The sequence below is a fragment of the Tissierella praeacuta DSM 18095 genome, assembly GCF_900128955.1.
In the GTDB taxonomy this organism is placed as follows: Bacteria; Bacillota; Clostridia; order Tissierellales; family Tissierellaceae; genus Tissierella; species Tissierella praeacuta.
The window spans coordinates 1-57,671 of sequence record NZ_FQTY01000015.1; the positions used below are offsets into that span (position 1 = coordinate 1).

A 57,671-nucleotide genomic window follows, 5' to 3' on the forward strand; every position below is an offset into this window, starting at 1 on the left:
TCTGCTGACTTCTCATGATAAATCTTGTTTCAACCATGGTTCATACTCTGTTTTCCCATGTCCATGAGACCTCCCCAGGTAAGAACAACAACCTTCCTCCCATGTAACCGTCACATTTACTGTAAAGAGTTCGGGTAGTATTGGACTTTGTTTTGTTAAGCAAACTCATCCTCCCTAAATCAGCCTTATGTGATTTCTGTTCGTCGGTTCAGGATTTTGCCTTCGGCTTCCTTCAGATTCCACGTCGCCATGGACACCCTTGCCTTCAGCTAACGGTTCCTACTACCAAGCCCGTAGTGGACTTTCACCACCAAGTTGTTGCCCATGCTGGGCACACTTAAAAAGCTTTAAACAATTTAAATTGTTTAAAGCTTTTTTAAAAACCTAATCTTCTGGCGGAGAGAGTGGGATTTGAACCCACGGTGCAAGTAAACTTGCACAACGGTTTTCGAGACCGCCACCTTCAACCTCTCGGACACCTCTCCTTAACTATTCACTTTAATATTATAACATATAATCCTTATTAAACATCATAAACTTTTCTTTTAATTGGTTTTTTATTCTTTTTTAACCTCTGGGAAAAGTAATGGTCTAAAATATTTATTTCTTTATTGACAAATCTAATAAACAGTAGTATAATTAAAAAGGTTGTTTTTGATTTAAGTATGGCCCCATGGTCAAGCGGTTAAGACATCGCCCTTTCACGGCGGTAACCCGGGTTCGAATCCCGGTGGGGTCACCAAAAAAACATCAAGATTTAAATCTTGATGTTTTTTATTTTTCTACTATTTACTTTCCCTAAGTTCCCTAAAAAAATCAGATAATATACTACTACATTCATCTTCCAATACCCCAAATTCCACTTCCAATCTATGATTAAACTTAGGATGATTTGTCAAATCTTCTATGGTACCACAACAACCTCTTTTAGGATCTCTAGTTCCAATAACTAGCCTACCTATCCTTGCATTGACTATAGCTCCTGCACACATGGCACATGGTTCTAAAGTTACATACATAGTACAATTAAGTAATCTCCAAGCCTCAATATATTTACTTGCCTCCTTTATAGCAAGGATTTCAGCATGGGCTGTTGGATCCTTCAAGATTTCCCGTTGATTGTATCCTCTTCCTATTATTTCACCATTGTAAACAACAATAGCACCTACCGGAACTTCGTAGGTGCTATACGCTTTTTTGGCTTCTCTTAAAGCTTCTCTCATATATAAAATATCCATTAGTATCACCTTGGTGCACTCGAGAGGAATCGAACCCCCGGCCTACGCCTTAGGAGGGCGCCGCTCTATCCTACTGAGCTACGAGTGCATAGTTTACCAATATAGTTTACACTATTTTAATAGGAATGTCAAATTGGAATTTTTTAAACTTAACCTATAAATATATCCTCTAATTTGTTTAATAAATCTTTATTCCTTTCCAAATATTATTAAAATAATTTACTTACTCCCTATATTAATAATAATTACTATGAATTTCTTTATAATAGGTTTTTTCATATTTATATAGAAGTATAATGAAATAATAAAGCTATATCCTGTGAAAGACATAGCCTGATTATTTCTATATTATATATTCTATTTTTTATATTTTTATTCATATTTCCTTTGCTGGTTTATTATTTACAAAATCCCAAGGGTTTCTTGATAGATATCCATTTCCAAAGGGAGTTAATACAGATAATATGGCGAATATGACCAATATGAAACAATACCATATATATGGTACTATTTGAATAGGGCTTACTAACCCCTTAGTAAAACTTCCTGCTATTAACAATTGAGCACCATATGGTATTAACCCTTGCATTACACATGAAAAAGCATCTAAAAGGGAAGCTGTTTTCCTTGGATCCACATTATGTTCTTTGGAAATTTCCTTTGCTAATTGACCACTTACTATTATGGAAACCGTATTATTGGCAGTAGCTGCATCTATAAGAGATACTAATGCACTTATACCTAATTCTGCAGATTTTTTCCCTTTTATCCTTTTATTTATTTTATACAATAACCAATCAAGTCCTTTACCACTTGATACCATATTAGCCAAACCACCAGTTAATAAAGATAGTAAAAAAATATCAATCATTCCTGTAAATCCTGAATATATTTGCTGAACAAATTCTAATCCTGTAAAATTCCCATAAATAAGTCCTATGGCTCCTGATATAACAATCCCACCAGTTAATACTACAAATACATTCACTCCTGCTATTGCAGCTATCAATACAAATAGATATGGAATTATTTTAATTATACTAAAAACATATTTTTGACCTTCAGGAATAGATACTGGTTTTCCAAATATGAATAAAAGAACTATTGTAATCAAAGCTGCTGGTAAAGAAAAGCCAATATTAGCTCTAAATTTATCTTTCATAGATACTCCTTGAGTCCTAGTAGCAGCTATAGTTGTATCAGATATAATAGACAGATTATCTCCAAACATAGAGCCTCCAACTAATGCACCTAATACTAAGGGTAAGTTTAGTCCTGCTTTTTCTGCCAATTGAACAGCTATGGGACCTATGGCAACAATAGTACCTACTGATGTACCTGTTGAAATAGAAATAAATGCAGCTATTATAAATATTCCTACTGTAATAAATTTAGCTGGTATTAAAGTAAGTCCTAAGTTTACTGCAGATTCAACACCACCCATAGCACTAGAAACTGCAGAAAAACCTCCTGCTAACAAATATATAATACACATAATAATTATATTTTCATCACCACAACCTTTAATAAACACATCAAACTTTTCATCTAATGAGCCTTTGGTTAATATAAAAGCAAAAATAATTCCTATACTAGCGGCAATTGGAGCTGGAAATTGATAAAATGCCATTTCAACTTCTTTTAGTTGTAATATAATACCTGAAATTAAATATACAAGTACGAAAATAAGAAAAGGCAATAAAGCTACCCAGTTCCCCTTTTTTTCATTTAACTTTTCCATTTGAATAACCCCCTTTATTTAAATTAATCTCTCATTAATAACTCTAAATCAATTGGATATTTCCCATATTTACTGCCTGCTTCCATAAACATCTCAATGTTTTCCATAGACGTATGCATTGGAATTTGACATCCTGTACTTAAAATATAGCCCATTTTTGAATCATGTCCTTTTCTAATACATTCTTTAACTGATTTAAAAATGGATTCCCTATTCCCTGCATAAATCACATCAACAGGTGGAACATTTCCTGTAATTATAACTCTATCCCCCATTATTTTTTTAGCTTCCTCTAAGTCCTCTACATTATCTATACTAAAATTAGAAATACCAGTATTAACAACATCTTCCCAAATCTCTTTGCTTGTCCCACATATATGGATACCTGGAGAGCTTCCAGTCTTTTCCCTTATCTTATCTACATTTTTTTGGAGAGCTGGTAAGGAAAACTCTCTAAATTGTTTTGGACTTATAAGGCTTGTAGATGAAACTGGATCAGCAAAACCAATGGATACACCTAACTTTGCCACCTCCTCTATATATCTATTGTTAGATTCTGCTACTATTTCCATTAATGTATGAACCTTTTTAGGAAACTTTATCATCCATTTTAGTAAATTCTCTGTTCCTACAACAGACGCAGCCACACTAAAGGGTCCGGACATAGCAGCACTTACATCTACCTTATCTACAAGAGCATCTCTTGTAAGTTTTATGGCCTTAATCAAAATTGGTAAAATGCCATCCTTCAATGGATTGGCAACCTTAAGAGATTCTATTTCATCTACTGATTTAATAGCTGGCTCTAATAAATAAGATATATTGTAATCAGGATAAGCCACCTTAGCCCCCATGGCCTCGGCAACACCTCTAAGACTTGTGGATATGCCCACACTGTCATGTTGAAGCCTTTCAAATAAAGCTATTTCTAGCTCTGCCATAAGTTCTGCTGAGTGATAATAATCACTCACCTTTACACCAATAAAAGGAACCATAGTGGCTCCCATATCTGGAACACAAATTACACGATCAATTTCCTCCCCCTTAGCAAAAGCATTCATTCTTTCCCTTGGAGTCATTTCTTCTTTTCTCACTTGAATCTCCTTCCTAAATATAAAATAATTATTGATATTTAATTCACAATTTTAGCCCATAATCATTATATAACGTATTATAAAAATATTAAAATCGAACTATTTTATAATAAATATATCTTTATTGATATTTTAAATGTACTATATGTAATTTCCATGAAAATACAATAAAACTTCATAAATTATACCACCATTATTGTAAAATAATGGTGGTATATATACGGATACTCTTTTTCCAGTAAAAAATCCTCCTATTGTATTAAATATTCCGCTAAAAAATCTACCAATTAATACATACCACTTAGCTTTATTCACATCTTCCTTTACTAAAATATCCGACTGAAAAATTATCTTTCCTTCTTTTTCTACTGTAGCCTTACCTATTTTAGTATTCTTCTTTATTGGCAGCCCTATAGATTTATCTATATATATATTAACCCCAATATTTTCATCATTTTTTATTAATTTGGAAAATCCTTTTTCAGCAAAAACTTCTACCTCTTTTATATCTGCCTTTGGAAACTCTATAGTATGTAAGGGTATGGCTTCATTTAAGAATATTTTATTAGAATAATTATTTATTCCATGTTCAACTAAAATCTTACTTAATATATTTCTTTTTTCTAAGGACTTTGCACCCATTACTACAGCTATAAGACGCAAATCCTTTTTTTCTATATTTTCACCTTCTACATTGAAGGTAGATACATAGCAATATCCTGCCTTATTTGTAAAACCTGTTTTCAAACCATCTATCTCTTTTATTTCATTAAGTAATGGATTTGTATTTCTTTGAAAATAATTCCTATTAATTACTTCTATTGATTTAATTTTAGCTATTTCCAAAACTTCTGGATAATTTCTTATGATATACTGAGTTAGCTTAAATATTTCCCTAGTACTCATCTTATTCTGTACATTCCTTCCCTTTATTGGAAGTCCTGTAGAATTATAAAATATTGCACTTTCAAATCCCAATTCTTTTGCTTTTTGATTCATCTTTCTTACAAATTTTTCTTCACTTCCTCCAACATATTTTGCTAATGCATATGTAGCATCATTACCAGATACAACTATAGATGCTTCTAAAAGTTTCTTTACTGTAAATTTTTCTCCCCTTTTTAAGTTAAAGCTAGAACCTTTTATTTTTGTAGTATCCTCATCTATAATTATAATGTCATTTAAAGAAAGATTTTTCTTGGTTATTTCATCCATAATTACTAGATAAGACATTAATTTTGAAATACTTGCAATTTCAACTGCTTCATCTATATTATATTCCTCCAATATCTGACCAGTTTCAAAATCTGCTAATATATAAGATTTTAAGTTCCTTTCTATATTAAGGTTTTTAATCCCAACATCTTCTCCATATGATATTGAGTTAATTGTAATAATTATTATTAATATAAATAATGTCCTTTTCAAATAAATCCCTCCTATTATATTGTAACAAATCTATTGCCTTATTTATATAATGTATTAGATATTCCAAAATCTTATGGGAATACCTAATACATTTTTATAAGGGGGATTAAAATGGGTGAACGTAGAGGTTGTTGTGGAGACGATTCTAGTCTATTATTCTTCTTTTTACTTTTAGTAATTCTATTTTGTGGGGGTTTTGATTTCGGTTGTAGAAGATAAATAAAAGCAGGGAATCTTTATAAATTCCCTGCTTTTATTTTCTTTAGTTACCATTTAAATATTCATTAATCAACTCATTAAAAGATGTATTAGTTATTTCCTCACATAATGTAATAAAGTCTTCTGTTGTAGCTATGCGAAATTTATACTTATTATAGTAATTATTCAATATATCATATAATACTTCTTCACCAAAATCCTCTTTTATCTTATCTATAAACATTGCAGCCCTAGAATATACTAAGGGACCATAATCCTCCCATCCTGCAAATTCAGATAATGGTTTATTTACTACATCATTCTCACTTAGATAGTGTACAGCATATTCATATCCTAATTTTATATTTTCATCATAATATTTTCTTGCTTCTTTCTTTCCTTGGATTTCATTTATATATATTACCTCTGAATATGTGGCTAAACCTTCATCAAGCCAAGCTTCATCTACTTGATTGTTTCCTACAATTCCATACCACCATTGATGGGCTGTTTCATGTACTATTACCTTCTCTAATATATCTATTAAATATTTATGAAAATAATCATTAGATATGAATACTATACCAGGATACTCCATACCTGAGGGAAACTCTGTATTAACTATGGAATACCATCCATAAGGATATTTACCAAAAATCTTATTAAATATTTTAATGGAATTTTCTCCTATTTTTAGACTTTCATTTATAAGTTTAGAATCATTATTTATTGAATAAACTTTAATTATAGTATCTTCTACCTTTTTTTCTTTGACTACGAAATCCTTACTAGCAGCCCAAGCAAAATCTCTTATTAGCTGTCCTTCAATCTTATAAGTCTTTTTATCTCCATCTTCCCTTTCTGATATAATCTTCCCACTGGCAGCTACTATAATTTCTTTAGGAGTTGTTATAGAAACTTTGTAATTTGCAACTTCACTATAAAAAGGATCACCGACCTTATAGTAGGGATCTAAATTCCAACCATTGTTATCATATACACAAGCTATAGGATACCAGTTACCTAAATTTATGCCTTTATCATGATATCCAAATCTATCCTTAGTCGTTGGTAACTTTACCATGTATTCCAAATACAAATCTATACTCTTACCTCTTTCCAGTGGCTTTTCAAGTTTTATATTAAGTATCGTATCTTTATCTTCATCTATAATCCATTGTAAATCCTTATCTCCTATCTTTACCTTTTCAATTTCTATATATCCAGGTTTATAGCTTGAAGGATTCATTTCATCACCTATATTAAATAATATTGGTGCTTTTTCTAAAGATTTAAAAGCATTTGGATATAGATGAAAATATATATCTTCTAAATCTATATCTGTATTATTTACATAGGATACTGTCTGCTTTCCCTTATATGTCATATTTTCAGTATCTAAATTTACATCAATCCTATATTCATTTATTTTAGACTCATCAAGTCCATTGAGATTTTTAACTATAAGTGCATCTGCATTTATAGTTTTCCCATGTTTACAACCTGTTAAAGATAATACAATAATTAACAATACAATTATAAATAGCTTAATTCTTTTCATCATATTCCTCCTCTCCATATATTAATATTAACTATATCCAAATAAATTATCAAATAAAAATCAGGATATTTTAAAAAACATCCTGATTTTTACAAATATATCTTTAACTTTAAATTCATAACTAATGGTTTTAACTTAGGGATAATTTCTCCAATCCACCCATATATGGTCTTAAAACTTCTGGAACTATTACTGTTCCATCTTCTTGCTGATAGTTTTCAAGTATAGCAGCAAAGGTTCTGCCTACTGCTAAGCCTGAACCATTTAGAGTATGGACAAATTCAACCTTTCCTGTATCTTCCTTTCTATATCTAATATTTGCACGTCTAGCTTGGAAATCTTCAAAATTACTACAGCTTGAAATTTCTACATATCTACCATAGGATGGCATCCATACTTCTATATCATAGGTTTTTGCAGAAGAAAAGCCTAAATCTCCACTACAAAGAGCTACTACTCTATATGGCAATCCTAATTGTTTAAGCACTTCTTCCGCATTATTAGTTAACTTCTCCAACTCATCATAGGAGCTTTCAGGAGCTACAAATTTAACTAATTCTACCTTATCAAACTGATGATTTCTTATAAGCCCTCTAGTATCTCTACCTGCTGCTCCTGCTTCTTGTCTAAAACAAGGTGTATAAGCTGTATAATATATAGGCAGACTCTTTTCACTTAATATATTATCTCTTTCTAAGTTAGTAAGTGGAACTTCAGCCGTTGGTACAAGGAAATAGTCTTTACTAGGTAAGTGAAACATATCTTCTTCAAACTTTGGTAGTTGACCTGTACCTATCATACTATTCCTATTTACCATAAAAGGAGTTGACATCTCAGTATATCCGTGATTTTCAGTATGCAAATTGAGCATAAATTGAGTAATAGCTCTTTCTAATCTTGCACCTAATCCTCTAAATACTGTAAATCTAGCTCCTGTAATCTTTGTAGCATTTTCAAAATCTAGCATATTTAAGTCTGTACCTAAATCCCAATGAGCTTTTGCTTCAAATTCAAATTTCCTTGGTTCTCCAAATTTTCTTATTTCTACATTATTAGTATCATCTTTTCCTTCTACTACAGATTCATGGGGAGTATTTGGTATTTGAAGCAAGGTATGTCTTAAATCTTCGTCTATTTCCTTTACTTTCACATCCAATTCCCTTATTTTTTCTGATAATTCCTTCATTTCAGCAAAAATAGATGCTGGGTCTTTACCTTCCTTTTTAAGCTTAGGTATTTCCTTTGATTGGGCATTTTGTTTTGCCTTCATTTCTTCTACTTCTACAAGGATATTTCTTCTATCTTCATCTAATTTTAAAACCTTATCAATAGGAAATTCACCTTTTCTCTTCCCCAAAGCTTTTATTACTTCATCTGGATTTGATCTAATTCTTCTAATATCTAACATAATTATAACCTCCTTAAATTTTCCGCAGTTTCCCAACTCAAATATATTTATCCCCTATGCTCATATAGATTTGACCCTAATAGGCACTCCCAATGATAAACTCTACATTAAGGTTGGTGTTTACCCCGTAGAGCATAATTCAGTGGTGTCTGCTAAAACCTATCGTCCCCTAAGTTAGGTAATAAAAAACTCTCGATCCCCACATAATAGTAGGGACGAGAGTATTCCCGCGTTGCCACCCTAGTTAGCCAAAAGGCTCACTCGAAATTTATTAGCTCAGGGCTGGATTCAATATTTCACTTTATCAATTTCCACCATCCATTGACTCTCTAAAAAAGTTAGATATTTACTATTTCCCTTCTCTGCTAGGTATTTAATTATAGATATTATAGCATAATATCTATAATTGTCAAGGATAAAAATAAAATATCCATTAAACAGTCTAAAAATTTAATGGATATTTTTATCTTTTGTTCTTTATAAAATTTTATCTTTTGTATGGAAGGTTTCCCTCCTGTTTTTATTATACCCCCTAATCGTATGCCAAAACATTAATTTTTATTTAATTTCATATCACCAAACTTTATAAATCCCTTTTCTCGCATCCATTCTGAAATACCAAAAGATATTATTCCTGGTAAAATAAAATGCATCATAATAATTAAAATTAATGTTTTAGATGTAGAACCCATTGCATCTATAGTAGCAAATTGACCTACTAACCCGCTAGTTCCCATTCCTGCACCTATTTTAGTACCTTCCATTTTAAATATATAAGTAGATATAGGTCCTAATATGGCAGATGAAATTATAGCCGGAAGCCAAATCAATGGGTTTTTTACTATATTTGATATTTGTAACATTGATGTACCTATGCCTTGGGCTATAAACCCTCCAAACCCATTTTCTCTATAGGATGATACTGCAAATCCTATCATATTAGCTGCACACCCCACTGTACTTGCTCCTGCTGCAAGACCTGACAATCCTAAGGATATGGCAAGAGCTGCTGAACTTATGGGAAGTGTGAGAATTACTCCCATAAGTACTGATACTATTATTCCCATTGGTATAGGATGCATTTCTGTTGCCCTATTGATAATATCACCCAAAAAATTCATTATCATAGCCATATACGGAGCTATATATTGTCCAACAAATCCGCCTATTATAATAGTAGCTAATGGAACTAATACTATATCAACTTTAGTTTTTCCACTGATTAGCTTGGAAAATTCTGCTCCTACTAAGGCGGCAATAAAAGCTCCCACAGGCTCTCCTGTATTTATAATTGCTGTACTACCTTCAAATGTAATACTTCCTGCACCTATTGCTCCTACTACAACTGAAGCAAAAATACCTAAAGGTGAAGCTCCTACACTATATGCTACTCCTGCACCTATTGCTGGTCCCATTAGTTTTTGTGCTATAGAGCCAAAGTTAATAAGCTCTTGAATGCTAAATAATGTTCCTATTTGTTTAATTATTAATCCAATAAGTAAAGATGAAAAAAGTCCCCAAGCCATGCCATTTAATACCTTAACAAAGTAATTTTGTATGCCATCTTTTGATTGTTTTATTTCAATCATCTCCTCACTTGCTTATAGTTACAGTTGTCTTGTCACCTGTAACTATAAATATAGCACCCTAATCTTCTTTTATCAAGTATTTTTTTTCTAAAAGAGCTTCTTTTATTGTCCTCAAGGTGTTTTCATCATCTGCTTCTATGGTATGTAAGTGAATGCCATCTGTTAAAGAAGACAAAGGCTCTGCTTTAGTTGCTTTTAAATTCTCCATAAATAAACTTAAATCATGTCTAGAGCTTATTTGTAATTGAGATTTTATTTCTCCATATAAAGGATGTTCTACTATTACATCTACAATCTTTCCACCTAAATCCACAATTGTTCTCAATTCTTCTTCCAACTCTTTATTATTTTTGTGAGTACAAACTATGGTCTTTCTTGTCTTTCTTCTTTCATGAGTTTTGAACATTAAATATCCCTGAGGAGTAGCAAGTATATTTTCTCCTCTAGCCCGTAATATTGCAATATCTTGAACTATTACCTGCCTACTCACTCCCAATTGTTCTGATATATCTATTCCTTTAACCGGTTCCTCTAATTTACCTAAAATATTTAATATCTCCTGTCTTCTTTCATTTGCATCCATAGGTTTCACCCCTTCATTCAATTGTAAATTAACAATTTGCTCCCAGTTTCTCAACTGAAATTTGTTCCCTCATTACATTTGTGTAAATTTTGTGCTCACTGAGTCTGACCTACCTACGATTTTCAAAAGTAGAAATCAGGTTAGGTTATAATCATTCCCATCTAAGATCATGTCCATAAAATTTAAGAGGAATAAATTTATCCAATATCCTAGAAAACACCCTATCTGTATATGTATCGGATATTTCCTTTGGTGTTAAATTAGTTGATATTATAGTTTTTTTGCCTGCTATTATTCTAGTATTTACAATATTAAATATTTCCGCATTAGTAAATGTATTAGCTACTTCTGTACCTAAGTCATCTATAATAAGTAAATCTGCTTCAAATAACAAATTATATTGATAGTCATTGTAATTTCTAGTATCTTTTCCAAATCTATGTTTTTCTATTATTTCAAGTATTGTAAATGCAGTTTGATATATTACTATCTTATTTTTATCTAAGAGAGATTTAGCTATACAATTACATAGAAAGGTTTTCCCTAAACCCGTAGTACCATAAAATAATAAATTTTCTCCATTATTTTCACTAAAGTTACTAATAAAACCTTCAGCTATACCTACTATATCTATCATATTTTCCCTAGGTGTCATTATTTCATTTTCAAAGGGCTCGTCTTTAAATATATTAATATTAAAAGTTTTAAAGTTTTCTTTTTGAAGAACATTTTCTATATTAGACATTTTATAGGCACGAGATACTAAGGCTTGTTTCAAACAATTGCATTGATTACCATTATCTAAATATCCTGTATCCTTACAGTTTTCACAATCATATTTAATATCCATGTAGTCCACTGGAATGTTGGATTCAGTCATTAAATAAGCTTTCTCCATTTTTAATTTTTCAATCATTTTTTTTGCATTCTCTATGCTTTCCTTATATTTATGGGGATTACCTATTATATATTTTGACATAGAAAGACCTGTCTTGAGTATATCCTCATCTATCCTTTTAATTGCAGGTATCTTTCTATACACCTTTTCTTTTCTCATTCTCTGTTCATGCAATTGTTTATCCCTTTTTCTCTCATACTCAATTGAAAGTTCTTTTAATATATCTTTATACATATTTATACTTCTCCTTTTACCTTCTGGTTATAAGCTTCTCTCTTCCTTCTTGCAATAGTTTCTAATTCTTCAGATGTATATTTATCTGTTCTTTGCTCAAAATTATGAAATCTTGTCTTAAACGGGGCAATTTTACCCTGAGTTGGTTTCACTACTCTACTATATTCTTTCTTCTCTTTAGGCTTATCCTTTAATTCAATATCTTCTAGGGTCTTAATATCTTTTTCATACCATGATTTAAGAACTCCATCAATATAATTGACACTAGGATTTGAAACCTTAGATGAAGCTTCACATCCTTTAAGTACTATTTCCAATGAGAATTTATATTCTTCAAACCATTTATCAATTACCTTCATCTCACCCTGTGTAATGCTTCTATTATCAAATCCTAAGGCTCTCATAACTTTCTGATATCTATAAAACTTTTCATCTTGGTTCTTAAAATATTCTATTACTGCATCCATATTTGTTAGTCCACTATCATACCAATTTCTTATAATACCTTCTATATAATTTACATTCCTTTGACCCTTTCTCTCTACTCCATAGAAAAAAGCTTTCTCTATTACATCTGGGTTCATATTATAATTTTCTATCCAAGATAATACTTTTTGTTTTTCAGTAGTTACTGTCTGTCTTCTCATTATATAATCTATCTGATTAAACATTTTATTTATAGCAGGTATTTGATTGGCGTCAATCAATTCTTGAGGAGTAATGGACTTTGGTTTTTTAACGATTTCCTCTCTACTATTAAATAGGCTAAGGTTATTTTTTATGTATAATTGCTTTAAATTTAAAAATTTTACTTTATAATTATATTTATTATCTTCCTCTCTAGGAATCTTTTTTATTATTCCTTTACTTTCCCAAAAATCCCAAGCCCTTAATACATCTTCCAAAGGTATTTCTAAATGTTTTGCTATAGTTTTATTATTTACCTCTATTTTTTCATCTCTATCATGAGCATATTTATACCCTAGTAAATATACTTTGACATAAGTCCCATTTGCCATGGGCATAAAATCATTTATAAAAATATTCTCTATAGGGGTATCACCTAAATCCATATCTGTAGTTTCAAGGGTGAAACTCATATTATCAACTCCAATATTTATATCAATTATTTTCTAATTTCAAAAAATCTTTTCTTAGTTAAAACCATTTTGTAAATATAATTATATATCTTTTTATCTCCTATTACAAAAGAAGATTTTTGTTCCAAATAATACATATTAGATAAATCCAAACCTGAATCAAAAAATTCATCAAGATAATATGCCACTGGCTTAAAACCTATCTTTTCATAAACCCTGTATGCCCTCTTGTTAAACTCTGCAACTTCTAAAAACATTTTCCTCATATTCATTTTAGTAAAATAATATCTTAAAAATGTATCTAAAATTTCCGTACCATATCCCTTGTCTACATGGTTAGGATCTAAGACTATACCCAATGTAGACTCTCTTCTAATTACTCTTATATTCTTTATTCCCATATAGCCTATTAAGTATCCTTCTTCGTTCCGTATACCATAATATTTATTAAATAATTTCCTTGCTTTCATTTCATACCAAATCTTTATTTCTTTATTATTCATTGGGGGAAAATTATAATCCTCTATCAAAGGGTTTTCATGATTCCCCCAATTTCTCATTTCATATACGTCTTCAAGCTGTAGTTCTTTTATGATAATTCTTTTACCTTTAATCTCCAAGATTACCACCCCTCTAATTCAATTGACAATTATTAAGGAATAATAAGATAAAGGATTACAATATATGTACTTTATTGTAATCCCGTTATTATCTACTAGAAATCATTTCCTGTATTCTAATTTATAACAATTCTTCTATCTTAAACAAATTTAAGATTATAAAATCTTTTCCATCGTCAATTCTCAATTATTACTCCCTTGCCATATTAACAAATTTAGTAAATTCTTTCTTAAACACCAATTCCAAACTACCCGTTGGTCCATTTCTGTGCTTTGCTATAATTACTTCTCCAATATTTTTCTTTTCTGAGTCTTCATGATAATATTCATCCCTATACAAGAATAGTACAACGTCAGCATCTTGTTCTATTGCACCAGACTCCCTTAAGTCAGATAGTATTGGTCTATGATCTGTCCTAAGTTCAGGTGCACGGCTAAGCTGAGATAAAGCTATTACAGGACACTCCATTTCCTTTGCTAGAGCCTTTAATCCTCTAGAAATAGCTGAGATTTCTTGTTGTCTACTTTCTTGACGTCCATCTAATTGCATTAACTGCAAATAGTCTATCATTACAAGGTCTAGACCTTTTTCTATCTTCAATCTCCTGCATTTTGCTTTCATTTCCATTAAAGAAATCCCTGCTGTATCATCTATGAATATCTCTGCTTGAGATAATGGACCCATAGCATTTATAACTTGTATCCATTCTTCTTCAGATAATCTACCAGAAATTATCTTTTGAAGGTCTACATGGGCAGTGGCTGATATCATTCTTTGTACCAACTGTTCCTTAGACATCTCTAAAGAAAATACGGCTACCTTTGCATTAGCCTTTAAAGCAGCATTTGTTACAATATTTACAGAAATAGCAGTCTTTCCCATAGATGGTCTAGCTGCTAACAATATTAAATCTGATTTTTGTAATCCAGATAATTTATTATCCAAATCTATAAACCCAGTAGTTAAACCTGTTAAGGTTCCTTGATTTGCCGCTCTTTCTTCTATCTGAGAAAAACTAGATAACAACACTTCATTAAGAGGAGAGAAACCTTCTCTATGTCTTCCTTGTGTTATATCAAATATTGCCTTTTCTGCATTTTCTATTATTGCATTTACTTCATCTGAGTTTTCATAGGATTTAGCTATTACATCATCACATGAACGGATCAATCTCCTAAGTATTGACTTTTCCTCTACTATCTTACAATAGTATTTAACATTGGCAGTAGTCGCTACTCCACTGGATAAATTTGCAAGGTAAGTAACTCCTCCTATGTTTTCCAATGTTCCCCGTCTTTTAAGTTCTTCTGATAAGGTAATTAAATCTACTGGCTCATTTTTATTAAATAATATCAATATTGCTTCAAATATCTCTTTATTGGCTTCTTTATAGAAATCATCTGGTCTGATTATTTCAATTGCAGTATTTATAGCTTCTTTATCTAAAATCATAGCCCCGAGAACTGATTGCTCTGCCTCTAGACTATGGGGAGGAATGCGTCCAATTAATCCACTTTCCACTTTTCCCACCTCATTATTGTTCTTTTATATTGACATTTAGCTTGGCTACTACTTCTGCATAAACTCTTATATCAACTTGAGTATTTCCAAGGGATTTTATATTATCCTTTAACTCTATTTTTCTCTTATCCACATCTATCTTATGTTGTGATTTTAATGCATCAGCTATATCTTTTGATGTAATAGAACCAAAAAGCCTTCCACCTTCTCCAGCTTTCCCTTGAATTGTTACTGTAATAGAATCTATTTTTTCTTTAAGTTTTAAAGCTTCATTATATTCATTCTTCTTTCTTTCTTCTTCTTTTGCCTTTTCTTCCTTCCATTTCTTTAAATTAGCTGGCGTTGCCTCTACAGCATCTCCCTTTGGCAATAAGAAGTTTCTAGCATAACCGTCCTTCGCATTTACTAACTCCCCTTCTTTACCTAATCCTTTTACATCTTTCAATAATATTAATTTCATTCCTCTTCACCTTCCTTTAAAAATTTATCTATTGTTTCTGTAAGTATAATCTCTGCTTCATCCATGGTTACATTATCAAGCTGAGTTCCGGCACTGGTTAAGTGCCCACCTCCTCCAAGACTTTCAAGTATTAATTGTACAGATATATTTCCTAAAGATCTTCCACTAATATGGAGCTTATTATTTACATAAGTCATTACAAAAGAGGCTTCAACTCCATTAATATTAAGTAATTCATTTGCAGCTTGAGCAGCTATTAAAAGTGAATCTTCCATTTGAGTTTCAAGTCTGCCGATTGCTATTTTATCAAATATAATTTTTGAAGATCTCACTACTTCTGCTTTATATATAAATGTATTATAGTCATCCCTAAATAATTGTCTTACTACTGTAGTGTCAGCTCCTGCTCGTTTTAATGTAGATGCTGCTTCAAATGTTCTTACTCCTGTTTGGAAACTAAAATTCTTTGTATCTACAGTAATACCTGCCATTAAAGCTTCAGCTTCAAATTTTGTTAAATTTATTTTATCACTCATATAAGATAATACTTCTGTAACTAACTCACAGGTAGAAGATGCATATGGTTCTAAATAAGTTAGTACAGGGTCCTTTATAAATTCTACCCCTCGTCTATGGTGATCTATAACTACTACCTTAGATATAAGGTCTAGAAGCTCTGGTGCTTCTGTAAAGCTTGGCTTATGGTTATCTACTACTACCATTAAAGAACTATCATTTACTAATTCTAATCCTTTCTCTGATGTTACAATTTGCTCTAAAAGCTCAGGTTGTTCTTTTAACATTCTATCATAAATATTTTTAATAGAGGGATTTTCTCCATTTAAAATTAAATAACCTTCTTTATTCCTATCCTTCACTGCACGTAATACTCCTACACCTGCACCAAAGGAATCCATATCTGGATTTTTATGTCCCATTACAAAGACTCTATCTGCTTGGTCTATAAGTTGTCTTAAAGCATATCCAATTACCCTAGCCTTTACTTTGTTTCGCTTTTCTATTGCCTTAGTTTTTCCACCATAAAAGCTTAGTTGACTTCCAACTTGAACTACAGCCTGATCTCCTCCCCTACCTAATGCAATATCTATTGCTGCTCTTGCTTTTTCATAGGCTTCAAAAGGATTACTACCTCCTGCCCCAACCCCCATACTTAATGTAATAGGTATTGTATTTCCCAAATCTAATTCTCTTATTTGATCTAATATATCAAACTTTTTACTTTCAACATTTTTAAATCCACTATTTTCTATAATAATAAAATACTTATCATTTTCATATTTCCTTACAACTCCATTATACTTAGTAAAATAAGAGTTAATATTTTTATCTATCTCTGCCATTACTAATGGTCTATTTACTTCTGGAGTACTACTCTTTACATCATCATAATTATCTACATATGCCAATGCAATTACTAACCTTTCCTTATTATATCTTTGCTCTAAGTTTACCAAATTTGTATTATCTACCCAATAAAGCATAACTATCATATTATTGGTACTATTAGTCTTTTTTGTATCCACTAAATTTGGATATACTTTATAATCCCTATCTCCATATTTTATATCTAATGGTTTCATATCATTTTCTTTAAAGATACTATCTAAATTAAGTCCTGGTATTAAATCAGATAGTTTTTCATTTAATAACTCTATCTCACCCATTAGCTTTAAAAATGGTGTATTATACCAAGATATATTACCATTCTCATCTAGCATAACTAAAGGAAAAGGCATATTAAATATTGCATGTTTAGTTGCAGACTCAAACTCATCTCCTAATCCTTCTATATATCTTTGGAATTCTTTTTCTTTTTTATTAGCACTTTTTATATTGTAAATGATTAAGTAGGCTATTAGAATTATACCTAATACAGACAATATAGGTTGATAAAGGGATAAAATAATAACCAGTACCCCTATTGCTATAAGGTAAATATAACTATCCTGCCATAATAATATCTTTTTATTTTTCATATTATCCTCCTATAAGGATTTTCGCCTTCTTATTTTTCTTATATCAAAGATTGAATCAAATATACCTATAAAAAATAAAATACTACTCATAGGTATAAATACAATATTTAAAGAAATAATTAAAATTCTAAATACTACATGGAGTTTAGATTTAATTAGAAGAAAATCTAAAACTGCTAATCCCTGAAGGAAAAATACAAAGCTAATTAAAAATGTAATATTGATTAATAATGCTTCATGATATTGTATTTTTAATGTTTTTATTATAAAAGCCGTAAAGAGCATTATCCCAATCCCAGGAATAATATTATTAGGTAGTTTAAATTTAGAAAACTTTTTATAGTTTGCAATTCCGTATCCCATTTTTCTAAGTATAATAGATGAAAAGAGTAAATTAATATAACTTACAGCTAAAGAAAAAATTGATATTAAAGATGGTATAAGTATGATAATGGTCTTATATGCATTTTCTAGTAAATCTGTTGTTCTAAGGACTTCATATTTTGACATTCCCACTTCATTTAACATATCTATTTGCATGGTTAATAACTGTGTGAAATTACTTTCCAATTGCTTAGTTAAATTTAAGTTTGATATATTTGCCTCCAATCCTATTAGGACTAAAAAAGAAATAAAAAATGCAATAGTAGTAATAAATATTGTTTCCATACTATCTTTTCTTTTACTAATGCAATAATTTAATGCAAGACTTAGTGGTGCAAATATAAGAATAATTGAAACTCCTGATATAAATCCAAGAAGTACTCCTATTATTATAGATGTTGCAATTATACTTATTACATTTATATATATCCCATTTCTTATACCTAATATTGCAAAGGGCACTGGAATAAATAACATTAACAAAGGTACAACATGAATACCATATACTATATATAAAGTCATTATTGATATTACTATTATACTCTCTATGGTACTTTTCTTTATCTTATCATTATTCTTCAAAAATTTCACCCCTAATCTTTATGTTTATCAATAAATTCCAGCAATATACTTAAATCTCCATACCATTTTTCTATTTTATGCTCTTCTATTAGGTTGAGCTTGATATTATCCCTTAATGCAGATTCTATATTTTTATAATCTAACCCTAATCTTTTACCCAAAAGTAAGGATTCTAATATAAGATTTGAAATAATATCCTCAAGATTTTCCTTTGTACTTTCTTCTGCATCTGCCAGAGTAGAGTATAGGTTAGCTACAGTATTAAGTAACTGAGCCTTGAGCCATTCTACAGTTTTCATATTTTTTATAATATCTATATCTTTATTTTTCATCTCATTCCCATCCTTTAATTTTATATTTTACCTTACTAAAATAATACAAAGTATAGGGAAATAAGTCAATTGAAAAGTCTTTAAAAAAATAAGAGAGGGTATCCTCTCTTATTCTGCACTATATGGTAATAATGCTACTTGTCTTGCTCTTTTTATAGCTATTGTAAGCTCTCTTTGATGTTTTGAACAGTTTCCAGAAATTCTTCTAGGAAGAATTTTTCCTCTTTCTGTTATATATTTTTTAAGCTTATTTATATCCTTATAATCTATATGATTTGATTTATCTACACAAAAGCTACAAACTCTTTTTCTTGGTTTAAATCTTCTTTGCATCTTCTTACCCTCCTTCTAGAATGGAATATCATCATTATCAGTGGGATGGAAGCCTTCTATACCACCAAAATCTAGGTTAGAATCATTAAAGTCTGAGGATTTGTTTTTATCTCCCCATTCTAAGAATTCAACATTATTAGCTACAACTTCTGTTGTATATACTCTAACTCCATCTTTTTCATAGGAGCCAGTTTGAATTCTACCTTGGATACCTACTAATCTACCTTTTACTAAGTAATTAGCACAGTTTTCTGCAGGTTTTCCCCATACGGTTATATTTATAAAATCTGCCGTTGGCTGATTTCTAGATTCCATTTCCTGCTTTTTCTCTCTGGAAAGCCCCTTATCAACTGCTATTCCAAATCTTGCAACAGCAGCACCACTACCAGGTATATACCTTAATTCTGGATCTCTTGTTAATCTTCCTATTAGTACAACATTATTCAATATTCTCACCTACCCTTAGACTATTCATCTTCTCTAATGATCATATGTCTCATAATGCTGTCAGAGATTCTAGCAACCCTATCTAATTCTTTGATAACTTCTGGTGTACTTTCAAAGTTTATAAGTACATAGTATCCTTCACCAATATCATCAATTAGATATGCAAGTTTTCTAATACCCCACTCATCAATGTTTATAATAGTTCCATTTGCTTCAATTATACCCTTGAATCTTTCAAGGATTTGAACTCTTTTTTCCTCTTCACTTGGTAAAAAGATAAACACCGCTTCATACTTTCTCATGCCTTTCACCTCCCTATGGACTATCGGCTCTATCCTAAAGATAGAGCAAGGATTTACCAAAGTATTATATCATTAATACATAAAGTATGCAAGGTAATTATTTCATAGATTCAATAATACTGTCAGCCATAGAATCCATTGAGTCACAGTCTTCTACTTTCATACTAGAAGTTAATGTTATATCATTATCTAAAATAGTCATCTCCTTCATTTCATTTAAAAGTTCACGGATTAATTTCCCTGATTGAGGAGTCCAAGACCCATTTTCTATAATAGCAAAAGTACGCTTTTGAAGATTTAATGCCTTCATATCCATTATATAGTTTAACATTGGCGGATAAATCTTTAAATTGTAGGTTACAGAGGCAAGAACTACATGACTGTATTTAAATGTTTCAGCAATTAAATAGGATACATGAGTTTTTGAAACATCATACATAACCACATTTTTCATTCCCTTTTCAACTAATTTTGTTGCTAAATAATTAGCAGAAGCTTCTGTATTTCCATACATAGTTCCATAAACTATCATTACTCCCTTTTCTTCTGGTTCATATCGACTCCATTTATCATGCTTATCTATAAAATACCCTAAATCACTACGCCATACAGGTCCGTGTAATGGACAGATAATCTTTATATCAAGATTTCCTGCTTTTTTTAGAAGGGATTGAACATGAGGACCATATTTTCCTACAATATTTGTATAATATCTTCTAGCTTCATCAATCCAATCTCTATCAAAATTTACCTCATCGTTAAATAGCTTACCATCTAAAGCACCAAATGAACCAAAGGCATCAGCAGAAAATAGTACCCCATTAGTAGTATCATAGGTTACCATTACCTCTGGCCAATGAACCATTGGAGCTGTAACAAATACAAGATTATGTTTTCCAAAGGACATACTATCTCCATCTTTTACCTTTATCACCTTATCATCAATACTAAATCCAAATTGATGCATAAATAAAGAAGCCTTTTCCGTACATATAATCTTTATATTTGGATAACGGAGAATAATCTCTTCAATACAAGCTGCATGGTCTGGCTCCATATGATTAATCACCATATAATCCAAAGTTCTATCACCTAATACAGCCTTAATATTTTCAAGAAACTGACGACAAATTGCCCAGTCAACAGTATCAAATAATACTGTTTTTTCATCTAATAATAAATAAGAGTTATAAGATACACCTTTCTCTATTGGATGAATATTTTCAAATAAAGCAAGACGACGATCATTACCACCAATCCAATAAAGATCATCAGTTATACTTCTAACGCAATGCATATAATAATCCTCCTTTATAATTAAAATATCTTATTAGTATTTATATTGATTATACCTCTATAAACATATCCTTTTCTTCACCACAGGAAGGACAGGTCCACTCTTCAGGTAATTTCTCAAAGGTTGTACCTGGACTTATTTCACTCTCTGGATCACCTACTGCTGGATTATATTCATAGCCACATCCATTACATACATGATATTTCCAAGTTGGAGAAACCTTCTTTGGAATAGCTTTTTTCATCTTCTTCATAGGTGGTGCTTCTTTTTTAGGCTCCCCATTATCTAAAGCTTCAATAAGTAGTGGTAATACCTCCATTATATCACCAACAATGCCATAATCTGAATTCTTAAATATTTTTGCATTAGGGTCTATATTTATTGCAACAATTGTTGTAGCATCCTTTATACCTTTTAAATGTTGACCTGCTCCTGAAATACCACAGGCTATATAAAGATTGCCATTAAATTTTTGACCTGATAGACCAATATAGCGATTTAATGGTACATATTTAAGATCTTCAGCTACTGGACGAGATGAACCTATAGCTGCCCCAGCTTGAATTGCCAAATCCTCTATAAGTTTCATATTTTCCTTTGCTCCTATTCCCAGACCCACACTTACTACTCTATCTGCTTTAATTATTGGAGTATCAATAGGTATACCAACAGTAAAATCATAACCCTCTGCTTTAAGAGCCTTTACAAGTTCATCGACCCTCTCCTTAGGAGTACCACTGTTAAAAATAATCTTCTTGCGATAACCTGTTGCTGGACCAACTTTAGGGGTTTTACCTCCATTGTCTGTCTTTGGCATTTTACCTATAATATTAGCAGCTATAACAATACGTTGGATTTCATTAGTTCCTTCATATATTGTACAAATCTTAGCATCCCTATAAGCACGCTCAATATCCATACCTTTTAGATAACCACTTCCACCAAATATTTGAAGAGCATCGTTTACAACCTCAAGGCAAATCTCTGAAGCATACATTTTTGCCATAGCAGCTTCAGCACCATAAGGCTCATTATTTTCCTTTAACTCTGCTGCACTATAAACTAAAAATCTAGCAGCTCTAAGCTTTGTTGCCATATCAGCTAATTTAAAAGAAATAACCTGCTGTTGACAGATAGGTTTTCCAAATTGAACTCTTTCCTTTGAATATTCCAATGCATTTTCATAAGCACCTTGAGCAATACCAAGTGCCTGAGCTGCAATACCAATACGACCTCCATCTAAGGTTGACATTGCAATCTTAAAACCTTGACCCTCTTTACCTAATAAGTTTTCCTTAGGAACTTTTACATCGTTAAAAATAAGCTCTGAAGTGGCAGAAGAACGAATACCCATTTTATCATAGTGTTTACCAAAGGTAAATCCTTCCCATCCCTTTTCAACAATAAATGCACTAATACCACGAGTTCCTATATCTGGTGTTGTAACTGCAAAAACTATATAAGTATCTGCTTCACCTCCATTGGTAATATAAATTTTTTCTCCATTTAATATATAATAGTCACCTTCTAAAACCGCTGTTGTTTCTGTACCTCCTGCATCACTACCTGCATTTTCCTCAGTAAGACCAAAGGCTCCAATCTTTTCCCCCTTTGCTAAGGGAATTAAATATTTTTGTTTCTGCTCTTCTGTTCCATAGGCAGCAATGGGATATGCACCTAAAGATGTATGAGCAGAAAGGATTACACCTGTACCGCCATCTACTCTTGATAGTTCTTCAACGGCTATTGCATAGCTAATTACATCAAGCCCTGCTCCACCATATTCCTTAGAATATGGTATTCCCATCATACCCATATTTCCTAATTTTTTAATTGCTTCCGAAGGAAATTTGTTTTCTTGATCCAATATAAATGCAATAGGTTTAACTTCTTCTTCGGCAAACTGTCTGATTATTGCTCTCAAATTCTCATGTTGCTCTGTAGTTTTAAAAAACATATATACGCCTCCTAATTAAAACAATTTAATAAATGTTTTTATACTTAATTCTAGCAGCCAACTTTCTTTTCCTTCGACCTGTTTTTACCCTCTTAATATTCAATTAATCAATCTTTATAATTTGTTGAAAAAGAAAAATCTATATATTTTACATAGATTTAACATTGCCATAACAATGGATTTAACATTTATTCTATATACTAAAAACAAACAATGAAATTAAAGGGAGGAATTAAATTGAAAAAAATAATTACTTTATTATTATCTTTTATTTTAGTAGCATCACTTCTTATAGGGTGTAAATCAAATAATCAAGGTGAAGAAAGTGTAACCAACACAAATGTTAAAGAAAATAAGGATGCTAAAAATGATTTTAATCTTTCAGAAGAAATTGTAGTAGTTACTAGAGAAGAAGGCTCTGGTACAAGAGGTGCTTTTGTAGAGTTAACAGGAGTAGAAGAAAAAGATGGTACTGGGAAAAAGATTGATAGAACTACAAAAGAAGCTATAACCCAAATGAAAACAGATACTGTACTTACAACAGTTGCTGGAAATGAATATGCAATAGGTTATGTATCAACAGGTTCCCTTAATGATACAGTAAAAGCACTAAATGTAGATGGCATAGCCCCTATAACTGAAAATATTAAAAATGGTAGTTATAAAATAGCTAGACCTTTTAACATAGCAACAAAAGGTGATATCTCTGAAATAGCTAAAGACTTTATAGACTTTATAATGAGTAAAGAAGGGCAAGAGGTTGTTTCTAAAAGCTATATAGCTGTAGATGATAACGCAGCACCTTACAATGGTTCTAAACCAACTGGCAAAATTGTAATAGCAGGTTCTTCCTCTGTTACACCTGTTATGGAAAAACTTAGGGAAGCATATATTAAAATTAATCCAAATGCCCAAATAGAAGTACAACAATCAGACTCATCAGCTGGTATGCAAGCTGCTATAGATGGAACTTGTGATATAGGTATGGCTTCAAGAGCTTTAAAGGATAGCGAAAAATCAGAACTCAAAGATATAGCTATAGCATTAGATGGTATTGCAGTCATTACTCATCCAGAAAATACTTTAACGGATATATCTTTAGAAAATATAAAAAACATATTCATAGGTGAACTTATTAATTGGAGCGACATTAAATAGAAAAGCAGGTGATTAAATGAAATCAAATTTCTTTGAGAAATTAATGGAGATAATATTCTTTATCTCCGCTTCTTTCTCTATAATATCAGTAATTTTAATATGTTATTTTATGTTTTCCAATGGAATACCTGCTATTGGGAAAATTGGAGTATTTAATTTTTTACTAGGTAAGGATTGGTCACCTTCAAACATACCTCCATCCTTTGGAATATTTCCTATGATTGTAGGGAGTATTTATGTAACTGCTGGTGCTATAATTCTCGGAGTACCTATTGGCATTTTAACTGCTATATTTCTAGCCAAGTTCTGCCCTGAAAAATTATATAAAATTTTAAAACCTGCAGTAAACCTAATGGCAGGAATTCCTTCTATCATATATGGATTTTTTGGTCTTGTTGTATTAGTCCCTTTGATTAGGAAATTATTTAATGGTACAGGTTCTAGTATATTAACAGCTTCTATACTTCTGGGAATAATGATCTTACCAACCATAATAGGACTTTCAGAAGCAGCTATTAAATCAGTGCCTAGCAGCTATTATGAAGGAGCCATTGCCTTAGGTGCAACTCATGAGTATTCAGTATTCTTTGCAATGCTTCCTGCAGCAAAATCAGGAATTCTTTCGTCTATAGTGCTTGGAATCGGCAGAGCCATAGGGGAAACCATGGCAGTAATTATGGTAGCTGGAAATCAAGCTCGTATGCCTAAAGGATTATTAAAGGGAATACGTACTTTAACTGCTAACATTGTAATAGAAATGGGATATGCAGCTGATCTTCATAGAGAAGCATTAATTGCAACGGGCGTAGTATTATTTATATTTATATTGCTTTTAAATGGTCTGTTTTCTATATTAAAAAGGAAGGTGGCATAATTGAATAGACTTAGTAAATTAATTAAAGGTATTGTTATATTTTCAGCCTTTGCAACCTTCTCTACTTTATTTGCTATAATTGGATATATTTTAATTAAAGGAATTCCATATATAAAGCCTTCATTATTTGCTTTGGAATACACTACAGAAAACGTTTCTTTGCTTCCTGCAATAATTACTACTCTTATAATGACTTTTTTAGCTTTAATAATTGCATCTCCTATTGGAATATTCACTGGATTCTATCTTATTGAATATGCAAAGAGTGACAATAAATTAGTTGAAATAATAAGATTAACAACTGAAACATTATCGGGAATTCCTTCTATTGTATATGGATTATTTGGATTATTATTCTTTGTAACATATTTAGGTTGGAGTTTTTCAATGGCTGCTGGAGCTTGTACTCTTGCAATTATGATCCTCCCCCTCATAATTAGAGCAACTGAAGAAGCTCTCCTAGCAGTCCCAGATACTCTTAGAGAGGCTAGCTTTGGATTAGGTGCTGGTAAACTACGAACTATATTTAAAATAGTTTTACCTACTGCTATGCCTGGAATATTGGCTGGAGTTATTCTTGCAATAGGACGAATTGTAGGTGAAACTGCAGCACTTATATATACTGCTGGTACAGTACCACAAATACCTAAAAATTTATTTTCATCAGGCAGAACCTTAGCAATTCATATGTACTCCCTTTCTAGTGAAGGACTATATACTAATGAAGCTTATGCAACTGCTGTAGTACTTTTAATTGTTGTAATTGGAATTAATGGAGCATCTTCATTAATAGCTAAAAAATTATCTAAGGGGGATTTAAATGAATAAAATTATAGTTGAAAATTTAAATTTATATTATGGTAGCTTTCAAGCTCTTAAAGATATAAATATTAATATAGAAAAAAATCTAATAACTGCCTTTATTGGTCCGTCAGGTTGTGGTAAATCAACATTTCTTAAAACACTTAATAGAATGAATGATTTGGTTGAAGGATGTAGAATAGAAGGAAATATTTTGTTAGATGGAAAAAATATATATAATAATGGAAATATTGATGTAAACCTTTTAAGAAAACGTGTAGGCATGGTTTTTCAAAAACCAAACCCTTTCCCAATGAGCATATATGATAATATTGCCTTTGGTCCTCGTACTCATGGCATAAAATCAAAAAGTACCCTTGATGATATAGTAGAAAAAAGTCTTCATAATGCTGCCATATGGGATGAAGTAAAGGATAGATTAAAGAAAAATGCCCTTGAATTATCTGGTGGACAGCAACAAAGGATTTGTATAGCAAGAGCCTTAGCTGTTGACCCAGAAATATTACTTTTAGATGAGCCCACATCTGCTCTTGATCCTATATCAACTGCCAAAATCGAAGACTTAGTACAGGAATTAAAAGATAATTATACAGTTGTTATGGTAACTCATAATATGCAACAAGCAACTCGTATTTCAGATAAAACTGCATTTTTCTTAAATGGAGAATTAATAGAATTTGAAGATACTGACCTTATATTCTCTAAACCAAGGGATAAACGTACAGAAGACTATATAACAGGAAGATTTGGATAGGAAGGATTGATTTGTATGAGAAATAGATTTGATAAAGAATTGGAATTATTAAATGAAGAACTTATAGAAATGGGAAATATTATTGAAAGTTCCATAGAGGCCGCTGTTACTGCCTTAATTGAACAAGATATAGAGCTTGCAAAACGAGTTGTGGAAGGTGATAAAGAAGTAAATGATATAGAAAAAAGTATAGAGAGAAGATGTCTAAAGTTATTATTACATCAACAACCTGTAGCCAGTGATTTAAGGATGATATCATCAGCATTAAAGATGATTACTGATATGGAAAGAATTGGTGATCAGGCTTCTGATATTTCAGAGATAACTATATGGCTTGCTGATCAAGAATATATAAAACAGCTTATTCATATACCTCAAATGGCAGAAGCTACTATAAAGATGGTAAAGGATAGTATAGATGCCTATGTTAAAAGAGATTTAGAACTTGTAAAATCTGTTATTGAATATGATGATGTTGTTGATAATTTATTTAATATAATTAAAGATGAATTAATTGAGTTAATTAGAGAAAGTGCTTCCTATGGTGAACAGGCAATAGATCTAATAATGATAGCTAAATACTTTGAAAGAATTGGCGATCATGCCCAGAATATAGCAGAATGGGTTTATTACTCTATTACAGGGGAACATTATGAAGAAAATTATAAATTCAAAAAATAGACCAAAGAGGATTTTCATTCTTCTTTGGTTTTATAATATACTTTTAATGATATAATTAAATCAAATATATTAGTGGTTTAAACTGACAGCTTTATAAGCAGCCTGTGTCTATTAACTCATAGGAAGGTGGTTTTATGAAAACAATTTACTATGTTGAAGATGATGAAAGTATTAGAGAATTAGTCCTTTACGCATTAAAAAATAATGGATTTGAAGTTAAAGGCTTTGAAAATGCTGATGAACTCTATAATGAAATTAAAGTTAAAGTACCAGATTTAATTTTACTAGATATAATGCTACCTGGAGATGATGGCTATAAAATACTCAGTAACATAAGAAAAAACAGCATCACTAAAGATACATCCATAATTATGCTTACTGCAAAAACTAGTGAATATGACAAGGTAAAAGGTCTTGATCTAGGAGCAGATGATTATATCTCAAAACCCTTTGGAGTAATGGAACTAATATCTAGAGTCAATGCTGTCCTTCGCCGTAGTATTAAATTAGAAGATACACAAGGTTTATTATGTATAGATAATTTATGTTTAGACGAAAAAAGACGAGTTGTAACTGTAGATGAAAAAGAAATTAGTTTGACCTTTAAAGAATTTGAACTTTTACATTATCTATTGAAAAATAAAAATATAGTTTTATCTCGAGATAAAATAATGAGCGAAGTATGGGAAACTGATTTTGAAGGAGAAAGCAGAACTGTAGATGTTCATATAAGAACCCTAAGATTAAAGCTTGGTGATACTGGTAAAATCATTCAAACCATAAGAAATGTAGGTTATAAGATAGGAGGGTAAAGTTTGGAAAGAAAGATATATTATAATCTTGCAGCAATAGCTACTATAACTGCTATTATTACTTCTATAGTTCTAGTGTTTTTATTCTATGAATATTATAATCCAAAAGATATTATAGATAATATTAATATCAATACCTATGATATAAATAATCTACCCCAAGAAAAAGAATTATCTTATTATGATTTAAAGATAGATGATAAAGTAGTAAGAATATCTAAGCCTATTGAGGATATCAAACATACTTTCATAGGAATATTACCTGCTATGGCTGGACTATTAGTCTTTATCTTAATATTTTTATACATTATTTCCTCTATTTTAACATCAAAGATAATTAAACCTATAGAAATAGCCTCCTATAATATTGAAAGTATATTATCTGGTGGAGATGTTGAAGATAGCATAGTATATGAAGAACTTCAGCCATTTATTAGAACTATGGAAATACAGAAAAAGCAAATTGAAAATTATATTGAATCTTTAAAAAAGACAGAAAAAATAAGAAGAGAATTTACTGCAAATGTAAGTCATGAACTAAAAACTCCTCTAACCTCTATAAATGGATTTGCAGAAATGATAGAAACTGGAATGGCTAACGATGATGATATTAAAAGAGCTGCTTCTATTATCCAAAAAGAAGGTAAGAGGCTTTTAAGTCTTATAGACTCCATTATCAAACTATCACAACTTGATGATTTGTCTATTAATAGAGAATTTTCCTCAATAGACTTACTTTCTATAACACAATTTGTATGCTCAAATCTGGAAATTAATGCAAGGGAAAAAAACATCTCCCTAAATATAACTGGAAAAAGTACAATTATAAAAGGAAATCAAAGAATGATTGAAGATTTAATATTTAATTTAGTAGATAATGCTATAAAATATAATAAACTTAATGGGAAAGTTGATCTAGAAATACATTCTATTGATAGTTGGGGTATTCTTAAAGTTATGGATACTGGTATTGGTATTCCTTCTGAAAAACAAGATAGGGTCTTTGAGAGATTTTATAGGGTGGATAAATCTCGTTCAAAAAAAGTAAATGGTACAGGTCTTGGGCTATCTATAGTAAAACATACTGTAGAGCATCATGGTGGCAAAGTGTCCCTTTCAAGTATTGAAGGTAAGGGAACTACCATAGAAGTAAAATTACCTAAGGCTAATTATTAACTAAAAAATCTTTTCTTACCATAAAAATATGCCCCTCCTCATAGTAAACAGTTTATTATTCTAACCATCTTCTATAGGGGGAGCATATTTTAATATATAAGTTCTTTATTTATTAATCTTCTAATTAAAATTAACTACTATCTCATAGATTCTTTTATTACCTTTCCAAGTCTCTTTATACCTTCTACTATTTTTTCTTCATTCATATTTGAATAATTTAATCTAAAGGTATTTTCATTTCCTCCATTAGGGAAGAAAGAACCACCTGGTACATATGCAACATTTTGTTCTAATGCTTTTAATGCCAATTCCCTAGCATTCATATATTCAGGTAATACTACCCATGTAAACAGACCACCCTCTGGATAAGTAAAGCTTACTCCTTCTGGGAACTCTTCCTCCATGGTCTTTATCATTACATCTCTTCTTACCTTGTATATATCAATTATCTTTTGAATATGTTGATCTATATTATAAATTTCTAGGAATTTTGCTACTTCCATTTGTGAAATAGTACTTGATTGAAGGTCTGCACCTTGTTTTACCAGTATAAATTTATTTAAAAATTCTTTATCAGCTACTACCCATCCAAGTCTTAATCCTGGGCAAAGAATTTTTGAAAAAGTACCTAAGAAAGCTACTCTTCCTTCTGTATCAAAATGTTTAACAGCTGGTAATACTTCACCTTCAAATCTTAATTCACCATATGGATTATCTTCAATTATACCTATATTATACTTGTTTGCTAATTCTACTAACTTAATCCTTCTCTCTATTGACCAAGTCTTACCTGATGGATTTTGGAAGTCTGGGATAACATATATAAACTTAACGTTTTCATTATTCTTTAATACTTCTTCTAATTCTTCCATATCCATACCATCTTTATCTGTAGATACTTCTATAAATTTTGGTTCATAGGCCTTAAATGCATTGATAGCACCTAGATATGTAGGGCTCTCGCAAACTATAATATCTCCTGGATTTATAAATATCTTAGCTGCAAAATCAAGTCCTTGTTGTGATCCACTTGTCACCAATATGTTTTCAGCTTTAACATCTACTTTTACCTTTGCCATCCTCTTTGCTATAGCATCTCTAAGTGGCTGATATCCTTCTGTTGGCCCATATTGTAATGCTAAAGTTCCTGTGTTTTCTAAAACATCCTTTCCAATCTTAACTAATTCTTCTATTGGAAAAGATTCTGGTGCTGGCATACCACCAGCAAATGAAATAATATTAGGTTGTTGTGTCAACTTTAATAATTCTCTAATTTCTGAAGCCTTGATGTTGTCCATACGCTTTGCATAATTTAATGACATCACACGCACCTCCATTTAATTTAGGTTTCCCTATAACCTTATCTATAGTTTACTATTAATATATTTAATTGTCTAATGATTTAATACAATTTATATCATAAATTTAAAAGTTCACCTATTTGGAATATTTCGAAAACAATCTATTTATAATTTAATAACTTATATAGTAAATTTCTCTCATACCTCAATAGCTGGTTATGTAGGCTTTAGATTTAAAGGTTATTTGTGACTAATCTCTTATTATGACCTTTATCCGTAACTAACACAAAAAAGGAAATAAGATTAAATCTTATTTCCTTCATCTTCCCTATCCATAACATTAGCCATAAATCTTTGTTTAGCATTTCTTACATGCAATCTGGCCAATCTCTCACTTTCATCTTCATCTCCACTGATTATGGCTTCAAGTATATCTCTCGTTTCATCGTAGGCTGCTATTGTATGGTTAAAGTTATATAAAGATATTTTTCTAAGCCTACCTAAATTTTCGTTTAAAACTATCATTTGATTTTTAAGCTGTTTATTAGTTGTTAAATCAATAATAGTTTCAGTCCACTTAGCATGTAAACTAAATAAATTATCATAGTTCTCTGCCTTTATACTATTCTCCATATCTTGAACTATTTCTTCAAGGAGTTTTACATCACTTCTGCGTATATTTGTACATATAAGTCGTATCATCAATCCCTCGAGATATTCTCTCACCTCATATAATTCTAAGGCATCACGAATAGATATTTCACTTACTATTGAACCTTTTCTTGGAAAGTATGTTACTAAACCATCCTGTTCTAGCTGTTTTAATGCTTCCCTGACTGGAGTTCGACTTACCTTTAGTTTCTTTGCTATATCACTTTCTACAAGTCTTTCACCAGGTTTTAGCTGATTTTTAAGAATATTTAATTTTAACTTTCCATACACTTCTTCAGATATTGGCTTTTTTAGTTTTATAGTAGACATATTTTTCTCTCCAATCATGCAAATCTAATATAGTATCTATTATTATAGCAATTTAGTTGAAAAAACCAAAATATTATTTACAAAATTATTATTGTACTGAAAAATAAGAGTAATATATTTGATTAACCTTATAAATTAATTCTTCTAGTGAATGAGAACTTGATCTACTACAAACCTTTGCATCTTTATCACATAATAAACATTTTCTTGGGTTATATCCAAGACTTCTTCGGCTTATCTGATTGTGATTAAAATCAAAAACATCCATATCAAATAATCTGCCTAATTTATGAGTTTCTTCTATTGTTGTTGTAATCCTCTTTAATTCAATTGGATTAATACATAAGGAAATATACCCTTCTGGTCCTGTAATTTTATATATATTTTCAATATAATCTATTTTATATCCTTTGTCTTTTAACTTATTTATAATTGTTTCCATACCTACATCATGTATTTTCCTATACTTTATACTATCTTTATTTGGTCCAGGTATATTTAATGTAAAAGATATTATACTATTTTTATATTTGTGAATTATTTCTTTTTGTTTTATTTCTCTATCTTCTCTTGACTTTAATATTTCCATCAAAATTTTTTTATCTACCATATTAATCCCCATTCTCTAAATAATATAACATTAAAGTAACTGCAAGTAAATCTGCTGCACCACCTGGACTAATATTTTTTTCTACAAAATCTCTATCCATTTGTTTCACAAATCTTTTCCCTTCTGGTGTTAAATAACCACCAACCTCTATAGCTTCTTTTGCTTTTTCTCGAGCATACTTGAGGGTCTCCATATTATTCCTGCCTAATATATTACAGTCTTCTGTATTACTAATTAAATGAAGTAAAACCTGTACTAAAATATGGTTTATATGATATTTGTTCTCCCTTATTAATTCTTTAAAAACAGGTAAAGAATATTTTGTTACTGTGGCAAACCCTGACTCTACTTCTCCCCTAATTCCCTTTACTCCATATTTTTTATATAACCGTTCTCCATAAGTTAAATTATCTTTTTGATCAAGATGATATAACTCTTCAGTTAAATCCTTAGACATTGACTTTATTAAGCTGCATATCTCTCTTGAATCTAACTGCTCAGTATTTTTCTTTTTAAATAAATTCCCTGCAGCAGTAGCAATTATTCCAAGAGAAAATATCAAACCTTTATGTGTATTTACACCATTAGTTGTACAAAACATATTTTTTTCTGCTTCTATGCCAATAGGTCTTATATTATTTAATAAAAATTTATAATCATCTTCTTGAAATTTTATTCCAGCCATAGAACATTCATAAAAATAAGGTGATAAAACTATACTACTGCTTAAAAACGTAAAAAAATCCATGTCATTATGAGAACCTGAATTTTCTCTATCTACAAGACCTGGTTTAGGAGTTGCTGATACTTCAAATAACATAGATTTAGTAGCTAATCTACTTATATAAATACTAAATTCATGATTAGTCATTTTATGGCTCCTTAATTTAATATAATTCTGCCTATATGATTACATATAGGCAGTTAAGATTCTTACTATATATTATTTCACTTGTTTAATTATGTCAATTACAGTTCCATCTCTGTACTGAACAATACCTACTATTTTTTCACCAAATTCAATAGTTTCTGGCTTTCCTGTTAACTTTTCTGCCATTTTTTGTAGTTCATCTATTGTATATAAAGGTAGCTTAGCCTTCCTAAAGTTTTCTATTAAATCTTGTCTTAAAGGATTTACTGCTATTCCATAATCAGTAACCAGTACATCTACAGTTTCCCCAGGTGTAACAACTGTTGTAACTCTATCTACTACTATAGGCAATCTTCCTCTAATTAGTGGAGCTAATATTACAGACATCTTTGCTCCAGCAGCAGTATCTGGATGTCCCCCAGAAGCTTGACTAATTACTCCATCTGATCCAGCAATAACATTTACATTGAAATCTGTATCTATTTCTAAAGCTCCAAGCATAACTATATCTAAGTTATTTACTGCTGGTCCTGAGTTATGGGGATTGGCATAAAAAGATGCATCTATTTCGAAATGCTTTGGATTCTTTCCTATGGACTCCGCTGCAACTAAGTCAAAACATTGAGTATCAAATAACCCTCTAAATAAACCTTCTTCATGTAGTTGGACTAATTGAGCTGTAATTCCACCAAGACCAAAGCCTCCTACTATATTTTTTTCTATCATCTTATCCCTTAGCAAGGATGTAACAGCTAAGGAAGCACCTGATGCCCCTGTTTGATATGAAAAACCATTTTTAAAATAACCAGATGCTTCAATAGCTTTTACTGCATTTTCAGCAATTAGAATATCTCTTGGATTTTTATCATGCCTTATTACTCCTGAAACTATACCCTTTGGATTTCCTATTGAATCTACAACAACTACATAATCAACTTGAGTTTGATTAATGCTTGCAGGTAAACAAGGGTATTCAACTAAATTATCAGTTATCAAAACTACTTGATCTGCATATTTAGCATCTACCATTGCATATCCCAATGATCCACATAAAGATTTACCATTAAATCCATTAGCATTTCCATATTCATCACAGGAAGGAGCACCTAAAAAAGCAACATCTATTTTTAATTCTCCAGACTCTATAGCTCTTGCTCTTCCACCATGAGATCTGATTATTACTGGATAATCCATTATTCCCTCAGAAATTGCTGTACCAAGAGGCTCTCTAATTCCACTGGATTCAATCTTAGTAATGACTCCATTTTTTATATGTTCTATTAATGACCCATGACATGTCCCCAAGGAACTAGGTGCTAATCTTAAATTTTTTATCCCCATCTTTGCAATGACGTCTACAACCATATTAACTATATAATCTCCGTTTCTAAAATGATGATGAAATGAGATTGTCATACCATCCTTTAATCCTGTAGCCTTCACTGCTTCTTCTATGTTCTTAATTAATTTACTTTTATGAGGTAATGGTCTTTTTAACTTGGAACCAGCTTTGATTCCTTCTGGTACAACACTGAATGGCTTTTCATATGGTTTCAAATGCCCAATCCCTTCAATATATTCGGGTATATCCCTTCCAACACCGTTTTTAACCAATGAAATCATCCTCCTTATATACACCTGTAGCTTTAGCTAGTTCAATAACCCTATAAGCTCTATCGACTATTGGGCCATCAACCATTTTCCCATCAACAGCAATTACCCCTGAACCTTTACTTTCTGCTTCTTTAATCCCATATAAAACCCTAATTGCATGTTGTATTTCTTTTTCTGTAGGTTCATATATTTTATGTGTTAAACCTATTTGTCTAGGATGTATAACTGATTTTCCGTCAAATCCCATCTGTTTAATTAACTTAACTTCCTCTATAAAACCCTCATCATTATTAACATCTGAGTATACAGTATCAAGGGCATGTATTCCTGCTGCTCTTGCTGCTAAAAGCAATTGACCTCTAGCACTTAATAATTCTACACCACTGGAGGATCTTGTAGTCTTCATATTAGTAACAAAATCTTCTGCACCAATTGCCATAGCAACTAATCTCTTACTAGCAGTAGCAATTTTATATGCATTCATTATTCCTAAAGGGCTCTCTATTGCGGCCATTAATTTTATTGTTCCAACTTCAATATTTATTTTTTCTTCTATTTCCGTTATAAGTCTATCAGCTTCAATTACATCCTCTGGTGTATCAGTTTTTGGCAGCCTAATAATATCAGGTTTTGCTCTAACCATAGCTTCAAAATCATCCCTGCCAAAAGGAGTATCTAAACCATTTACCCTTACAACAGTTTCAGTGTCTCTATAATCTATTGTTTTTAAAGCATTATATACTAAAAATCTAGCTGCATCCTTCTCCCTCAATGAAACTGCATCTTCTAAATCAAACATTATTGAATCAGAACCATAAATATGTCCATCTGTTATCATTGAAGGATTGTTACCTGGTATAAACATCATAGTTCTTCTTAATCTAGCCATATATATCACTCCCCCCAATTATAATTTGAACTTCCTGTAGCCCTATATAGAGCTGCTTCTGTTCTTGCCTTAATCACATAATCTATTGCACCTTTGTCTACAGCATTAACCAAGGCATTTTCCACTCCATAGCTTTTTATAGTGTCCTCAATCACCTTTACAATCTGTTTTCCGAATTGTTTTTTCACTGAGCTTTGTAGTATTACTTCAATACCAGGATTATCTGTTGGCTGAATAGTAACTGTTATATCACTGGATTCCATAGTTCCAGCAATACCTACCTTATTAATTTCCATATGTTGAAACCCCCTCTTAAAATTTATATATATTAAAAAACCTTAAGTTCTCAATTAATTTCAATCTTAGCTTAATGTCTAGAGTCAGTATTTCTAATTTTATTTACTATTGGCTTTGCCTCTTCAGAAATCAAATACTCATAAGTAGTTGATGGTACAATTCTTTTTATAGACCCTAAATCATTATTTTTTATATATTCTCTTACTTTAGAAGCACTTATTACATTTTCATCTTTTATAATTCTAGGTAATTCTATAACTTCTATCTCATAATTAGGTAATACCTTTTTCATAATTTCATTATATTCTTTAGTTACAAGACAATTTGGTTCTTCTCCTATATATCTTCTATTTATTCCCAAAGAAGGAGCAATATAAGAAGAAAAGATTTTTAAATCTAATAATGCATGGGTTTTAACAATATTAGATGATTCTTTCATAAAATATGAAGGAAAAGTAGAGTTAGAAATAATATAATCTTCACCCCTATGAAGGATTATATTAGATAAATGTTTTGTTCCCTCTTTCACTAAATTAAATCGTACATTAGGGGGAAAAAGTGACTTATCCTCCCAAACTATAAATACATGTACAAAATCACTATTTAAAGATGCCTTTTCTATTAGAAACTGATGTCCTAAAGTAAAAGGATTGCAATTCATAACTATAGATGAAATAATATTACCATCTTTTTTATATTTATTAAGTTTTTTTGTATATCTTTTTATCCCTTGAGGATCATTTTCTAATAAAACTACTTGTTCTTTCACTTGTGCTATTTCATAAAACCCCATATCATTAAACATATTAATATTACTTGGTTTTGTAAATATAAACAGATGAGTATTTCCTCTATGATACTCTTCATTTATTAATAAAGACACTATCTTATTGGAAAATCCCTTTCCATGATAATCTGGATGTACTGCAATACACTTTAGTACTTTTCCTGATAATGAACCTGTACCCACAATCTTATCATCTTCATAAAGAGCTACTGTATATTCTACATCTGTTTCTAGACTAAGACCTTGAGACAATAAAAATTCCTCAACTTGAACCTTCTCCCTTGGATTATTCAAACAAATCGTCCTTATATGAATATCTTCACTTATCATTTTTATAACTCCCCACCATTTATATTAAGGATTGATGCATTGCTTAAATTATTAAGCAATGCATCAATTTACTATTCTAAGTAAACATATTAAACACTATAGAGGCTATTATAAGCATTATTCCTCCACCAATTCTCGAGGAAATTTGTGCAAAGGATATTAACTCCATTCTCTTTGCTGCTCCTAATACAGCAATATCTCCAGATCCACCTCTATTAGCCATACATAATCCTGCCGTTATAGCAGATTCTATTGGATAAAAACCTACAAGATATCCAAGTCCTGCTGTACCTAATACTGCTCCTAAAACTATAAAGCCTGCTATAATAACATTGCTAAAAGTTATTGCAGCAATTATTTCTCCTAAATCTGTAAAAGTTACACCTACCCCTATCATAATAACCCATAAAAACTTGGATGAGAAAAAGGATTGTAGCTTCTTAGTACCTTGCTTTAATGGCTCTGGTATAAAGTTTAAAATATTAAATAAGGAAACAAATATTACCATATATGCAAAGGCATGAATCTTAACTCCACCTATTGAGGGTAATATTTTCTTTGACATTAAATTACCTAGTACATAGAAACCCGTTGCTAAAACTAATCCAGCTGCTATTTCCGTAGATGTTATTTTAAATTCATTATCTTTATCTGCTGCATCAAAATTATCTCCCTTTACAAGCTTGCCATTTCCAGTTAGTTCAGGTTTTTTCTCCCCTAATTTGTGTAATAATGCTCCAACCATTATACTAATAATATTTGCAATAGTTAATATGGGAAATGCAAAAGACAAATATTCTGATGGATCTTTTCCAGTAATAGAAGTAAAAATTTCTGACATAGGAATTGCACCTGCTCCAGTTCCCCCACCCATAATTGGTAATACATATTTCATTGATATTTCTGCTGGTGATACCCCAAATAATAATCCACCCATTATTCCGAATAAAAATGCTCCTACAATACCTGCTAATATAGCTGGGATATAACCTGTTAAAGCCTTCATTAAAAGTTTTCTATTTACAGAAAGAATGCTTCCTGTAATAAGAACTGAAATAAATAAATTAAGAAAGTCTGATTCGTCCATAAAAATTTTAATGCTCTCAGCAGCCCTTTCAGGTAGTATTCCTGCATAGAGTAAATATGCAGAACCTAAAAATGCTAAAATTGCTCCTCCACCTACATACTCCTTCCAAATAGGAATACGATCTCCTATTTCTCCAAAAATAATTCCTAAGAAAAACATAATTGCTAATGCACCTGTGATATCTTTAGGCAGTACACCAGTAGCCGCTGCAACCCAAGCTACAATAGCAAATAACAAGAATAAAGGTACCGGAATTCCGAACATCTTAAAGTTTTTAAATCCTTTTTCATTTACTTTAATCATAACCTGACCCCCTTGATTTTTTAGATAATTGGAAATATTATCTATTGTATACAATCATATACTATTGTATACAATTTATCAAGAGTTTTTTACATTAAAAACTGTATTAAAAAAACCCTAGGAAATCACCAATAGAAAGGATTTCCAAGGGTTATAAAATCTAAAACTTTTACAATATTTTATAGATTTTATTTAAAATATTTGTTTTTATATATTATTCATGTTTTTTATATTGCAAATAATATTATGTTTATCTCTTTTTGCATTTAAATTTATATCTTTATTAAAATATTCACTATCTTTTATAAAGAATTACTTTATTAATGAATTTTTAACAAATCAATATATTCACTAATAAACAAGGATATTCTTTTGATTAAAAATATAATCCCCAGTTCTGAATACAGAATAAATATCTATATCCTTTTTTAAAGCAATTAATTTTCTTCTTTATTTTCTTTACCTTTATGATGAATTATACTAATCCATTTTTCATCAACTAATATCTTTCTAATCCTCTTATCAAAGTCTATTCTAGGTATCCAAATTTGTCTGTCACAGCCTAAACATCTTATTTTTATATCTGCTCCAGTTCTTAAAATTTCCCATTTGTTTTCTCCACAGGGATGACCCTTCTTTAGAGTTATAATATCTCCAACTTCATATTTTAATATCATTGTTCTTTCCCCCCAAATATTACTCTTTTTGGATAAGGTATTTCTATATTTTCTCTATCGAAGGCTTCTTTTACCTTTTTCCTAATTTCCCTTTCCACTGCCCACTGCTCCATTGGCTTAGTTTTTGCAACTATTGAAATAGATACATCAAAATCTCCTAAGTCTGTAACTCCTAATATAGTAGGTCCATCTAGTATATTATCATTACTGGACTTAATTTCTTTACAAACCTTTTCTAATACTCTAATAGCGTCATCAATGTTTTCTTCATAAGCTATAGATACTTTAACTAATGCTCTCATAGCTCCTCTAGTTTTATTAGTTACAACTTGAACTCTTCCATTTGGAATTATATGCAAATCTCCAGAAAAATCTCGGAGTTTTGTAACCCTTAGACCCAATTCTTCTACGGTGCCTTCTAAAGATTCTATTTTTACATAATCTCCTACAGCATATTGATCTTCAAATAAAATAAAAAAACCTGTAATTATATCTTTAACTAAGGATTGAGCACCAAAGCCTATGGCAAGTCCACCTATTCCTGCTGTAGCCAATATAGATGTAGTATTTATATTAAACATATCTAAAATCATTACTATGCCTATAAAATATAAAATATATTTTACAATTTTTTTCAATACCTCGCCAATTGTAGTAGCTCTTCTATTATTTACAAAAAAATTCATCCCTTTTCTATGCTTTAAAGTTCTATCTATTAGTTTATTAGTCAGGGAAATAATTATTTTTATAGTTATTACTATTAGTAGTATCTTTAATAGTTTACCTAAAAAGTTTAATTCTCCATTATTATTTTTCAGATAATCATCAGCAAAATACTTAATATTATTTATTATGTTTTCCGTTGTTTCCATAGAATTAACCTCAATATTATCTTAGTTTTTCAGCCTTATTATTTGAACCATTCTTAGTATATTTATAGATGCTGTCTATATTTATTTCATTACTATCTATTATTTCTTCTACCTTTGGGAGATCATCTATTGGAAAAATAATTGCCAAACCACAACTAACTGTAATTTCTCTAGGTGTTGGTATAGTTCTAAAATTTATCCCCTTTTCTTTAAATACTCCTTCTGCTTGTATAGTATGGTGAGTAGATTTATATGTTGCTACTCCATAAACCTCTTTATTCATCTTTGTCTCCTATCCTATATTTATGGTGTTATTTGCATTTTGCATTTTTTCATATATACTGTACATATTACCTATTTCTCCAACTTGAAGTTTATCCTTTATATTATAGTAATCTAAACAAGTTCCACAAGAAATAATTTCAACTCCTTCAGTTGCCAATGCTTTTAAATCTTCTAAAACTTCAGAGCCCTCACATGTTAAATAAACTCCTGCATTAAAAAATACCATAGTAGCAGGCCAAGGCGTAGTTTCCTTTACTGTATATATAAAACTCTTCATTAGAATCTTACCTAGTTCTTCTCCTCCTACACCCATTTTATCCGAACCAATGGCAATAGTTAAATCTTTAAAAGTATCTGGAATACATACATTTAAGTTTAACTCTTCTCCTACTCCACCCTTAGTAATATGAATATAATATTCATTTTCTTTGCCTTTATCAATTATAAAACTGTATCCATAGGATGCAGCTAATTTTGAAACATTATCCTTAGCTACTTCATTATCAACAATAGTAGTTACTATTCCCTTTGTTAAATTATCTAGTTCCTTTTTTGTCATTATAACTGGTTTTGGACATAATTGTCCTCTTGCGTCTACTTCTATTCTCATTATTATTCCTCCTATATTTTCAATTAATTATATTATACTAATTTTATATGGCATAGATAAAGCTATTAATAAATGTTATATATATTTATTTAGTATAGATATAATTAATAATAAGAAGAAATAAATTACTTTGACTCTCTAATTCCATTGGTAATTATTCTAATGCCCAATAATATTATAACAATAGGAATTAAATAAGACATAAATTTCCAAAGACCCACCCTCAATAAATCTTTTGATCCCAATAACGATATCATTGAAGTAATTAACATTATAATAGATATATGTTTAGGCCACTCTATGTTTTCTCTTTTATATCCTATAGCATATATAATAAAGAAAGCAATTGAAAATAATAAAAACCTTATCCAATTTACATCAGTTCTTACTATCTCTTCAATTAAACCATAAAAACTTATGGCTGACAGCAATGTTCCTAATACTAAAAAACCTTTATTGCCATGTCTTTTATACATCACTAAAGATATAATACCAAAAATCAATTGATATATAAAGGATTTTAAACTAATAGTTGTAAGTAAGTACTCATCTATAAGTGCTACAGATGATATTCCAAGTAGGAGTAAACCTGCTATTAAATAGACTGTATTCCCATTTTTCAAATCCCATACTATCAGTCCTATTGCTAATATAAATAATAGCCAATCGAAGGTAAGTACATTTAAATTCATAAGTAAAAACATTAGACCTATAAATATCAATACTACTCCTAAAGAATAGTTTGCTTTTTTCATATTTTCCCTCCTACTTAATTATTTATTATATTAATAACTATACCCATAATTAGACATTTTTCACTTTATTCTTACTTAATATTTTATATATTTTTATTTCTTCTGGTCCCCATAATAATATCTGGTCTTTATTTGTAGATATTCTAATTATATTATCCTCATGTTTTAATATCTCCTTATTTCCTTCTATTATAACTATTTTATTATCTCCATAAATTAGAAATCCACCCTGGAATGGTAATATTTTCTTATAGTCATCTGTAAAGCTAATTTTTTTTTCGCTTTTACCATCAAAACCAATGATTTCTAAATAATTACTATATAAGATATAAATCTTATCTCTTCCAAGATATATATCCTTTATCAAATCAAATTGTTTCTTCCAAATTGTTTTTCCTTCCTTAATAAAGTAAAGAGATCTATCACTTAAGGCAATAATATCATCTTTTGCTGTAAAATCAAGATATATAATTATTTCACTCTCAATATCTATTGAACTTAATTTTTTGTTATTTTCCCCATAACAATCTATTTTAGACTTTAATATCTCTCCATTTAAACTCAGTGAAGATATTGCTGATAAATTTCCTTGATTATTTGTATTATATGTAAGAATATTTTCACCTTCATAAGATTGATTTAATATTAATGCACCATCTTTATCTATTATTTTTATATTTTCCGTATCAGGAGATTTTATATGATAAATTAGATTTTCATGACTCTCCTTTAAATTAAATATTTCTTTATTTAATTGTAATCTATCCTTAGTTTCCCCATTTTTGTCTAAACAATAAATATCTCCTGTGGACTTGTCCGCCACATATATATATTTATCTCCATAAGAAATATATGGTTCTGTAAAATTAAATTCTTTTTCTAAAATAGGTGTACCATCTATTTTCATAAATGATATTTTATTATTACTCCATTTTACTATTGTTTTATCATATATATTGATATTTTGTATATCTCCATTGTTTTTAAAAGAATTTACTAATTCCAAAACCTTCTCCTTACCTGAAATAGAATTTATAAAATTAATTAATTTATCTTGATTTTCCTCTTTTAATAAAAACATACTCAAAGTTAAAAATATTATTATAAATATTTTAAAACCTTTAGATCCAAATTTTTTATTTTCTTCCATAGAACCACCTCTTGCATTATCTTAATTTATTATATCATATACTAAAACACTATAACAATTTAATGGTTATTGATATTTTATTTTAAAATTCTATTAATTTTAACCTATTAATTTCATAATTTTAATATAAATATTAATATTTTTAATAAATAAATTAAAAATATTAATATTTATATTGACATTTTTAATATTTGATAATATTATGATATTAACAAATGAGTTTTCAAATATAAAATATATATTTAAAACTAGGAGGTGTTTAAAATAGCATCTAAAATTAAAATTAAAATCGTAGATAAAAATAGCAATTTTAAATTATGGATACCTAGTATTCCTTTCTGGCTTATTACTTTTTTATCTAAAATAACATTAAAGTTCAAAGATATGGCCATAAGAGATGTAGATTCCAAAGATGACGATATAAAGTTTTTCTTAAAACAATTGGATAATAAGATGATAAAAAGTTTAATTTATGAATTAAAATCATACGGCAAATTTGATTTAATCGATATATCTACTGGTGATGGAACAATAGTTAAGATTTCCATAAGTTAAACAAAGAGAGGATGATAATATGAGAAAAGAGGTATTAGGCAAATGTCCCGTATGTGGTGAAGAACTTTATGTAACAAAACTTAGCTGTCATAAATGTCATACACATATAGAAGGTGATTTTACACTTTGTAAATTTTGCAAACTTAATGATGAACAAAAAAATTTTGTTGAAATCTTTATAAAAAGCAGAGGGAATATAAAGGAAATAGAGAAAGAATTAGGTATATCTTATCCAACTGTTAGAGCGAGGCTTGAAAATGTAATTGAAACTCTAGGATATAGTCCTAAATATACAGAGCCTACAATTGATAAAAAAGAAGTTTTGAATAAGTTAAATAATGGTGAAATAACATCTGAAGAGGCTCTTAGGCTTCTTCAAGGTGAAGAATAGGAGGGGTCAAAGTGAAAGAAGAAAAAATGATGATTTTATCAATGCTTGAAGAAGGTAAAATAACTGCTGAAGATGCTATAAAACTTATGGAAGCTTTAGAAGATATGGAAATACCTAAAAATCATAATAAAAATAATGAGGAAACATATGATGATTCTCAAGAGGAAAAATCTTCAAAGCCCATATTTAATACTCTTGGAGATATTGGTTCGGACATTAGCAATGTATTATCAAGTATGTTTGATGGTTTAAAGGATGTAGGCAATTCATTTATCTTTAGAAATAACTATGAGACTATTACCACAGATCTAAACTTAGATATCTCTGATATGAATTTTCCAAAGTTAGATTTAAAGGCTGTTAATGGATCTATACTACTGAAACCAACTGTTAATAACATTCTATTTATTAAAGTTACCTGTCAATATAAAAAGGGATTATTTTCCCCAGATGAACCATATTTTGATTTTAGTGCAAATGAAAATATAATTACATTTAATCCAAAATATAATAGCAATATATCAATTAAGTTAGATGTTTCATTACCTAGGAAGCATTACGATGAAATAATATTAAATTCTAGTAATGGAAAAATAGATATACAAGAATTAAATACTAATATCTTAAAATGTATAACTACTAATTCATCTATTAATATAGTGAACTTAAACAGTAAAGAAATTGATTTAACAACTAAAAATGGAAAGATCCAATGTAAAGATATAAGTTCAGATATTATTAAAACAATTACTACAAATTCCAGTATATTTCTAACAGATTTACGCAGTTTGGAAATGGAAGCTAAAACAGCAAATGGTAAAATAATTGTTAATAATATTGATGGTGAGAAAATAATATTGAAAACCTCTAATGCATTAATTGAAACAGAAGATATTAATTGTGATACAATTCATCTAATTACCTCTAATGGAAAAATTATATGTAATAATATAGATATGAATAGGGCAAAAGAAGTAAGATTAATGACCTCCAATGGCTCAATTAACTCTAAAGTTTATGGAACCAATAAAGATAGTTATTTTGATTTAGAAACTTCTATGGGTAATATCTCCCTTGAAATCCCTAATCTAGTATATAAAATTAATAACCAAGCAAACTTAGGTTTCAAAAAAATAGTAGCCCATAGTGCTTATTTTGATGAAGATAAAGATAATGTAAAACTTATTGCCTCTACATCAAATGGATCAATAAATATATATTAAGGAGTGGGTCAAATGCAAGCAGACGAAAAAATGCAAATCTTGACAATGGTTAAAGAGGGAAAAATCTCAACTGAAGAAGGTGTTCAACTATTAGATGCTCTTAATAATACAAACTCTCCAGATAATACTAATATGAGTACTAAAGCTAAATGGCTAAAGGTAAGAGTCTTCGATCCAGAAGACGCCACTAAGGTTAATGTAACTTTACCTATCTCACTTATTAATATAGGAGTTAAATTTGCTTCTAAGTTTTCCCCTGAGTTTAAAGAAGCTGGACTAACTGAAAATGACATGGAAGAAATATTGGCAGCTATCAAAAATGGTGAAACTGGTAAAATTGTTGAAGTAGATAGTGAAAATGGAACTAAGGTCGAAGTTGTAATAGAATAACCCCACAGCTGTGGGATTATTCTATTATTTATTTTATATATTGAATTTTCACACCTTCCTAATATTAGATTACTAATATTTACCTTAATTAAAGACCATATATATTTTAATATGATGAATATATATAATCTATTTTTCCTTTTATGTTTATTCTTATATGAAATCTGTTATAATAAATGTATCCATACATTTAAGGAGGATAAGTATGAATAAATTTATCTTAAATAAGGATATAGATACGCCTTTATATATCCAACTCTATGAAAATTTTAAAATATTAATAGAGGAAAACAAATTTGAAAAGGAAAAGTTACCTTCTATCCGTAGTCTTGCAAAATCCCTAGGGGTAAATAATGTAACTGTGGTCAGTGCCTATAAGCTTTTAGAGAAGGAAGGTTATGTTTATTCAATTAAGGGTAGTGGAACTTATATAAAAAAATCACCTATATGTGAAGATATGCCCTATTTAGAAGAAGGTACTATGGAATTAATGGTATCTGGTATACTTCCAATATCAAAAGATAGTATTAATTTTGCCTCTATGTCTCCTACTCCTGATTTATTTCCAATAGAAACATTTAAACAGGCATTAGTAGAAGTATTAGATAGAGATGGAGGACAGGCTTTTTTATATCCTGAAATTACAGGATATGAACCACTTAGAGAGTCCATATCTAAGCTTCTAATTGAAAATTATAATACAAGAGTAGATAAAGATGAAATTCTAATTACATCTGGTGGACAACAAGGCTTAGACATAATATCAAAAACCTTAATAAATCCTGGAGACTGTATATTCGTTGAAAATCCAACGTATTCTGGTGCATTAGCTGTATTTAAATCTAGAGGTGCCAAGATTGTTGGGATACCAATGAATGAAGATGGTATAGATACTGAATTATTAAAGGCTTATTCCAAAAGATATAGACCAAAATTTCTATATTTGATGACTAATTATCAAAGCCCTACAACTTATTCCTATAGTGATAATAAGAAAAAAGAACTCATATCTCTATCAAAAGAAAATGATTTTTATATAATAGAAGATGATTTTTTAACAGATTTATCTTTTAGTGATAATGATAAAAATTCCATCCTAAAATCCATGGATAAATTCAACCAAACCATTTTCATTAAATCTTTTTCAAAGATATTTATGCCTGGAGTTCGCATGGGTTTCATTACATTACCTAATAAATTATTTAAAGAAATTATAAAAGCTAAACATACCACTGATGTATCTTCATCTGGGTATCTTCAAAGAGCCTTTGATTTATATTTAAGAAAAGGTTATTGGAAATCACATATAGAAAAAATTAAAAAGGTTTATTCGGAAAAATATAATATTATGACTAAAGAATTAGATAAATTAAATAATTATGGAATTTCCTATGTAAAACCTAATGGTGGTCTAAGTATTTGGCTTAAATTACCTAAGGAAATAGATTCCGTTGAACTTTATAATCAATGTGCGGAAAACAGCCTAGCAATTGTACCTGGAAAGGTGTTTTTTGTTGATGAATCTATTTACTCTAATTATATTAGACTTAGTTTTGGAGCAGTAGATGATAATGATATAGTTGAAGGTCTTCGTATATTAGAAAATATAATATCTAGACCATTTAAGAATAAGAATAATAATTACTTACCATTTATATAAAAATAGGAAGCTGTAGAAAATTAAAATTTACTACAGCTTCCATTGAGTTCCTAGATTTGTTATTCTTGCAATTCTATTATTTTTTCTGAGGGGTAAAAATTAGTATACTTTCCTTCAAAGAAATTAACCTTAACTTTTTCATATCTTTAAAGTATTTTTTTTCTTATCTTGTCTAGTCCATAGTCTTACCATAATATCTCCTTATATATCTTTTATTTCTCTTCTTTCAATGCCTTCATCAATGATACTATTGCTATTAACATTACAAATATAAAAGGAAATGCTGCTGCTACTGAAGCAGTTTGTAGTGCTTGAAGTCCTCCTGAAAGTAATAAAGATGTTGCTAATAAAGCTTGAACTACTCCCCAAACAAATTGTTTTTTGGATGTAGGATTTAAATCTCCTTCCGAAGATAAGATTCCTAACACAAATGTAGCTGAGTTTGCAGATGTAATAAAAAATGTACATAATAATACTACTGTAACTAAAGATAATACTGTACTTAGTGAATAGTTGCTAAATACTTGGAATAAAGCTGTAGATGGATTGTTTGCTGCTACAGCTAATCCTTCTACTCCAATTTTGTCAACTAAATTTATTCCCATTGATCCAAAGGCTGCAAACCAAATAACTGAAACTACAGCAGGTGCTAGGATAACTCCTCCTATGAATTCTCTAATTGTTCTCCCCTTCGAAATACGTGCTATAAATGTACCGACAAAGGGAGCCCATGCTATCCACCATGCCCAATAAAATATTGTCCAGGAGTTTGTCCAACTATTATCACCAAATGCTTCAACATGAAGACTGTCGCTTATAAAGCTATTAATATATTGACCTAATCCATTAGTGAACGAATTTATTACCTTTAGTGTAGGCCCTATTATGATAGTAAGTATAAGAAGTCCAAATGCCAACACTAAATTTATATCTCCTAATAGTTTTATACCTTTATCTATTCCACTAACTGCTGTCCAAATATATAGAATTGTAATTACTAAAATTATCCCCATTTGAACTAATTTAGTTTCTGGAATATTAAATAGATAATTCAATCCACTATTGATTTGTAAAGTTCCAAGTCCAAGGGATGTAGCTACTCCTGCTACTGTTGCAAATACTGCAAGTATATCTATTAGTTTACCTATTGGACCATTAACTCTTTCTTCACCCAATAGTGGTATAAAAATACTACTAATTAAACCTGGCTTATTTTTTCTAAATTGAAAATAAGCTAGGGCAAGACCTATAATACTATAATTAGCCCAAGGATGAAAACCCCAATGCATAAATGATGATTTCATAGCAAAATTTGCAGCTTGTAAAGTTCCAGATTCAATTCCTGGAGCAGGACTTACAAAATGTGATATAGGTTCAGCTACACCCCAAAACACAAGTCCTATGCCCATTCCAGCTCCAAATAACATTCCAAACCAAGATGTTGTACTATATTCTGGCTTTGAATCATCTGATCCTAATTTAATATCTCCATATTTACTAAATGCTAATATAATGGCGAATATAACAAAGATAAACATGGATATTAAATAAGACCATCCAAAATTAGTTGTTAGGAAATTAAGTAATGAGTTTGCAAAATTTGAAAAATTCTCTTGTGCAACTATTCCCCATAAAACTATAGCTATAGATAGTGCAAGAGATATATAAAAAACCGTATTATCTTTTTTCTTTATTTTATTCATCATAATTCCTCCCACTTTAGAGTAGTTTATAGGTGAAATTATAGGGGTGTCTAGACACCCCTATAATTTATTTAAATTTTTACCTTAAATACTGTTTGTTCTTTAATATCTTCAGTTAAAGAATCTAAGGCTACTCCAACTCTATGGTATCTTAATTTCCATTGTTGTTCTTTAGATGTTGATGGATCTCCTAGTGGATATGGAATAGATATTGTAGGTACTATCTTATTTGAGCCTACTGTTGTTGCTACAGGTATTAGATTGCACATTTGAACTACTGGTATACCTGCTCTTTCAATTTCTTTTACCATTGTTGCACCGCAACGTGTACAAGTACCTCAGGTTGAAGTCATAATAACTCCATCTACATTATCTTCTTTTAATTTTTCAACTATTTCTTTACCCATTCTAGCTGCCTCAGCTTGAGTTGTTCCAGTTCCTACAGTGCTATAGAAATAATCATGAAGTTTACCTATTTTCCCTTCCTTTAGATATGCCTTCATTACATCTATTGGCATTATAACATTTGGATCTGCATCTGCTGCTGCAGGATCAAATCCAGCATGAATGGTTTTATATACTCCTGATTCTAATCTATCAACTTTCGATATATCATATTTTCCCCAACGAGTTGCAGAAGCTGATTGAATTCTATCTGGATTGTCTACTGGTACTATTCCGCCAGTTGTTACCATTGCAATATTTGATTTAGATAAATCTCTAATTGGAGATGCTATAGGAACTCTATCTTGTTTTGGTATTGGAAGTTCTGTTTCAAAAGGTTCTCCCTTTAATTTCTTAACTAACATATCTACTCCTCTTTCTGCAGCAGTCTTCCCTGATTTCAACCATATTTGAGCTCTAATTCCTCTTGAGAAAAATCCTTCTTCATCAGCTGAGCCCGTTTTCTCACCTTTCAATATTTTATTTGCGAAGTTAGCCATTGCCTTTACATCATCTCTTAATTTTGCTGCTGATTTTCCACCTTGGAAAATATATATATCTTTTTTAAACATCTCTACTCCTGGATTTTCCTCATTCATAGATGTAATAACTGGAACATTAAACTTTTCTTTAACAGCTTTACAAATGGTTCCACATGCTACCCCATATCTACCTGCTTGAAATGCTGGCCCAGCAACAAATATATCGAATTCCTTATCTTCCAAAAATCCTAATATAGTTTCAACTGCTTCATCTGTATTAGAACCCATAAAGTTATCACCACAAATAATTGTATGAGTAACTTCTGCATCTAACATACTATTTAGAGCAAGAGATGGTCCTACTAATCCTTCTCTAATCTCTGGTCTATAATCAGCAGTATCTTCTCCACCAATACCTGCAAAGAATTGATTTATATAATGAATTGCTTTTTTCATCTCTCCACCTCCTAAAATTCTTTCATAGTCTTAGTTGACCAACCTGCTATTCTATCTCCACAAAACATTGCATTATTTTCCATAATAATTGAGCCATCTTCTCTAACAGAAGCCCCTAATATTTCATCATATGCCCATCCTCCAGACAATCCATCTCTGGCTAGAGCTTCTAATTCTCCTATTACTTTATCAGCTGGTGGAAGTTCAATTAATTGAGAAACATTTCCCGTAGAAACTAATGCATTTGCTTTTTCATCTAATGTAACAAGTGGTTGAGAGGCTCCATCTCTACCTGTACATTCATTACTTATACCTACTGTTTTTACTCCTACATCTTCTAAAGCAGCAAGGCATAAAATATAATCTGCATCGGGATTTCCATATCCTTCTTCAGTAACTATAGCTCCATCTGCTCCTAAAGATTTTGCCATCTGAGCTACAAATATAGCTGAACGTTTCTTCTGTTCCAAGGATACGTTTAAGTTTGACATGATAATTCCTAGGAAGTTAATGGATTTTCCATGTTCTTTATATAACTCTTTTATTGTAGGAAAATTCTGGAAATCATAAGTTGACCATTTTGATGATGCTGGCATGAAACTGCCTGAAATTAAAGCTCCATCTAATACTTCATTTGGATGCATAAAAGATGGTACATATTTATTCATATCCCATCCATATACTAGATCATTGTAGCCTAATTCTTCCATTTGAGATTGAGGTTGCATTACTAGTACAACTGATGGAAGTTTGTTTATTTCTTCTGATCTTTTAGTTATTGGCTCTAATTCAAAAGTTTCAACTTCTTCTGGATCTAGACCTTTCACTGTATTTCCTAAATATTCTGCAAATCTATGGGATGCCCATCTAATTGCTCTGTTTTTTTTCTGTTGCTCAAATCTTTCAAACTCTTCATCTGTATCTGCTACTATACAGATATTTATTAACTCAGAAAATAGAGTATATTTAGCTCCTTCTCCGCCCATATCGATTAATCCATCGCCAAAGCTGCCATAGTGCATACCTACACCTAGAACACTACATCCCTTCAATGCATGTACTCTTCCATTACCTACAGCTTCAACATCCCCTGTAACACCAGGAAATACTGGTCTACCATCTAGACGAATTCTTGGTTCTACTGCCTCTTTAACTGGAACTATTCTTGTGCTCTCACCTGGCTTAGCTATTACTATGTCGAGATCTATAATGTGTTCATCTTCTTTGATAAAAGCCATAGCTTCTTCTTTATTTATGGATAGAATTCCATTATCAAACATGGTTTTCTCTCCAAAGACAACATCTTTTACTTGGAAATTACCAATTTCTAGCTTCATCTCTTCACTCCTCCTTAAATTAATCATGATTATGTTTGTTAAATATCATGTTATCATAATCATGATTATATTTCAATCATAATTATAGATAATTTTTAAAATATTTTTAATAATATAGATAAACTTAATACTTAACTAATATGTTATTTCATAGAATTGTTTATATATTTTTTATTTTAAATACTTATATCAAGTTATAGTTATAATTAATTTGTACAATATCCTTTTTTATGCTAATATATCTTTAGAAAAATAATTAAATTTGGTGATATAATGACAAATAAAGAAATACAAAGAAAAAGAATGATGTCATATTTTATTAACGCAACTGATGAATTAATATATGAAGAAGGAATCAATGGAATAACTTTAAGAAAAGTGGCTGACAGAGCTGGCTATAATAGTGCAACTTTATATAATTATTTTGAAAATTTAGACCACTTACTTTTCTATGCGGCTATGAGAAATATAAAGGACTATGCTCTTGCTTTAAATACATATTTAATTGATGCAAAAAACTCAATGGATGTCTTTTTAAAGGTATGGGAATGTTTTTGTGACTATGCTTATGATAAGCCAGAAATATATAATGCTATTTTCTTCCCTAATTTAGAAAAACATTTCGAAGATTATGTGGCTGAGTATTATAAGCTTTTTCCCGAAGATATGGTTAGTAGTGATGAAAATATTTCTACTATGCTCTTAAAAAGTGATATTAATAAGAGAGGTGAAACTACTGTAATTGGATGTGTAGATGAAGGTTATATTCGTCCCGAAGATGCAAATAAATTAAATGATATGACACTTTTAATCTTTGAAGGTATGCTAAAGAGAGTATTAATGGACAAAATTTCCTATGATGACGCAAGAAATAATACTATGGATTATATTAAATCCATAGTAGAAAGATTTTTAATTAAAGAATATAATTTTTATTATTAAAAAACTCCTTATTTAAGGAGTTTTTTCTATTGATAAATCACCTATTTAGCTTAAATATAAGATTTATCAATTCCATGTTGAATGAATTCTTCAATGATATTATTGAACTTAATAGGATTTTCATTTACTAGCAAATGAGTGCAATTTTCAAAGACTACAAGTTTTGAGTTGCATATATTTGAACAAATATAATTTGCAGTATCTATTGAATAAAAAGTACTTTTTTCACCAAATATTATTAAAGTTGGTACTTTTATTTTACTTAAAGTATCTCTATAATCTTTTTCTATCATTGACTTCCACATTGAATACATTACATTAGGTGAATTTGTATTCATCTTATCCATTGCAATTTTAAACTGGCTTTCATTTAAATATGGAACCATTATTTTTATAAACTTTTCTGCAAAATCCATCCAATTGTTGTTTATTAGTTTTAAATCCTTTAAAGCATCTTCCATACTATATCTTCCACGATATAAACCTAATTTCCAATTGCTATCATTTATAATCTTGGGACTTTTATCAATAATACATATCTTGGATATATTCTCTAAGTCAAATAAATTTATATATTCCAATATAATAGATACTCCCATAGACCAACCAACTAACATTACTCCTTCTAATTCTAGATAATCTATAAGTTCTCTTAAATCTAATGCAAATCTTTCTAGATTTAATCCGTAGTCTACCTTTTCTGATATACCATGACCTCTTAAATCATAAGTAATCACTTTGTATTTCTTAGATAGTACTCTTTGCTGTATCCTAAAACAATTGTGATTATCTGTAAATCCATGAATAAAAATTATTGGAAAACCTTCTCCTTTAATTTCATAATATATATTTACATTATCACTTGTAATAAAGAAACTCATAAATATCACATCCTAATTGTTTTTCATTAATAATTATATATTATTTAGGAAAATCTAAAAACCATTATCTATATTTATAAAATTATCAAAATAAAAAGTAAAAGAACAAATCCTATTACTCCGGAAATTGGATATAATACTGCTACTAAATTAGAGAATCCAAACTTAGCCAGAGGAATAGATAACAAACAAAATAAAGTTATTATGAAATTTTTATACTTATTTTTAGATACTTTATTCATAAAACTAAAACCATTGGCTAAAGCAGTAGTAAACATTGCAACCCATAATATAATTGAATAAAATTTTCTATATCCATTTCCTATATAATTGCATATTCTCAACATTGGAATATCTAAAACAGCCACTTCATCATAATAAACAAGCATGGAACTTAATATAGATAAACCAAGAATAAGTAATATTAATCCTCCTGATAAACCACCTAAAATAGCAGTTTTTTTGCTATCCATCAATGGTAATAAGGAAGAAAATACTGTAATAATAATCAGTGAATTAGAACCTAAATATAAAAGAGAAGATGTCAAAAAATTTCCCTTCAACGTCAAGTTCACTCCATTTATATTAGATAAATAATATCCTTCTTTTAAATTTAAATATATTGATGTAAATACAATCCCTATGACTAATAAGGGTACTAATAATGAGTTTATAAAAGAAAGCCCCTCTAAACTAAATAGAAATACTATAAATGACATAATTATCATTACAATAATCCCAAGATTAAAGGATAAATCTAACTCCTCCTTAAATATTGCACCACTTCCTGCAACCATAACACTAAATCCTGTATATAAAAAAATTGTCATTACTCCATTTAACACTACTCCAAATTTTTTTCCAAATAATTTATATATTAATTCCTCAAATCCATTTATTTTATTGTTGTATATCTTTAAAAGAAGTAATCCTCCAATTAAAGAAAATAATATTCCCACTATAATCATACCCAAAATTCCCTTTACTCCATATACTCCAAAAAATTCTATAATTTCTCTACCTGAGGCAAAACCTGCTCCTATAATTGTACCTACGTATATTGATGCTATTTTCATCCATCTATTATTGATCTTCTTCATCATCTTCCCCCTTCCTAATATTTAATAATATTAGAATAGGGCTTATCCTATAACAATTTAGTATAAAAGAAGTTCTACTCTTAATTAAGAGTAGAACTTCTTTTATAAATTGTATATATGTTTTAAAATTTTGAAGAACATTTTATCTCTTCTCTTTATTGCTTCCTCATCCTTACCATATGAATAATCATAGAAACCTTTCTTTGATTTAACACCTAATTCTTTGTTATTCATTAATTTTTTCAATATTTCTTGTGGTTCTTTTACATCAGATAAGTCATTAAATAGATATGAAGATATATAGTAAAATGTATCTAATCCCCCTAAATCTGCTGTTTCTAAAGGTCCTATTATTGGATATCTAAAACCAGGACCGTATTTCATAGCTCTATCTACATCTTCAAATGTGGCTATTCCCTTTTCCACTATATTTAATGCCTCTCTAAATACAGCAAATTGTATTCTATTACCTATAAATCCTGGGATATCTTTTTGAACTACTACTGGTTCCTTATCTATTTTCTTTAATAATTTCAATAGTATATTTATAATTTCATCCTTAGTTCCATCCCCTTTAATTAATTCAACCAATGGTATAATATGAGGTGGATTCCAAAAATGCATTCCTATAAATCTACCTTTGTTTTCTAATTTTTTAGATATTTCTGTAATACTAAGACCAGATGTATTTGTTGCAAATATTGCATCTGGTTTAGCTACCTTTTCTACTTCCTTCCAAAAATCCTGCTTTATATCTATTTTTTCAATTATAGCTTCAATTATAATATCGCAATCTGAAAATATTTTTTTATCTACATTATATTTTATATTTTTTATTGTACTTTCAACTTCTGACTCTCCCATAAGTCCCTCTTCAATTAGACTTTTATTAAATATAGATACTAATTTTTTAGAATTTTCTAGAAATTCTTCTTTAACATCAGTTACTACTACTTCATATCCCTTTCGTGCAAATATCTGAGCTATACCAGAACCCATAGTGCCTGCCCCTGCTATACCTATTTTTTTAATATTTTCTAAATTCATTTTATAACCTCCTTTGATTAATAACTCCTACCTTATAAAGATTAGAAGGGAATTATCTCTTATTTATCTTTTAATAAATTCCTAAATTTGCAATAATTATAGCTGGTATAGATGATAGTACAGGCAATACTAGAGAAGTAATAAAAATATCTATATAAGATTCTTTATGCGTCATGCCAGTTATAGCTAATAGTGTTAATACTGCACCATTATGAGGAAGGGTATCAAGACCTCCAGATGCTAAAGATGCTATTCTATGAAAAGCCTGAGGACTTATCCCTGTTTCTAATGCTAATTGATAGTATTTATCTCCTAAGGCTGCCAAGGCTATACCCATTCCTCCTGAAGCTGAGCCAGTTGATCCAGCTAAAATATTAACTGCTACAGCTTCAGAAATAAGTGGACTACCTTTGATTCCAAGAACTAAATCAGTTAAAGTTTGAAAACCAGGTACTGCTCTTACTATTGCACCAAAACCAACTGCAGCAGATGTATTGATAATAGCTGTAATAGAGCCTGTTGCCCCAGCACTAATGGTTTTAGTAAATCCTTTATAAAGTTTAACATTTGTTAGCATTGATAGTATTATACCTGAAATTAATGCAAGAACAATATCCCAATTTAATAAGTTTAATGTCAATATTACTGAAAGCAAAGGTAATACTGATATAAATGGATTTGGTAAATTCACTAATACCTCTTCATTATTTTCTTGTTTTTTTAGGGGTTCAGTAAATACATCACCTTTTGTGAAAAGCTTTTTTTCTCTCCACATAAGATATGAATAACCTAATCCAAACATAAATAAAGCTGCTACAGTTCCCATTATAGGAGCTGCAGTAGGTGTTGTATGAAAATAATCCATTGGAATAAGGTTTTGTATTTGAGGTGTTCCAGGTACTGCCGTCATAGTAAAAGTAAAAGATCCAAGAGCTATTGCTCCAGGTATAAGTTTTCTAGAAATGTTAGCTTCTCTAAATAAAGCTACTGCTAAAGGATACATTGCAAATACAACTACAAACAAACTAATACCTCCATATGTTAATACTGCACAACCAATAACCACACCTAAAATTGCTCTTTTTGCACCAAATACTTTAGTTAACCATTGAGCTATGGATCTAGCAGCACCAGTATAATCCATTAAATGACCAAATATTGCTCCTAACATAAATACAGGAAACCAAGATTTTGTAAAACCTACAAAACCAGTCATATAAGTATCCTTATATGCTGGAAGTAACTCAAGTTTACCTGTTAAAGCTACTACTAATGCACATAGTGGAGCTACCCAGATTATAGAGTATCCTCTGTAAGCTAAGAACATCAATAATACTAATCCAATAATAATACCTAGCATTATTCATTTCCTCCTTTATTTTACTTGATATTTTAATTATCCTTTATCTTTTATTAAACTAAAGTATATTTAGCCAGCTGTCCAGCCACCATCTATTGTAAGGGTTGATCCTGTAATGTGTTCTCCTGCATTTGAACACAAGAATTTAGCCACATCTGCAATAGTTTCAGGCTCTATTAGTTTTTTAACTGCTGCTTTTTGTAACATTACTTTTTCAATAACTTCTTCCCTTGATATTCCATGGGATGTCGCTTGAGCATCAATTTGATTATCTACTAAAGGAGTTCTAACATATGCTGGACAAATTGAATTTACAGTTATTCCATGGGGTCCTCCCTCTAATGCAGCAGTTTTTGTTAGTCCTGAAAGACCATGTTTCGCTGAAACATAAGCTACTTTGAATTCCGATGCTACTAATCCATGAATTGAATTTAGATTTATTATTCTTCCCCATCCTTGTTTCTTCATTGAACTCCATACATATTTAGTTAATAGGAATGGAGCAGTTAACATTAGATTAATCATAAAATCCCATTTATCTTCTGGAAAATCTTCTATTGGAGATACTGTTTGAATTCCCGCAACATTTATAAGAATATCTACTTTTGAATATTTATCTAAAGTATAATCAACTAAACTCTTACAACCTTGTCTTGTACTTAAATCTACTTTAAAATAATCTGCATTTATTCTTTCTGA

General features: G+C 30.2%; 57 protein-coding genes, 3 tRNA genes and 1 other annotated feature (1 of these 61 running past the window's edge). Of the genes, 14 read left to right on the forward strand and 46 right to left on the reverse strand.

Translation table 11 applies throughout. The features are described 5' to 3' along the window. Window positions 1-393 precede the first annotated feature (393 nt). Window positions 394-485, reverse strand: a tRNA-Ser gene (locus BUB33_RS12085). Between the two features lie 182 nt (window positions 486-667). On the opposite strand from BUB33_RS12085, the gene BUB33_RS12090 reads away from it, so the two are divergent. Further along, a tRNA-Glu gene (locus tag BUB33_RS12090) sits at window positions 668-742 on the forward strand. 43 nt (window positions 743-785) lie between these two features. Here BUB33_RS12090 and tadA read toward each other — a convergent pair. From tadA to BUB33_RS12200, 22 genes are all read right to left on the reverse strand, one after another. After that, the gene (gene tadA, locus BUB33_RS12095; RefSeq protein ID WP_072976729.1) at window positions 786-1,238 is read right to left on the reverse strand and encodes a tRNA adenosine(34) deaminase TadA; all 453 of its coding nucleotides are present in this window, start codon (window positions 1,236-1,238) and stop codon (window positions 786-788) included. A gap of 11 nt (window positions 1,239-1,249) precedes the next feature. Continuing rightward, window positions 1,250-1,326 (reverse strand) — tRNA-Arg (locus BUB33_RS12100). 288 nt (window positions 1,327-1,614) lie between these two features. Further along, window positions 1,615-2,979, reverse strand: coding sequence for a Na+/H+ antiporter NhaC family protein (locus tag BUB33_RS12105; protein ID WP_072976732.1), 1,365 nt, complete (start codon window positions 2,977-2,979; stop codon window positions 1,615-1,617). A gap of 23 nt (window positions 2,980-3,002) precedes the next feature. Then, window positions 3,003-4,073 carry a uroporphyrinogen decarboxylase family protein gene (locus BUB33_RS12110; RefSeq protein WP_072976734.1) on the reverse strand — a complete coding sequence of 357 codons (1,071 nt, stop codon included), beginning with the start codon at window positions 4,071-4,073 and terminating at the stop codon, window positions 3,003-3,005. Between the two features lie 141 nt (window positions 4,074-4,214). Then, complete coding sequence (locus BUB33_RS12115; RefSeq protein WP_072976736.1) at window positions 4,215-5,501, reverse strand: D-alanyl-D-alanine carboxypeptidase family protein; 1,287 nt, start codon at window positions 5,499-5,501, stop codon at window positions 4,215-4,217. 262 nt (window positions 5,502-5,763) lie between these two features. Beyond that, window positions 5,764-7,260, reverse strand: a complete 1,497-nt coding sequence (locus tag BUB33_RS12120) for a M1 family metallopeptidase (protein ID WP_234950046.1) — start codon at window positions 7,258-7,260, stop codon at window positions 5,764-5,766. Between the two features lie 130 nt (window positions 7,261-7,390). After that, a complete protein-coding gene (gene serS / locus BUB33_RS12125; protein WP_072976739.1) occupies window positions 7,391-8,668 on the reverse strand; it encodes a serine--tRNA ligase in 1,278 nt (425 codons plus the stop codon). 208 nt (window positions 8,669-8,876) lie between these two features. Beyond that, window positions 8,877-9,040 (reverse strand) — a binding site (T-box leader). Window positions 9,041-9,219: 179 nt separating this feature from the next. Further along, a complete protein-coding gene (locus tag BUB33_RS12130) occupies window positions 9,220-10,257 on the reverse strand; it encodes a PTS sugar transporter subunit IIC (RefSeq protein ID WP_072976741.1) in 1,038 nt (345 codons plus the stop codon). Window positions 10,258-10,315: 58 nt separating this feature from the next. Continuing rightward, window positions 10,316-10,840 carry a transcription repressor NadR gene (locus BUB33_RS12135; protein WP_072976744.1) on the reverse strand — a complete coding sequence of 175 codons (525 nt, stop codon included), beginning with the start codon at window positions 10,838-10,840 and terminating at the stop codon, window positions 10,316-10,318. A 151-nt stretch (window positions 10,841-10,991) separates the two neighbouring features. After that, the gene (locus BUB33_RS12140) at window positions 10,992-11,972 is read right to left on the reverse strand and encodes an ATP-binding protein (protein ID WP_072976746.1); all 981 of its coding nucleotides are present in this window, start codon (window positions 11,970-11,972) and stop codon (window positions 10,992-10,994) included. Between the two features lie 2 nt (window positions 11,973-11,974). Then, on the reverse strand, window positions 11,975-13,072 hold the full coding sequence (locus BUB33_RS12145; protein ID WP_072976748.1) for a DnaD domain protein: 1,098 nt from the start codon (window positions 13,070-13,072) through the stop codon (window positions 11,975-11,977). Window positions 13,073-13,098: 26 nt separating this feature from the next. After that, a complete protein-coding gene (locus BUB33_RS12150) occupies window positions 13,099-13,692 on the reverse strand; it encodes a GNAT family N-acetyltransferase (RefSeq protein WP_084725431.1) in 594 nt (197 codons plus the stop codon). 190 nt (window positions 13,693-13,882) lie between these two features. Beyond that, window positions 13,883-15,214 carry a replicative DNA helicase gene (dnaB, locus tag BUB33_RS12155; RefSeq protein ID WP_132983177.1) on the reverse strand — a complete coding sequence of 444 codons (1,332 nt, stop codon included), beginning with the start codon at window positions 15,212-15,214 and terminating at the stop codon, window positions 13,883-13,885. A gap of 13 nt (window positions 15,215-15,227) precedes the next feature. Then, the gene (gene rplI / locus BUB33_RS12160) at window positions 15,228-15,674 is read right to left on the reverse strand and encodes a 50S ribosomal protein L9 (protein ID WP_072976752.1); all 447 of its coding nucleotides are present in this window, start codon (window positions 15,672-15,674) and stop codon (window positions 15,228-15,230) included. Next, entirely contained in the window at window positions 15,671-17,671 is a 2,001-nt protein-coding gene (locus BUB33_RS12165) for a DHH family phosphoesterase (RefSeq protein WP_072976754.1), read from the reverse strand. Before BUB33_RS12165 ends, rplI begins: the two co-directional genes overlap by 4 nt. Window positions 17,672-17,680: 9 nt before the next feature. Then, window positions 17,681-18,637 carry a DUF2232 domain-containing protein gene (locus tag BUB33_RS12170; protein WP_072976756.1) on the reverse strand — a complete coding sequence of 319 codons (957 nt, stop codon included), beginning with the start codon at window positions 18,635-18,637 and terminating at the stop codon, window positions 17,681-17,683. An 11-nt stretch (window positions 18,638-18,648) separates the two neighbouring features. Next, window positions 18,649-18,969, reverse strand: a complete 321-nt coding sequence (locus BUB33_RS12175; RefSeq protein ID WP_072976758.1) for a MazG-like family protein — start codon at window positions 18,967-18,969, stop codon at window positions 18,649-18,651. A 108-nt stretch (window positions 18,970-19,077) separates the two neighbouring features. Beyond that, a complete protein-coding gene (gene rpsR, locus BUB33_RS12180) occupies window positions 19,078-19,302 on the reverse strand; it encodes a 30S ribosomal protein S18 (protein WP_072976760.1) in 225 nt (74 codons plus the stop codon). A gap of 15 nt (window positions 19,303-19,317) precedes the next feature. After that, window positions 19,318-19,749: a single-stranded DNA-binding protein gene (locus BUB33_RS12185; protein WP_072976762.1), complete on the reverse strand. Its 432-nt coding sequence runs from the start codon at window positions 19,747-19,749 to the stop codon at window positions 19,318-19,320. Between the two features lie 20 nt (window positions 19,750-19,769). Further along, the gene (rpsF, locus tag BUB33_RS12190; protein WP_072976765.1) at window positions 19,770-20,051 is read right to left on the reverse strand and encodes a 30S ribosomal protein S6; all 282 of its coding nucleotides are present in this window, start codon (window positions 20,049-20,051) and stop codon (window positions 19,770-19,772) included. Window positions 20,052-20,148: 97 nt separating this feature from the next. Continuing rightward, a complete protein-coding gene (locus tag BUB33_RS12195) occupies window positions 20,149-21,348 on the reverse strand; it encodes an FprA family A-type flavoprotein (protein ID WP_072976767.1) in 1,200 nt (399 codons plus the stop codon). 49 nt (window positions 21,349-21,397) lie between these two features. After that, on the reverse strand, window positions 21,398-23,305 hold the full coding sequence (locus BUB33_RS12200) for an acyl-CoA dehydrogenase family protein (protein ID WP_072976768.1): 1,908 nt from the start codon (window positions 23,303-23,305) through the stop codon (window positions 21,398-21,400). Window positions 23,306-23,542: 237 nt separating this feature from the next. On the opposite strand from BUB33_RS12200, the gene BUB33_RS12205 reads away from it, so the two are divergent. The 7 genes from BUB33_RS12205 (at window position 23,543) to BUB33_RS12235 (ending at window position 29,582) form a co-directional block, all read left to right on the forward strand. Then, on the forward strand, window positions 23,543-24,463 hold the full coding sequence (locus BUB33_RS12205; RefSeq protein WP_200778216.1) for a substrate-binding domain-containing protein: 921 nt from the start codon (window positions 23,543-23,545) through the stop codon (window positions 24,461-24,463). Between the two features lie 16 nt (window positions 24,464-24,479). Then, window positions 24,480-25,337, forward strand: coding sequence for a phosphate ABC transporter permease subunit PstC (gene pstC / locus BUB33_RS12210; protein WP_072976769.1), 858 nt, complete (start codon window positions 24,480-24,482; stop codon window positions 25,335-25,337). After that, entirely contained in the window at window positions 25,338-26,165 is an 828-nt protein-coding gene (gene pstA, locus BUB33_RS12215) for a phosphate ABC transporter permease PstA (protein ID WP_072976770.1), read from the forward strand. Further along, window positions 26,158-26,913 (forward strand): phosphate ABC transporter ATP-binding protein PstB, encoded by a 756-nt coding sequence (pstB, locus tag BUB33_RS12220; RefSeq protein WP_072976771.1) that lies wholly within the window; start codon window positions 26,158-26,160, stop codon window positions 26,911-26,913. The genes pstA and pstB overlap by 8 nt, the downstream gene beginning before the upstream one ends. Before the next feature lie 15 nt (window positions 26,914-26,928). Then, window positions 26,929-27,594 (forward strand): phosphate signaling complex protein PhoU, encoded by a 666-nt coding sequence (gene phoU / locus BUB33_RS12225; protein WP_072976772.1) that lies wholly within the window; start codon window positions 26,929-26,931, stop codon window positions 27,592-27,594. A gap of 134 nt (window positions 27,595-27,728) precedes the next feature. Further along, a complete protein-coding gene (locus BUB33_RS12230; RefSeq protein WP_072976773.1) occupies window positions 27,729-28,406 on the forward strand; it encodes a response regulator transcription factor in 678 nt (225 codons plus the stop codon). 3 nt (window positions 28,407-28,409) lie between these two features. Next, the gene (locus BUB33_RS12235) at window positions 28,410-29,582 is read left to right on the forward strand and encodes a sensor histidine kinase (RefSeq protein ID WP_072976774.1); all 1,173 of its coding nucleotides are present in this window, start codon (window positions 28,410-28,412) and stop codon (window positions 29,580-29,582) included. Window positions 29,583-29,719: 137 nt separating this feature from the next. On the opposite strand, the gene BUB33_RS12240 is transcribed toward BUB33_RS12235, so the two are convergent. From BUB33_RS12240 to BUB33_RS12310, 15 genes are all read right to left on the reverse strand, one after another. Further along, window positions 29,720-30,904 (reverse strand): aminotransferase-like domain-containing protein, encoded by a 1,185-nt coding sequence (locus BUB33_RS12240; protein ID WP_072976775.1) that lies wholly within the window; start codon window positions 30,902-30,904, stop codon window positions 29,720-29,722. 282 nt (window positions 30,905-31,186) lie between these two features. Then, window positions 31,187-31,864, reverse strand: a complete 678-nt coding sequence (locus tag BUB33_RS12245) for a GntR family transcriptional regulator (RefSeq protein WP_159429196.1) — start codon at window positions 31,862-31,864, stop codon at window positions 31,187-31,189. A gap of 88 nt (window positions 31,865-31,952) precedes the next feature. Then, window positions 31,953-32,474: a citrate lyase holo-[acyl-carrier protein] synthase gene (gene citX, locus BUB33_RS12250; protein WP_159429197.1), complete on the reverse strand. Its 522-nt coding sequence runs from the start codon at window positions 32,472-32,474 to the stop codon at window positions 31,953-31,955. Between the two features lies 1 nt (window position 32,475). Next, window positions 32,476-33,345, reverse strand: a complete 870-nt coding sequence (gene citG, locus BUB33_RS12255) for a triphosphoribosyl-dephospho-CoA synthase CitG (RefSeq protein WP_072976779.1) — start codon at window positions 33,343-33,345, stop codon at window positions 32,476-32,478. Window positions 33,346-33,417: 72 nt separating this feature from the next. Next, window positions 33,418-34,968, reverse strand: a complete 1,551-nt coding sequence (gene citF, locus BUB33_RS12260) for a citrate lyase subunit alpha (RefSeq protein WP_072976782.1) — start codon at window positions 34,966-34,968, stop codon at window positions 33,418-33,420. Next, window positions 34,952-35,848, reverse strand: coding sequence for a citrate (pro-3S)-lyase subunit beta (citE, locus tag BUB33_RS12265; RefSeq protein ID WP_072976784.1), 897 nt, complete (start codon window positions 35,846-35,848; stop codon window positions 34,952-34,954). Before citE ends, citF begins: the two co-directional genes overlap by 17 nt. Window positions 35,849-35,853: 5 nt before the next feature. Beyond that, window positions 35,854-36,144: a citrate lyase acyl carrier protein gene (citD, locus tag BUB33_RS12270; protein ID WP_072976787.1), complete on the reverse strand. Its 291-nt coding sequence runs from the start codon at window positions 36,142-36,144 to the stop codon at window positions 35,854-35,856. A 71-nt stretch (window positions 36,145-36,215) separates the two neighbouring features. Continuing rightward, window positions 36,216-37,262, reverse strand: coding sequence for a [citrate (pro-3S)-lyase] ligase (citC, locus tag BUB33_RS12275; protein WP_072976789.1), 1,047 nt, complete (start codon window positions 37,260-37,262; stop codon window positions 36,216-36,218). Between the two features lie 76 nt (window positions 37,263-37,338). After that, window positions 37,339-38,652 carry a citrate/sodium symporter CitS gene (gene citS / locus BUB33_RS12280; protein ID WP_072976791.1) on the reverse strand — a complete coding sequence of 438 codons (1,314 nt, stop codon included), beginning with the start codon at window positions 38,650-38,652 and terminating at the stop codon, window positions 37,339-37,341. Between the two features lie 437 nt (window positions 38,653-39,089). Next, a complete protein-coding gene (locus BUB33_RS12285; RefSeq protein WP_244969252.1) occupies window positions 39,090-39,329 on the reverse strand; it encodes a DUF951 domain-containing protein in 240 nt (79 codons plus the stop codon). Next, window positions 39,326-40,201: a mechanosensitive ion channel family protein gene (locus BUB33_RS12290; RefSeq protein ID WP_084725435.1), complete on the reverse strand. Its 876-nt coding sequence runs from the start codon at window positions 40,199-40,201 to the stop codon at window positions 39,326-39,328. The genes BUB33_RS12285 and BUB33_RS12290 overlap by 4 nt, the downstream gene beginning before the upstream one ends. Window positions 40,202-40,217: 16 nt before the next feature. Further along, window positions 40,218-40,484: a putative Se/S carrier protein gene (locus BUB33_RS12295; RefSeq protein WP_072976793.1), complete on the reverse strand. Its 267-nt coding sequence runs from the start codon at window positions 40,482-40,484 to the stop codon at window positions 40,218-40,220. 9 nt (window positions 40,485-40,493) lie between these two features. Beyond that, the gene (gene yedF / locus BUB33_RS12300) at window positions 40,494-41,096 is read right to left on the reverse strand and encodes a sulfurtransferase-like selenium metabolism protein YedF (protein WP_072976795.1); all 603 of its coding nucleotides are present in this window, start codon (window positions 41,094-41,096) and stop codon (window positions 40,494-40,496) included. A gap of 125 nt (window positions 41,097-41,221) precedes the next feature. Further along, window positions 41,222-41,851 carry a hypothetical protein gene (locus BUB33_RS12305; protein WP_072976798.1) on the reverse strand — a complete coding sequence of 210 codons (630 nt, stop codon included), beginning with the start codon at window positions 41,849-41,851 and terminating at the stop codon, window positions 41,222-41,224. 49 nt (window positions 41,852-41,900) lie between these two features. Continuing rightward, window positions 41,901-43,001 (reverse strand): DUF5711 family protein, encoded by a 1,101-nt coding sequence (locus BUB33_RS12310; RefSeq protein ID WP_072976801.1) that lies wholly within the window; start codon window positions 42,999-43,001, stop codon window positions 41,901-41,903. A gap of 255 nt (window positions 43,002-43,256) precedes the next feature. On the opposite strand from BUB33_RS12310, the gene BUB33_RS12315 reads away from it, so the two are divergent. The 5 genes from BUB33_RS12315 to pdxR all read left to right on the forward strand — a co-directional run bounded on the left by BUB33_RS12315 (window position 43,257) and on the right by pdxR (window position 47,220). Further along, a complete protein-coding gene (locus tag BUB33_RS12315; protein WP_072976803.1) occupies window positions 43,257-43,556 on the forward strand; it encodes a hypothetical protein in 300 nt (99 codons plus the stop codon). Window positions 43,557-43,575: 19 nt separating this feature from the next. Then, entirely contained in the window at window positions 43,576-43,947 is a 372-nt protein-coding gene (locus BUB33_RS12320; RefSeq protein ID WP_072976805.1) for a DUF2089 domain-containing protein, read from the forward strand. Between the two features lie 11 nt (window positions 43,948-43,958). Next, window positions 43,959-45,170, forward strand: a complete 1,212-nt coding sequence (locus tag BUB33_RS12325; protein ID WP_072976808.1) for a DUF4097 family beta strand repeat-containing protein — start codon at window positions 43,959-43,961, stop codon at window positions 45,168-45,170. A gap of 12 nt (window positions 45,171-45,182) precedes the next feature. After that, window positions 45,183-45,560 (forward strand): SHOCT-like domain-containing protein, encoded by a 378-nt coding sequence (locus tag BUB33_RS12330; protein ID WP_072976810.1) that lies wholly within the window; start codon window positions 45,183-45,185, stop codon window positions 45,558-45,560. A gap of 205 nt (window positions 45,561-45,765) precedes the next feature. Next, complete coding sequence (gene pdxR / locus BUB33_RS12335) at window positions 45,766-47,220, forward strand: MocR-like pyridoxine biosynthesis transcription factor PdxR (protein WP_072976812.1); 1,455 nt, start codon at window positions 45,766-45,768, stop codon at window positions 47,218-47,220. A 212-nt stretch (window positions 47,221-47,432) separates the two neighbouring features. Here the strand turns inward: pdxR and BUB33_RS12340 are convergent, their stop codons facing one another. The 3 genes from BUB33_RS12340 to BUB33_RS12355 form a co-directional block, all read right to left on the reverse strand. After that, window positions 47,433-48,923, reverse strand: coding sequence for a glycine betaine uptake BCCT transporter (locus BUB33_RS12340; protein WP_072976814.1), 1,491 nt, complete (start codon window positions 48,921-48,923; stop codon window positions 47,433-47,435). Window positions 48,924-48,994: 71 nt separating this feature from the next. Next, window positions 48,995-50,305: a betaine reductase selenoprotein B gene (grdH, locus tag BUB33_RS12350; RefSeq protein ID WP_084725437.1), complete on the reverse strand. Its 1,311-nt coding sequence runs from the start codon at window positions 50,303-50,305 to the stop codon at window positions 48,995-48,997. A gap of 11 nt (window positions 50,306-50,316) precedes the next feature. Next, window positions 50,317-51,642: a glycine/sarcosine/betaine reductase component B subunit gene (locus tag BUB33_RS12355; protein ID WP_072976821.1), complete on the reverse strand. Its 1,326-nt coding sequence runs from the start codon at window positions 51,640-51,642 to the stop codon at window positions 50,317-50,319. A gap of 273 nt (window positions 51,643-51,915) precedes the next feature. Between BUB33_RS12355 and BUB33_RS12360 the strand changes: the two genes are divergently transcribed. After that, on the forward strand, window positions 51,916-52,584 hold the full coding sequence (locus BUB33_RS12360) for a TetR/AcrR family transcriptional regulator (protein WP_072976822.1): 669 nt from the start codon (window positions 51,916-51,918) through the stop codon (window positions 52,582-52,584). Between the two features lie 50 nt (window positions 52,585-52,634). Here the strand turns inward: BUB33_RS12360 and BUB33_RS12365 are convergent, their stop codons facing one another. The 5 genes from BUB33_RS12365 to BUB33_RS12385 form a co-directional block, all read right to left on the reverse strand. After that, a complete protein-coding gene (locus tag BUB33_RS12365; RefSeq protein ID WP_072976824.1) occupies window positions 52,635-53,465 on the reverse strand; it encodes an alpha/beta fold hydrolase in 831 nt (276 codons plus the stop codon). A 74-nt stretch (window positions 53,466-53,539) separates the two neighbouring features. Next, window positions 53,540-54,565 carry a YkvI family membrane protein gene (locus BUB33_RS12370; protein WP_072976826.1) on the reverse strand — a complete coding sequence of 342 codons (1,026 nt, stop codon included), beginning with the start codon at window positions 54,563-54,565 and terminating at the stop codon, window positions 53,540-53,542. 102 nt (window positions 54,566-54,667) lie between these two features. Then, on the reverse strand, window positions 54,668-55,612 hold the full coding sequence (locus BUB33_RS12375; protein WP_072976828.1) for a 3-hydroxyacyl-CoA dehydrogenase family protein: 945 nt from the start codon (window positions 55,610-55,612) through the stop codon (window positions 54,668-54,670). 70 nt (window positions 55,613-55,682) lie between these two features. Beyond that, window positions 55,683-56,972, reverse strand: coding sequence for a GntP family permease (locus BUB33_RS12380; protein WP_072976830.1), 1,290 nt, complete (start codon window positions 56,970-56,972; stop codon window positions 55,683-55,685). Between the two features lie 69 nt (window positions 56,973-57,041). Next, window positions 57,042-57,671, reverse strand: the 3' portion of a protein-coding gene (locus BUB33_RS12385; RefSeq protein ID WP_072976832.1) for a 3-hydroxybutyrate dehydrogenase. 132 nt of this gene lie beyond the right edge of the window; only the last 630 of its 762 coding nucleotides appear in the window; its start codon lies beyond the right edge, outside the window; its stop codon occupies window positions 57,042-57,044.

Bases quoted from the DNA above. Each gene is read 5' to 3' on its own strand.
- tadA (WP_072976729.1), bottom strand. From the start codon at position 1,238: ATGGATATTTTATATATGAGAGAAGCTTTAAGAGAAGCCAAAAAAGCG.
- BUB33_RS12105 (WP_072976732.1), bottom strand. From the start codon at position 2,979: ATGGAAAAGTTAAATGAAAAAAAGGGGAACTGGGTAGCTTTATTGCCT.
- BUB33_RS12120 (WP_234950046.1), bottom strand. From the start codon at position 7,260: ATGAAAAGAATTAAGCTATTTATAATTGTATTGTTAATTATTGTATTA.
- serS (WP_072976739.1), bottom strand. From the start codon at position 8,668: ATGTTAGATATTAGAAGAATTAGATCAAATCCAGATGAAGTAATAAAA.
- BUB33_RS12130 (WP_072976741.1), bottom strand. From the start codon at position 10,257: ATGATTGAAATAAAACAATCAAAAGATGGCATACAAAATTACTTTGTT.
- BUB33_RS12135 (WP_072976744.1), bottom strand. From the start codon at position 10,840: ATGGATGCAAATGAAAGAAGACAGGAGATATTAAATATTTTAGGTAAA.
- BUB33_RS12140 (WP_072976746.1), bottom strand. From the start codon at position 11,972: ATGTATAAAGATATATTAAAAGAACTTTCAATTGAGTATGAGAGAAAA.
- BUB33_RS12145 (WP_072976748.1), bottom strand. From the start codon at position 13,072: ATGAGTTTCACCCTTGAAACTACAGATATGGATTTAGGTGATACCCCT.
- rplI (WP_072976752.1), bottom strand. From the start codon at position 15,674: ATGAAATTAATATTATTGAAAGATGTAAAAGGATTAGGTAAAGAAGGG.
- BUB33_RS12165 (WP_072976754.1), bottom strand. From the start codon at position 17,671: ATGAAAAATAAAAAGATATTATTATGGCAGGATAGTTATATTTACCTT.
- BUB33_RS12175 (WP_072976758.1), bottom strand. From the start codon at position 18,969: ATGAAAAATAAAGATATAGATATTATAAAAAATATGAAAACTGTAGAA.
- rpsR (WP_072976760.1), bottom strand. From the start codon at position 19,302: ATGCAAAGAAGATTTAAACCAAGAAAAAGAGTTTGTAGCTTTTGTGTA.
- rpsF (WP_072976765.1), bottom strand. From the start codon at position 20,051: ATGAGAAAGTATGAAGCGGTGTTTATCTTTTTACCAAGTGAAGAGGAA.
- BUB33_RS12195 (WP_072976767.1), bottom strand. From the start codon at position 21,348: ATGCATTGCGTTAGAAGTATAACTGATGATCTTTATTGGATTGGTGGT.
- BUB33_RS12200 (WP_072976768.1), bottom strand. From the start codon at position 23,305: ATGTTTTTTAAAACTACAGAGCAACATGAGAATTTGAGAGCAATAATC.
- pstC (WP_072976769.1), top strand. From the start codon at position 24,480: ATGAAATCAAATTTCTTTGAGAAATTAATGGAGATAATATTCTTTATC.
- pstB (WP_072976771.1), top strand. From the start codon at position 26,158: ATGAATAAAATTATAGTTGAAAATTTAAATTTATATTATGGTAGCTTT.
- phoU (WP_072976772.1), top strand. From the start codon at position 26,929: ATGAGAAATAGATTTGATAAAGAATTGGAATTATTAAATGAAGAACTT.
- BUB33_RS12230 (WP_072976773.1), top strand. From the start codon at position 27,729: ATGAAAACAATTTACTATGTTGAAGATGATGAAAGTATTAGAGAATTA.
- BUB33_RS12240 (WP_072976775.1), bottom strand. From the start codon at position 30,904: ATGTCATTAAATTATGCAAAGCGTATGGACAACATCAAGGCTTCAGAA.
- BUB33_RS12245 (WP_159429196.1), bottom strand. From the start codon at position 31,864: ATGTCTACTATAAAACTAAAAAAGCCAATATCTGAAGAAGTGTATGGA.
- citX (WP_159429197.1), bottom strand. From the start codon at position 32,474: ATGGTAGATAAAAAAATTTTGATGGAAATATTAAAGTCAAGAGAAGAT.
- citG (WP_072976779.1), bottom strand. From the start codon at position 33,345: ATGACTAATCATGAATTTAGTATTTATATAAGTAGATTAGCTACTAAA.
- citF (WP_072976782.1), bottom strand. From the start codon at position 34,968: ATGATTTCATTGGTTAAAAACGGTGTTGGAAGGGATATACCCGAATAT.
- citE (WP_072976784.1), bottom strand. From the start codon at position 35,848: ATGGCTAGATTAAGAAGAACTATGATGTTTATACCAGGTAACAATCCT.
- citD (WP_072976787.1), bottom strand. From the start codon at position 36,144: ATGGAAATTAATAAGGTAGGTATTGCTGGAACTATGGAATCCAGTGAT.
- citC (WP_072976789.1), bottom strand. From the start codon at position 37,262: ATGATAAGTGAAGATATTCATATAAGGACGATTTGTTTGAATAATCCA.
- citS (WP_072976791.1), bottom strand. From the start codon at position 38,652: ATGATTAAAGTAAATGAAAAAGGATTTAAAAACTTTAAGATGTTCGGA.
- BUB33_RS12285 (WP_244969252.1), bottom strand. From the start codon at position 39,329: ATGATATTAAAATATGAAGTTGGAGATATTATAACTCTAAAGAAGGGT.
- BUB33_RS12290 (WP_084725435.1), bottom strand. From the start codon at position 40,201: ATGGAAACAACGGAAAACATAATAAATAATATTAAGTATTTTGCTGAT.
- BUB33_RS12295 (WP_072976793.1), bottom strand. From the start codon at position 40,484: ATGAATAAAGAGGTTTATGGAGTAGCAACATATAAATCTACTCACCAT.
- yedF (WP_072976795.1), bottom strand. From the start codon at position 41,096: ATGAGAATAGAAGTAGACGCAAGAGGACAATTATGTCCAAAACCAGTT.
- BUB33_RS12305 (WP_072976798.1), bottom strand. From the start codon at position 41,851: ATGAAAAAAGCAAACTATTCTTTAGGAGTAGTATTGATATTTATAGGT.
- BUB33_RS12310 (WP_072976801.1), bottom strand. From the start codon at position 43,001: ATGGAAGAAAATAAAAAATTTGGATCTAAAGGTTTTAAAATATTTATA.
- BUB33_RS12320 (WP_072976805.1), top strand. From the start codon at position 43,576: ATGAGAAAAGAGGTATTAGGCAAATGTCCCGTATGTGGTGAAGAACTT.
- BUB33_RS12330 (WP_072976810.1), top strand. From the start codon at position 45,183: ATGCAAGCAGACGAAAAAATGCAAATCTTGACAATGGTTAAAGAGGGA.
- pdxR (WP_072976812.1), top strand. From the start codon at position 45,766: ATGAATAAATTTATCTTAAATAAGGATATAGATACGCCTTTATATATC.
- BUB33_RS12340 (WP_072976814.1), bottom strand. From the start codon at position 48,923: ATGAATAAAATAAAGAAAAAAGATAATACGGTTTTTTATATATCTCTT.
- BUB33_RS12355 (WP_072976821.1), bottom strand. From the start codon at position 51,642: ATGAAGCTAGAAATTGGTAATTTCCAAGTAAAAGATGTTGTCTTTGGA.
- BUB33_RS12360 (WP_072976822.1), top strand. From the start codon at position 51,916: ATGACAAATAAAGAAATACAAAGAAAAAGAATGATGTCATATTTTATT.
- BUB33_RS12365 (WP_072976824.1), bottom strand. From the start codon at position 53,465: ATGAGTTTCTTTATTACAAGTGATAATGTAAATATATATTATGAAATT.
- BUB33_RS12370 (WP_072976826.1), bottom strand. From the start codon at position 54,565: ATGAAGAAGATCAATAATAGATGGATGAAAATAGCATCAATATACGTA.
- BUB33_RS12375 (WP_072976828.1), bottom strand. From the start codon at position 55,612: ATGAATTTAGAAAATATTAAAAAAATAGGTATAGCAGGGGCAGGCACT.
- BUB33_RS12380 (WP_072976830.1), bottom strand. From the start codon at position 56,972: ATGCTAGGTATTATTATTGGATTAGTATTATTGATGTTCTTAGCTTAC.